Source organism: Corynebacterium sp. HMSC076G08, from assembly GCF_001811515.1.
Taxonomy (GTDB): domain Bacteria; phylum Actinomycetota; class Actinomycetes; order Mycobacteriales; family Mycobacteriaceae; genus Corynebacterium; species Corynebacterium hiratae.
This window is the reverse complement of sequence record NZ_KV805081.1, coordinates 57,672-115,342: the sequence shown is the minus strand read 5'-3', so window position 1 is coordinate 115,342 and position 57,671 is coordinate 57,672. Positions and strand designations below refer to the sequence as shown.

At 63.9% G+C, this 57,671-nt stretch carries 42 protein-coding genes and 1 tRNA gene (2 of these 43 cut by a window edge); 28 read left to right on the top strand and 15 right to left on the bottom strand.

Annotation, left to right across the window (positions count from 1 at the left end; translation table 11 throughout):
* From HMPREF2806_RS11070 to HMPREF2806_RS11020, 11 genes are all read left to right on the top strand, one after another.
* Positions 1 to 1,799, top strand: the 3' portion of a protein-coding gene (locus tag HMPREF2806_RS11070) for a glycosyltransferase (protein WP_070517734.1). The gene continues 154 nt to the left of window position 1, outside the view; the window shows 1,799 of its 1,953 coding nt (coding positions 155-1,953); its start codon lies off the left edge, out of view; it ends in the stop codon at positions 1,797 to 1,799.
* The gene (locus HMPREF2806_RS11065; protein ID WP_070517733.1) at positions 1,789 to 2,316 is read left to right on the top strand and encodes a phosphatase PAP2 family protein; all 528 of its coding nucleotides are present in this window, start codon (positions 1,789 to 1,791) and stop codon (positions 2,314 to 2,316) included. The genes HMPREF2806_RS11070 and HMPREF2806_RS11065 overlap by 11 nt, the downstream gene beginning before the upstream one ends.
* Positions 2,313 to 3,320, top strand: a complete 1,008-nt coding sequence (locus HMPREF2806_RS11060; protein ID WP_070517732.1) for a decaprenyl-phosphate phosphoribosyltransferase — start codon at positions 2,313 to 2,315, stop codon at positions 3,318 to 3,320. Before HMPREF2806_RS11065 ends, HMPREF2806_RS11060 begins: the two co-directional genes overlap by 4 nt.
* A gap of 48 nt (positions 3,321 to 3,368) precedes the next feature.
* Positions 3,369 to 5,114, top strand: a complete 1,746-nt coding sequence (locus tag HMPREF2806_RS11055; protein WP_070517731.1) for an arabinofuranosyltransferase AftB family protein — start codon at positions 3,369 to 3,371, stop codon at positions 5,112 to 5,114.
* A gap of 144 nt (positions 5,115 to 5,258) precedes the next feature.
* On the top strand, positions 5,259 to 6,290 hold the full coding sequence (locus tag HMPREF2806_RS11050; protein ID WP_070517730.1) for an alpha/beta hydrolase: 1,032 nt from the start codon (positions 5,259 to 5,261) through the stop codon (positions 6,288 to 6,290).
* Between the two features lie 302 nt (positions 6,291 to 6,592).
* A complete protein-coding gene (locus HMPREF2806_RS11045; protein ID WP_369799723.1) occupies positions 6,593 to 8,506 on the top strand; it encodes an alpha/beta hydrolase-fold protein in 1,914 nt (637 codons plus the stop codon).
* Between the two features lie 9 nt (positions 8,507 to 8,515).
* Positions 8,516 to 9,022 (top strand): hypothetical protein, encoded by a 507-nt coding sequence (locus HMPREF2806_RS11040; RefSeq protein ID WP_070517728.1) that lies wholly within the window; start codon positions 8,516 to 8,518, stop codon positions 9,020 to 9,022.
* Positions 9,023 to 9,088: 66 nt separating this feature from the next.
* Entirely contained in the window at positions 9,089 to 10,021 is a 933-nt protein-coding gene (locus tag HMPREF2806_RS11035; RefSeq protein WP_049156975.1) for a cutinase family protein, read from the top strand.
* A gap of 125 nt (positions 10,022 to 10,146) precedes the next feature.
* Positions 10,147 to 12,006, top strand: a complete 1,860-nt coding sequence (locus HMPREF2806_RS11030; RefSeq protein ID WP_070517727.1) for a FadD32-like long-chain-fatty-acid--AMP ligase — start codon at positions 10,147 to 10,149, stop codon at positions 12,004 to 12,006.
* Between the two features lie 213 nt (positions 12,007 to 12,219).
* On the top strand, positions 12,220 to 16,989 hold the full coding sequence (locus tag HMPREF2806_RS11025) for a type I polyketide synthase (protein WP_070517726.1): 4,770 nt from the start codon (positions 12,220 to 12,222) through the stop codon (positions 16,987 to 16,989).
* On the top strand, positions 16,986 to 18,533 hold the full coding sequence (locus tag HMPREF2806_RS11020; RefSeq protein ID WP_010188576.1) for an acyl-CoA carboxylase subunit beta: 1,548 nt from the start codon (positions 16,986 to 16,988) through the stop codon (positions 18,531 to 18,533). Before HMPREF2806_RS11025 ends, HMPREF2806_RS11020 begins: the two co-directional genes overlap by 4 nt.
* A gap of 459 nt (positions 18,534 to 18,992) precedes the next feature.
* Here the strand turns inward: HMPREF2806_RS11020 and HMPREF2806_RS11015 are convergent, their stop codons facing one another.
* The 6 genes from HMPREF2806_RS11015 to trmB all read right to left on the bottom strand — a co-directional run bounded on the left by HMPREF2806_RS11015 (position 18,993) and on the right by trmB (position 25,249).
* Complete coding sequence (locus HMPREF2806_RS11015; RefSeq protein WP_070517725.1) at positions 18,993 to 20,015, bottom strand: HNH endonuclease signature motif containing protein; 1,023 nt, start codon at positions 20,013 to 20,015, stop codon at positions 18,993 to 18,995.
* A 144-nt stretch (positions 20,016 to 20,159) separates the two neighbouring features.
* Entirely contained in the window at positions 20,160 to 20,507 is a 348-nt protein-coding gene (locus tag HMPREF2806_RS11010) for a DUF3054 domain-containing protein (protein ID WP_070517724.1), read from the bottom strand.
* Positions 20,508 to 21,521, bottom strand: a complete 1,014-nt coding sequence (locus tag HMPREF2806_RS11005) for a lysylphosphatidylglycerol synthase transmembrane domain-containing protein (protein WP_070517723.1) — start codon at positions 21,519 to 21,521, stop codon at positions 20,508 to 20,510.
* Positions 21,518 to 23,857, bottom strand: a complete 2,340-nt coding sequence (locus HMPREF2806_RS11000) for an MMPL family transporter (protein ID WP_070517722.1) — start codon at positions 23,855 to 23,857, stop codon at positions 21,518 to 21,520. The genes HMPREF2806_RS11005 and HMPREF2806_RS11000 overlap by 4 nt, the downstream gene beginning before the upstream one ends.
* 7 nt (positions 23,858 to 23,864) lie before the next feature.
* A complete protein-coding gene (locus HMPREF2806_RS10995) occupies positions 23,865 to 24,476 on the bottom strand; it encodes an NYN domain-containing protein (RefSeq protein WP_070517721.1) in 612 nt (203 codons plus the stop codon).
* Complete coding sequence (trmB, locus tag HMPREF2806_RS10990) at positions 24,476 to 25,249, bottom strand: tRNA (guanosine(46)-N7)-methyltransferase TrmB (protein WP_070517720.1); 774 nt, start codon at positions 25,247 to 25,249, stop codon at positions 24,476 to 24,478. The genes HMPREF2806_RS10995 and trmB overlap by 1 nt, the downstream gene beginning before the upstream one ends.
* A 358-nt stretch (positions 25,250 to 25,607) precedes the next feature.
* Here trmB and HMPREF2806_RS10980 point away from each other — a divergent pair, with 358 nt between their 5' ends.
* The 5 genes from HMPREF2806_RS10980 (at position 25,608) to HMPREF2806_RS10960 (ending at position 30,698) form a co-directional block, all read left to right on the top strand.
* On the top strand, positions 25,608 to 27,428 hold the full coding sequence (locus HMPREF2806_RS10980) for a phosphoenolpyruvate carboxykinase (GTP) (protein WP_070517719.1): 1,821 nt from the start codon (positions 25,608 to 25,610) through the stop codon (positions 27,426 to 27,428).
* A 140-nt stretch (positions 27,429 to 27,568) separates the two neighbouring features.
* Positions 27,569 to 28,381, top strand: a complete 813-nt coding sequence (locus tag HMPREF2806_RS10975; protein WP_049156954.1) for a class I SAM-dependent methyltransferase — start codon at positions 27,569 to 27,571, stop codon at positions 28,379 to 28,381.
* Complete coding sequence (locus tag HMPREF2806_RS10970; RefSeq protein WP_053089094.1) at positions 28,378 to 29,193, top strand: MTB12 C-terminal domain-containing protein; 816 nt, start codon at positions 28,378 to 28,380, stop codon at positions 29,191 to 29,193. The genes HMPREF2806_RS10975 and HMPREF2806_RS10970 overlap by 4 nt, the downstream gene beginning before the upstream one ends.
* 9 nt (positions 29,194 to 29,202) lie before the next feature.
* Positions 29,203 to 29,940 carry an ABC transporter ATP-binding protein gene (locus tag HMPREF2806_RS10965; protein WP_049156956.1) on the top strand — a complete coding sequence of 246 codons (738 nt, stop codon included), beginning with the start codon at positions 29,203 to 29,205 and terminating at the stop codon, positions 29,938 to 29,940.
* The gene (locus HMPREF2806_RS10960) at positions 29,937 to 30,698 is read left to right on the top strand and encodes a hypothetical protein (RefSeq protein WP_049156979.1); all 762 of its coding nucleotides are present in this window, start codon (positions 29,937 to 29,939) and stop codon (positions 30,696 to 30,698) included. The genes HMPREF2806_RS10965 and HMPREF2806_RS10960 overlap by 4 nt, the downstream gene beginning before the upstream one ends.
* Positions 30,699 to 30,712: 14 nt before the next feature.
* On the opposite strand, the gene HMPREF2806_RS10955 is transcribed toward HMPREF2806_RS10960, so the two are convergent.
* Positions 30,713 to 31,468, bottom strand: coding sequence for a class I SAM-dependent methyltransferase (locus tag HMPREF2806_RS10955; protein WP_070517718.1), 756 nt, complete (start codon positions 31,466 to 31,468; stop codon positions 30,713 to 30,715).
* 24 nt (positions 31,469 to 31,492) lie between these two features.
* On the opposite strand from HMPREF2806_RS10955, the gene HMPREF2806_RS10950 reads away from it, so the two are divergent.
* The gene (locus HMPREF2806_RS10950) at positions 31,493 to 32,575 is read left to right on the top strand and encodes a glycosyltransferase family 4 protein (RefSeq protein WP_070517717.1); all 1,083 of its coding nucleotides are present in this window, start codon (positions 31,493 to 31,495) and stop codon (positions 32,573 to 32,575) included.
* Here the strand turns inward: HMPREF2806_RS10950 and HMPREF2806_RS10945 are convergent.
* Together HMPREF2806_RS10945 and HMPREF2806_RS10940 are read right to left on the bottom strand one after the other, a co-directional pair.
* Positions 32,499 to 33,974, bottom strand: a complete 1,476-nt coding sequence (locus HMPREF2806_RS10945; RefSeq protein WP_070517716.1) for an MmpA family trehalose lipid delivery protein — start codon at positions 33,972 to 33,974, stop codon at positions 32,499 to 32,501. The two genes, HMPREF2806_RS10950 and HMPREF2806_RS10945, sit on opposite strands and share 77 nt — an antisense overlap.
* 6 nt (positions 33,975 to 33,980) lie before the next feature.
* Positions 33,981 to 34,955 (bottom strand): PorA family protein, encoded by a 975-nt coding sequence (locus tag HMPREF2806_RS10940; protein ID WP_070517715.1) that lies wholly within the window; start codon positions 34,953 to 34,955, stop codon positions 33,981 to 33,983.
* Between the two features lie 53 nt (positions 34,956 to 35,008).
* Here HMPREF2806_RS10940 and HMPREF2806_RS10935 point away from each other — a divergent pair, with 53 nt between their 5' ends.
* Positions 35,009 to 36,175 (top strand): acyltransferase family protein, encoded by a 1,167-nt coding sequence (locus HMPREF2806_RS10935; protein WP_070517714.1) that lies wholly within the window; start codon positions 35,009 to 35,011, stop codon positions 36,173 to 36,175.
* A 159-nt stretch (positions 36,176 to 36,334) separates the two neighbouring features.
* Here the strand turns inward: HMPREF2806_RS10935 and HMPREF2806_RS10930 are convergent, their stop codons facing one another.
* Genes HMPREF2806_RS10930 through HMPREF2806_RS10920 form a run of 3 tightly spaced genes read right to left on the bottom strand, consistent with a single transcriptional unit; the run spans position 36,335 to position 40,303 of the window.
* Positions 36,335 to 39,568 (bottom strand): alpha-(1->3)-arabinofuranosyltransferase domain-containing protein, encoded by a 3,234-nt coding sequence (locus HMPREF2806_RS10930; RefSeq protein ID WP_070517713.1) that lies wholly within the window; start codon positions 39,566 to 39,568, stop codon positions 36,335 to 36,337.
* A gap of 2 nt (positions 39,569 to 39,570) precedes the next feature.
* Positions 39,571 to 39,768 carry a DUF2613 domain-containing protein gene (locus HMPREF2806_RS10925; protein WP_010188604.1) on the bottom strand — a complete coding sequence of 66 codons (198 nt, stop codon included), beginning with the start codon at positions 39,766 to 39,768 and terminating at the stop codon, positions 39,571 to 39,573.
* A 31-nt stretch (positions 39,769 to 39,799) separates the two neighbouring features.
* On the bottom strand, positions 39,800 to 40,303 hold the full coding sequence (locus HMPREF2806_RS10920; protein ID WP_070517712.1) for a universal stress protein: 504 nt from the start codon (positions 40,301 to 40,303) through the stop codon (positions 39,800 to 39,802).
* A 58-nt stretch (positions 40,304 to 40,361) separates the two neighbouring features.
* On the opposite strand from HMPREF2806_RS10920, the gene HMPREF2806_RS10915 reads away from it, so the two are divergent.
* From HMPREF2806_RS10915 to HMPREF2806_RS10890, 7 genes are all read left to right on the top strand, one after another.
* A complete protein-coding gene (locus tag HMPREF2806_RS10915) occupies positions 40,362 to 41,423 on the top strand; it encodes a glycoside hydrolase family 3 N-terminal domain-containing protein (protein WP_070517711.1) in 1,062 nt (353 codons plus the stop codon).
* 34 nt (positions 41,424 to 41,457) lie between these two features.
* The gene (locus tag HMPREF2806_RS10910; RefSeq protein WP_198531343.1) at positions 41,458 to 43,149 is read left to right on the top strand and encodes a VanW family protein; all 1,692 of its coding nucleotides are present in this window, start codon (positions 41,458 to 41,460) and stop codon (positions 43,147 to 43,149) included.
* 3 nt (positions 43,150 to 43,152) lie between these two features.
* Positions 43,153 to 44,937 carry an ABC transporter ATP-binding protein gene (locus tag HMPREF2806_RS10905; protein WP_070517709.1) on the top strand — a complete coding sequence of 595 codons (1,785 nt, stop codon included), beginning with the start codon at positions 43,153 to 43,155 and terminating at the stop codon, positions 44,935 to 44,937.
* Positions 44,938 to 45,571: 634 nt separating this feature from the next.
* Positions 45,572 to 47,041, top strand: a complete 1,470-nt coding sequence (locus HMPREF2806_RS10900; protein WP_070517708.1) for a SpaH/EbpB family LPXTG-anchored major pilin — start codon at positions 45,572 to 45,574, stop codon at positions 47,039 to 47,041.
* Between the two features lie 163 nt (positions 47,042 to 47,204).
* On the top strand, positions 47,205 to 48,143 hold the full coding sequence (locus tag HMPREF2806_RS10895; RefSeq protein WP_052750529.1) for a class C sortase: 939 nt from the start codon (positions 47,205 to 47,207) through the stop codon (positions 48,141 to 48,143).
* A gap of 4 nt (positions 48,144 to 48,147) precedes the next feature.
* A complete protein-coding gene (locus HMPREF2806_RS13235) occupies positions 48,148 to 49,050 on the top strand; it encodes a hypothetical protein (protein WP_082254423.1) in 903 nt (300 codons plus the stop codon).
* Entirely contained in the window at positions 49,050 to 52,559 is a 3,510-nt protein-coding gene (locus tag HMPREF2806_RS10890) for a prealbumin-like fold domain-containing protein (protein ID WP_070517707.1), read from the top strand. Before HMPREF2806_RS13235 ends, HMPREF2806_RS10890 begins: the two co-directional genes overlap by 1 nt.
* Positions 52,560 to 52,644: 85 nt before the next feature.
* Here HMPREF2806_RS10890 and HMPREF2806_RS10885 read toward each other — a convergent pair whose 3' ends face one another.
* Positions 52,645 to 53,574 carry a class C sortase gene (locus HMPREF2806_RS10885; RefSeq protein ID WP_070517706.1) on the bottom strand — a complete coding sequence of 310 codons (930 nt, stop codon included), beginning with the start codon at positions 53,572 to 53,574 and terminating at the stop codon, positions 52,645 to 52,647.
* 356 nt (positions 53,575 to 53,930) lie between these two features.
* Positions 53,931 to 54,004, bottom strand: a tRNA-Gly gene (locus HMPREF2806_RS10875).
* Positions 54,005 to 54,091: 87 nt separating this feature from the next.
* Here HMPREF2806_RS10875 and dcd point away from each other — a divergent pair.
* A complete protein-coding gene (gene dcd, locus HMPREF2806_RS10870) occupies positions 54,092 to 54,664 on the top strand; it encodes a dCTP deaminase (RefSeq protein ID WP_070517705.1) in 573 nt (190 codons plus the stop codon).
* A gap of 54 nt (positions 54,665 to 54,718) precedes the next feature.
* Positions 54,719 to 56,065: a UDP-glucose dehydrogenase family protein gene (locus HMPREF2806_RS10865; RefSeq protein WP_070517704.1), complete on the top strand. Its 1,347-nt coding sequence runs from the start codon at positions 54,719 to 54,721 to the stop codon at positions 56,063 to 56,065.
* On the opposite strand, the gene HMPREF2806_RS10860 is transcribed toward HMPREF2806_RS10865, so the two are convergent.
* Positions 55,995 to 57,221 (bottom strand): YibE/F family protein, encoded by a 1,227-nt coding sequence (locus HMPREF2806_RS10860; protein WP_070517703.1) that lies wholly within the window; start codon positions 57,219 to 57,221, stop codon positions 55,995 to 55,997. The two genes, HMPREF2806_RS10865 and HMPREF2806_RS10860, sit on opposite strands and share 71 nt — an antisense overlap.
* Positions 57,222 to 57,342: 121 nt before the next feature.
* Here HMPREF2806_RS10860 and HMPREF2806_RS10855 point away from each other — a divergent pair, with 121 nt between their 5' ends.
* On the top strand, positions 57,343 to 57,671 hold the start of the coding sequence (locus tag HMPREF2806_RS10855; RefSeq protein WP_010188624.1) for an HNH endonuclease signature motif containing protein. Its footprint extends 1,039 nt past the window's final position; only the first 329 of its 1,368 coding nucleotides appear in the window; its start codon is at positions 57,343 to 57,345; its stop codon lies beyond the right edge, outside the window.

Here is a 57,671-nt window from a genome sequence, read left to right as displayed (position 1 = left end):
CGGCCGGCGAGGAAGCCTCCTTCGAGACCTACTTCAACGCCTTCCCGGCCGCCTACTGGCGCCGCTGGTCTCAGCTGAAGTCCATCGTGCTGGTGATGGACGTCGAGGGCGAGGCCAACATTTCCCTCTACCGTTCCAAGCAGGATGGCCAGCGCATCGCCGTGGCCAACCACGTGGTGACCACCGGCCACCACGAGTTTGAGTTGCCCCTGAAGAACTTCGAGGACGGCGGCCTGCTGTGGTTCGATGCCTCTGCCGTTGAGGACACCGTGCTTGCCGACGTCGCCTGGTGCGCCCCCCACGCCCCGAACCCGCAGCTCCTGCCGGACGGCAGCGAGTACCCGGCGCAGGAGAAGCGCGTGGCCGTGGGCATTCCGACCTTCAACCGACCCACCGACGCCGTCGCAGCACTGCAGGCGCTGGCGGAGGATCCGGTGGTGGACGGCATCATCGACTATGTCCTCATGCCGGACCAGGGCAACCAGCACCCGGCGGACGAGCCGGGCTATGACGAGGCCGTAGCGCACTTCGGTGAGCGCTTCCGCGAATTCCGCCAGGGCAACCTGGGCGGCTCGGGCGGCTACTCCCGCATCATGTTCGAGGCGCTGGAGAATACCGACTCGCCGTACATCCTTTACATGGATGATGACATCGCCATCGAGCCGGATTCCATCCTCCGTGCGGTTCAGGCAGCGCGCTACGCCGCCAAGCCCTTCATCGTGGGTGGCCAGATGCTCAACCTGCAGGAGCGTTCCCAGCTGCGCACCACCGGCGAGCGCGTGAACCGCGCCGACTTCATGTGGGGTGCGGCCGAGCACGCCGTCTATGACCACGACTTTGCCAAGTACCCGCTGCGCGCTATCGGTGACGCGCAGTCCCACCTCGACCCGAAGAAGTATGACTCCCGCGCGCTGCACCGCCGCGTTGACGTGGAATACAACGGCTGGTGGATGTGCCTCTTCCCGCGCGTCGTGGCGGAAAACATTGGGCAGCCGCTGCCGCTGTTCATCAAGTGGGATGACACCGAATACTCCCTGCGCGCTGCTGCTCATGGTTTCCCCACGGTGACCTGGCCAGGTGCTGCCATCTGGCACATGGCCTGGGCGGATAAGGACGATGCCATCGACTGGCAGGCCTACTTCCACCTGCGCAACCGCCTCATCGTGGCGGCCCTCTACCACGAGGGCGATGCACGCGGGATTACCAAATCCATCTTCAAGTCCACCCTCAAGCACACCATGTGCATGGAGTACTCCACCATGGCCATCCAGCTGGAGGCCATGAAGGACTTCCTGGCCGGCCCGGATCAGCTCTTCGACATCCTGGAGTCCTCGCTGCCGCGCATCGCCGCAATCCGCAAGGAATTCCCGGACGCCGTCATCATCGATTCGGCGGATCAGCTGCCCGCGCCCACCGGCGCGCCGGGCGTGCCCACCCGCAATATCGGCGGCCGCCTGGGCAAGATCAAGAAGATTCCGTGGCTCATCAAGTCCGCCAAGCACCTGGTCACTAAGGAAGACCCGGCGCACCACGAAGCACCGCAGCTCAATCTCACCCCGGAGGAGGCCCGCTGGTTCACGCTTTCCCGCGTGGATTCCGCCACCGTCTCCACCGCGGGCGGCACCGGCGTGGCCTTCCGCAAGCGCGACCGCGAACTGGCCCTCGAGCTGGTGAAGTCCACCCGCGAGCTGCTTAAGGAAATCGAGGAGAACTTCGATGACTTGCGCGCGGAGTACCGCGCGGCCCTGCCGGAGCTGACCTCCCGCGAGTCCTGGCGGAAGGTCTTCGATGCCCAATAAGCTTTCTGTCGCCGAATCCCACGTCCTCGAGAAGATTCAGGACGTGGCCTTCGAGGCCCCCGGCGTTCTGCCCACCGCGCGGGGCTTAAGCCACTTCGGCGAGCACGCCCTGGGCTGGCTGGCTCTCTCTGGTCTGGGTGCTGCCGTGAATTACCAGAAGCCGGCGCGCCGCCGCCAGTGGGTAGCTGTTGGCGTGGGCGCTTTCACGGCGCACGCGGCCAGCGTTGTGATCAAGCGCATTGTGCGCCGCAAGCGCCCGGACTATGACTACGTCAAGGTGGGCGTGAAAACCCCGTCTAAGCTGTCTTTTCCGTCCTCCCACGCGACGTCGACAACCGCGTTCCTCGTGGGCGCCGCGCACGTTCTGGGAACCCCGGCACCGCTCGTCGGTGTGCCGGTCATGATGGCCTCGCGTATGGTGCTCGGGGTACATTACCCATCCGATACGGCGTTCGGCGCCCTGCTGGGGGCCGCCACCGCGGAAGCATGTCACCGCTATGAAAGGAAGACCGCATGAGCGAACGACCAAACCGCGTCGACGACGGTGAGCAGAGAGTCTTCCACTCTGAGCCGCACACCTCCGGCATCGATACCGGCCGCAAGCGCAAGCCCCCGAAGAACCTTGCCGACGGCATGGTCAAGGCCCTGCGCCCCAAGCAGTGGGTCAAGAACGTCCTGGTCTTGGCCGCCCCTGCGGCCGCGGGTGCGGACTCGCTGTTCCATTCGCGCGTGCTTCTCGACGTCCTCCTTGCCTTCATCGTCTTCTGCATGGGCGCGTCCTCCATTTACCTCATCAACGATGCCCGCGATGTGGAGGCTGACCGCGAGCACCCGACGAAACGCTTCCGCCCGATCGCGGCGGGCGTGCTTCCGGTGGGCCTGGCCTATGTCATGGCGGCCGTGCTCATCATCGGCTCGATTGGCCTGTCCTTCCTGGCCACGGCCGGTCTGCAGCTCGCCATCGTCATGGCTATCTATATCGGCCTGCAGCTGGGCTACTGCTTCGGGTGGAAGCACATGCCGGTGATCGACATCGCCCTGGTATCCTCCGGTTTCATGCTGCGCACCATGGCCGGCGGCGTGGCCGCGGGCATCGAGCTTTCCCAGTGGTTCCTGCTGGTGGCTGCGTTCGGCTCCTTGTTCATGGCCTCGGGTAAGCGCTACTCGGAGATCCTTTTAGCGCAGCGCACGGGCGCCAAGATCCGCAAATCCCTGGAGGGCTACACGCCCACCTACCTGCGCTTCGTCTGGACGCTGGCGGCTACTGCCGTGGTCATGTCCTACTCCCTGTGGGGCTTCCAGCTCTCCAATGAGTCTGATGGCCCGGCCAGCGTGTGGTACCAAATCTCCATGGTGCCGTTCACCATCGCCATCCTGCGCTATGCCGCCGATGTGGACCGCGGCAATGGCGGTGCACCGGACGAGATCGCCTTGGAGGACCGCGTCCTCCAGATTCTGGCCCTGGTGTGGCTGGCATGCATCGCCATGGCGGTCTACATCATGCCGGTAATGGTGGGCTAGCCAGCGGCGATCGGGAACAGGGCAAGGCAAGTGCTAAACTCTCTCCTCATGCGAAAATCCGATACACGTACCGCAGCCGCGCTCAGCGCGCTGGCCTCGGTTATCGTGATCGGAGTTTTCTCGTTTTGGGGTGGCTTCGCCCGCCGCTGGATTTCTGACGACGGCCTGATCGTCCTGCGCACGGTGCGCAACCTTGAGGAAGGCAATGGACCTGTCTTCAACGCGGGCGAGCGCGTGGAGGCCAATACCTCCACGCTGTGGCAATACCTCATCCTCCTCGTGCGGTGGCTAACGAATGCCCCGCTGGAATCCATCGCCGTCAACCTGGGCCTCCTGCTGGCGGTCGCGGCGATGGTGCTGGGGGCGTGGGCCACGGCCCGGGCCTTCTACCGATCGGGGCAGTTTGCTGCACCGCTCGTGGTTCCCGCAGGCGCGCTGGTCTACCTCGCACTGCCCCCGGCCCGTGATTTCTTCACCTCCGGGCTGGAATGGGGACTGTCCATCTTCTACCTCGCCGGCCTCTGGGCGCTGCTGCAGCACTGGGCGCAATCCCGCACGAATAATAGTGCTTATTGGCTCGCGCTGTGGGCTGGTCTGTCCTGGCTCGTGCGCCCGGAGTTCGCACTTTACGGCGGGCTTGCCGGACTCCTGCTTTTGGCGGCGCACCGCAACTGGAAAGTCTGGCTCGGGATCCTCGGTGCGGCCCTGCCCATCCCGGCGGGCTACCAATTCTTCCGCATGGGCTATTACGGCCTGTTGACTCCGCACACGGCGGTGGCCAAGTCGGCGTCGTCAAGCGCGTGGGACAGCGGCCTGAACTACCTGCAGGATTTCGTGGGGCCATATGCCCTGTACCTGCCCGTTCTTGTGCTGGCGGGTGCGGCGCTGTGGACCTTCCGTGCCCAGCTGCGCCCGGCAGCCCTGCGCAGCTCCACCACCGTGACCTACTTGATGGTGGGGGCCGCGGCGGTGCACGTGCTGTACGTGCTGCGTGTGGGCGGTGACTTCATGCACGGCCGCATGCTGCTGCTGCCGCTCTTCGCTGCGCTTCTCCCCGTGTTTGTTCTGCCGCTCAAGGGTCTTGTGTCTTCGCTCGCAGTGGCCTTCTGCGCGGTGTGGGCCTTCGTCATCGTGCTGCGTGGGCACCCGACGGACTGGGAGGCCTATGAGCAACCGCTGTCCATCGTGGACGAACGTGATTTCTGGACCTATGCCACCAACCGCGAGGCTGGCTACCCGCCGCGCTCGGCCAAAGACTACCTGGGGATGAAGTTCATGCGTGGCTACGAAGAAGCCGGCAAGAAACTGGTGGGCGGAGATGCCCTGGCCACCATCTATGTGGAAGATGAGGAAAAAGACCTTCTCAATTGGCTCACCGTTCGGCGCGAGCCGGGTATGGATGAGCCGCCGACGGTCTACCTGGTGAACTTGGGTATGACGTCGATGAACGCGCCGCTGAATGTCCGGGTTCTTGACACGATTGGTCTGGCCACGCCGCTGGCCGCGCGCATGCCCCGTGAGGAAGGCGGGCGCGTGGGTCACGACAAAAACCTCGACGTGGAGTGGCAGGCTGCGCTGACGGGCGCGGATATTGAGTATCTCCCGCCGTGGTATGACAAGGACACAACCCGCCAGGCGCGCGCTGCGCTGGCAAGCCCAGAGGTACAAGAGCTCATCGCTTCCTACAGCGAGCCCCTAACCCGGGAGCGCTTCCTCAAGAACCTAACCTTCTCACTGACCTCGGGCCGCACCCTCATGCTCTCCGATGATCCCAGCGATTATCCTGTCCATTAGCTTGGCGTGAGCTGGAAAGCACCCCCATGGGTAGGCGAAAATTGCCAGGGTGCGTTACGCTACGAAAGATTCCTGTTATTGATCTGTAACTATCGCTGGCGTGTTGGCGATGTACTAGTGGCAGTAGAAACGTTAAGGAGAAACATGAGTTCACTAAGCTCTGGCCTGCGGACTCGGGTCCTCTCAGTGGTGGCAGCTATCGCTGTGGCTCTGGGCCTGGTCGTGACCGCGGGTACGCAAGAAGCATCCGCCGCGCACCGTGACTGGCTGCGTGGAGACGCCACCGGCGCCTGCGAATGGGATCGCGTCGGATACTGGGTACAGCGCTGCGACGTGTGGTCCCAGGCCATGGGTCGCAACATCCCAGTACAGATCCAGCCCGCTAAGAACGGCGGTAACGCGGGTCTGTACCTGCTCGATGGCTTGCGCGCCACCGATTCCACCAACGCCTGGGTCAATGACGTCAACGCCGCGCGCACCTATGTGGATCACAACATCACCCTGGTGATGCCGGTGGGCGGCGCTGGCTCCTTCTACGCGGACTGGAACGGTCCGGCTACCTACGATCTGGTCAAGCCGGTCAACTACCAGTGGGAGACCTTCCTGACGCAGGAGCTGCCGGCCTACCTTGAGGGCAACTTCGGCGTGGCTCGCAACAATAACTCCATTGCTGGCCTGTCCATGGGTGCCACCGCGGCTATTACCCTCGCGGGCAAGCACCCGGAGCAGTTCCGTCAGGCACTGTCTTACTCCGGCTACCTCACCACGACCTTGCCGGGTGCCCAGACCTTTATGCGCCTCGCGCTTCTCGACGCCGGCGGCTTCAACATCAACGCCATGTACGGTTCCATCATCAGCCCGAAGCGTTTCAGCAATGACCCCTTCAACCTGATCCCGGATCTGGCTGCGAACGGAACGGACGTGTATGTTTCCGCCGCCTCCGGCATCCCGGGGCCGCTGGATCAGCAGCGCTACCGTCCGGAGCACATCGCGGCCGGCGTGGCGCTGGAGGGCTTTGCTAACGGCACGACCCGCCTGTGGGAGCTGAGGGCCCGCGCTTCGGGTGTTCGCCTGCAGACGAACTACCCGGCCCAGGGCCTGCACAACTGGGAGCAGTTCGGATACCAACTCGAGCGCTCCAAGCCGCAGGTGCTTAACGTAATGAACGCCTGGTAAGTATCTACTGCCTAGCCGCCGTGCCACTGTGTACGGCGGCTTTTTCATTGGATTGCTGGGCGTGTCCCCCTACCGAAAGTCTCAAGTTAAACTTAAACTTGAGAACACATTAGACCGCTCACCACGCGTGCGGCGGCGAGTTCCGCAGGAGGGGAACCTGCGGAGCCCCGCTTGCGGCACCGCGTGCCCGCATCTCGATTTACCCCTACAAGGACTCTTCAATGCCGAACACTGCGTCAACTCAGCCCCGCCGGTCCGCCAAAGTTTCCGGCCTGCGTTCCCCGTCCGCAGCCCGCAAGGGCCTGACCATCGCCGCACTGCCTACTGCTGTGGCAGTGGGCTTTGCGCTGCTGCCTATCGCCAACGCGCAGTCTTCAAGCTCCTCTACCGAGGGCATTACTGATCTCCTGGGCAGCTCCAACCTCTCCGATTCTTTCGCTCCCTCTAATCCGCCGCAGCGTACCCCGGTAGATACCGAATACCCGGAGATTGAGGGCCTGCCGGAGGGCGTATCCGTCTCCCGCGTTGAGTACCTGACCAACCGCCACCTCATGGTCTACATCAAGTCCGCTGCCATGCCGGGCAAGGAGCAGGTCGTGCAGATCCAGCTCGCGCGCGATTGGTACTCCAGCCCGGACAAGACCTTCCCGGAGGTCTGGGCGCTGGACGGCCTGCGCGCCCGCGATGATGAGTCCGGCTGGACCATCGAGACCAACATCCTGTCGCAGTACGCTGACCGCAACGTCAACCTCATCATGCCGGTGGGCGGCGAGTCCTCCTTCTACTCCGATTGGCAGAAGGAAGACAACGGCAGGCACTACATGTGGGAGACCTTCTTGATGCGGGAGCTCATCCCGATTCTGGAGAAGGGCTACCGCTCCAACGGCAATCGCGCCGTCACCGGTATCTCCATGGGCGGTACCGCCGCCATGAACCTGGCTGAGCGCAATCCCTGGGCCTTCAAGTACGTCGGCTCCTTCTCGGGCTACCTCGATACCACCACCACCGGTATGCCGGAGGCTATAACCGCCGCCCAGGCTGATGCTGGCGGATTCACCTCCACCAACATGTGGGGTGACCTCTACTCCCAGGATTGGATCGACAATGATCCGAAGCTGGGTATCGAGAATCTCAAGGACATGAAGGTCTACGTCTCCGCCGGCAACGGCAAGGATGACTATGGCCAGATCGGCTCGGTGGCCAAGGGTCAGGCCAACCTGGCCGGCGTGGGCCTAGAGGCCATCTCCCGCATGTCCACCCAGACCTTCGTTGATTACGCCAAGCGCGCTGGCGTGGAGCCGGTGGTCAAGTTCCGCCCGACCGGCGTACACAGCTGGGAATACTGGCAGTTTGAGATGACCGAGGCCTGGCCCTACATCGCTGACTCCCTCGGCCTGGACAAGAGCGACCGCGGCGCTGACTGCACCCCGATCGGTGCTATCGCTGAAGCCACCAAGTCCGGCATCATCGGTAACTGCGTGAACAACGAGTATGACGTTGCCGATCGCGGCAAGGCCCAGGACTTCCAGGCCGGTACCGCTTACTGGTCCCCGGAGACCGGTGCCCACGCCGTCATTGGCCGCATCGGTGCCCGCTACTCCGAGCTCGGTGGCCCGACCTCCTGGCTGGGCTTCCCGAAGACCGGTGAGGAGAAGACCCCGGACGGCCGCGGCCGCTACGTCCACTTCGAGCACGGTTCCATCTACTGGACCCCGGAGACCGGTGCTTGGCCGATCTCTAAGGAGCTCTTCGACGCCTGGGGCAAGAACGGCTTCGAGGGTGGCGACCTCAAGTACCCGGTATCCGAGCCGCGCAAGGTTGGCGAGGGCGAGGTCCAGGACTTCGAGAACGGCGTGCTGACCCGCAACCCGGATGGCTCCACCCACATCGTGCACGGTGCTATCGGCGCGAAGTACAAGGAGCTGAAGGCTGCCGAGTCCGAGCTGGGCTACCCGGTGGGCGAGGAGAAGGCCGTTAACGGCGGCTTCTTCCAGGAATTCGAGCACGGCAACATCTACTGGTCCATGGATTCCGGCGCGCACTACATCCTCAAGGGCAAGATCTTCGACGAGTGGGGCAAGCACGGCTGGGAGCAGGGCGAGTTTGGCTGGCCCACCAAGGACTACGCCTCCATTCCGGCAGGCGGGCTGACCCAGTCCTTCCAGCACGGCGTCATCCGTGAGGTCATGGGCCAGGTCCAGGCGGATAAGAAGTAGGGAACTGCCATGCGTCTTTTCTCTGCCCGTCCCACCGCAGCAGCTGGTGCGGCGGTGCTGCTTGCGGCCGGTACCTTGCTGAGCGCTTGCGGTTCCGCCACCGTCGACGAGGGCGATGCCACCGAAACCTCCGTGGCGCCGCTGGAGCGCTCCTCGGCGGCGAGTGGTGAGTCGTCGGCAAGCAAGGCGTCCGAAAGCTCTGCATCCGCACCCTCCGAGCGAACGTCAGGCGAGGAACCGGAAGACCGCGGTGCGCGCGAGATCTCCGAAATCCCCTCTCCCGCGCCCGCGCAAGGCCCGGACCAAGACTTCCTGTCTGCAGTGGCTGAGAAAGGCGTGAACGTCGACGGCGTAGAAGACCAACTGGTGGGTGCTGCGCAGGCTTCCTGCCAGGGCGATGCCGTCACCGTGCCGGCTGTGGCCGGGCAGCTCATTGAGCAGGGCCGCACGGAACTCAGCCACGAGGACGTAGTCCAGCTCATCACCGAGCAGGGCAACAAGCTCTGCGCTCAGTAATGTGGCAGGGATTTTCCAGCCAATCCCGCGCCTTGTCAAGGTAGAAATTTCTTCATGCGTAAAACCATGCGTAACACACTGACCGTCCTTGCCGTGGTCGTCCTCCTCGCCCTGATTGGCGGGGGAGCGGTTCACTTCCTCAACACCCGCGAGGAAGGGGAACAAGGAAACCTTGCGGAGCCTGCCCCCTCCCAGGAGGAGGACAACACGGCCCCCGAGCAGCCGGACTGGTGCCCGCGCGTGGAATTCATCTCCGCGCCGGGAACGTGGGAATCCGCTGCGGACGATGATCCGATCAACCCGGGCGCGAACCCGAATTCCTTCATGCTCTCGATCACGAATCCCCTGAAGGAGGCCTACGTCCCCGAGGACGTCAAGGTGTGGACACTGCCCTATACCGCGCAGTTTAAGAACATCAACGCGCAGCACGAGATGAGCTACGACGATTCCCGCAACGAAGGCACCTCGCGCCTCGAGGGCGAGCTGACCTACATGCACGAGACCTGCCCGGACACGAAGTTCATCCTGAGCGGATTTTCGCAGGGAGCGGTCATCGCGGGTGATGTGGCGGACCGCATCGGCGGCGGCAATGGACCCATCCCCGCGGAGAGCGTGGCGGGTGTGGCCCTCATTGCGGACGGCCGGCGCCAGGACGGCGTGGGCATTAACCCGGGTGCGCACGTCGGCGGCGTGGGCGCGGAGATTGCCCTGCAGCCGGTGTCGACCTTGATTCAGGGCATCGTCCCGGGCGCCACCATGCGCGGTGCGCGCGCCAATGGCTTCGGGGAGTTGGCGGACCGCACTTTCCAAATCTGTGCGCCGAATGACTCCATCTGCGATGCACCCCTGGACGTGAGCAACGGGCTCGAACGAGCGCGTGACCTCATCGACGCCAACGGCGTTCATGCACTGTATGCCTACAATCCGGACGTTATCGAAGGGGTCACCACCAACCAGTGGGTCACGCAGTGGGCTAAGGACACCATCGACGCGCAGTAGCGCTTGACGACGTCCCGCCCGCGCGCCATGTAACGTTCGGCACACTCCTTCTGATATTTTCAATGTCAAAAGTACGTGAAGTAGGGGTGTGTGCCCCTCTCTACCCTACGAAGGAGCTTTCCCACATGGACCTGAAAGCCTTGATCGGCCAGTTCTTCGACGAGAAGGGCAACATCGCCCTGCCGCCTCACCTCACGTTGGCGGGGCTCGCCGAACACGTCTATGCCGCGGAGCAGCAGGCGGGAATCCCGGATCGCCCGGTCATGCGTCAGTGGGTCTATACCGATAACCCGGAAGGCACCCCGCGTGATATCACCCGCTCCCAGGTCAATACCCGCATCAAGGCGGTAGCAGCACGCCTGCAGCAGGTGGGCAAGATGGGGGACCGCGTCGCCATCCTGGCGGGCAACTCCCCCGAGTACATCTTCGGCTTCCTGGGCGCGATGTACGCCGGCATGACCCCGATCCCGCTCTATGATCCGAACGAGCCCGGCCACACCGACCACCTGCGGGCGGTCTTCGGCGATGCCAACCCGTCGATCGTGCTGACCAACAACACGTCCGCTGCCGCCAACCGCGCGTACTTCTCGGACCGCCCGGCGGCCGAGCGCCCGCGTATCATCTCCATTGACTCCCTGCCGGATTCGCTGGCACAGAGCTGGGTCAACCCGCTGGAGACGGAGGAAGGCAAGGCCGCGCTTGCCGCGCTGCAGACCGCGCCGCTGGACCAGCCGGCCTTCCTGCAGTACACCTCCGGCTCCACCCGCACCCCGGCCGGCGTGCTGCTGACCAACCGCAACATCATGACCAACGTGCTGCAGATCTTCACCGCGGTACAGATTAAGCTGCCGGCCCGCGTGGTTTCTTGGCTGCCGATGCACCACGACATGGGCATCATCCTGGCGGTTTTCGTGACCATCCTGGGCGTCAACCTGGAGATCATGACGCCGCGTGACTTCGTCCAGCAGCCTAAGCGCTGGATTGACCAGCTCAAGCGTCAGCCCATCGATGAGCAGCTGCAGGGAACCTACGCCGTGGTTCCCAACTTCGCCCTCGAGCTTGCCGCGCGCTACGGTGCTCCGGCGGCGGGGGAGACGCTGGACTTCAGCAACGTCGATGGCATCGTGATCGGCTCGGAGCCGGTCACGGAGTCCGCGGTGAATTCCTTCTGGGAGGTCTTTGGCAAGGAGGAGTACGGCCTGCGCCGTGAGACCCTGCGCCCCTCCTACGGCATGGCGGAGGCCTCGCTGATCGTCACCACCCCGCAGACTCTGGAGCGCCCGATCATTTCCCACTTCGACCGCGAGCGTCTGGCCGAGGGCGAAGCAGTCATCGTGGAGAAGTCCGCGGACTCCGTGGCCTACGCCTCCTGTGGTCAGAGCGTCGTGGCCCAGCACCTGACCATCGTGGACCCGGAGACCAAGGTCGAGCTGCCGGATGGCCGCGTGGGCGAGATCTGGCTGCATGGAGAGAACCGTGCCGCCGGCTACTTGGACCGCGCGGAAGAAACTGCCTCTACCTTCCACAACACGCTGGGGGAGCGCCTGGCGGAGGGCACCCGCGTGCCGAACGCGCCGGAGGACAACAACTGGCTGGCCACGGGGGACCTGGCGGCCATCGTGGATAACCAGGTGTACATCACCGGTCGTCTCAAGGACCTCATCGTGGTGGCTGGCCGCAACCACTACCCACAGGACATCGAAGGCACCGTGCAGGAGGCCTCGGACCACGTGCGCGCGGACTCCATCGCGGCCTTCTCCGTGGAAGGCGGCAGCACCGAGGAGCTCGTGCTGCTCATCGAGCGCGCCGACGACGCCAACCCGGCCGATGACGCCGCCGCATCCGAGGTCATCCGCTCCGCGGTCTCCGCGAACCACGGCGTGACCCCGGCCGTCATCCAGTGGTTCGGCGCTAACGAGATCAAGCGCACCTCCTCGGGCAAGATTGCCCGCCGCGTGGCCAAGAAGAGCTACCTCGCCTCTTAAAGGCCCCGCACCATTCAACCCCCGTTCCCCGCGTGAGCCGTGGGGGCGGGGGTTGCCGCTGCCTGTGGGTATGTCGGTTATGAGACCTAAGTTAACAAAGTGAGATAATCGTCCGATAACCCCTTTAGACGCATCGATGTGCGCGCTTTTGTGCTGCGCAAAATCGACCGCATAGATAGAAAATTTTAGTCCGCGTAAGAAAGCTAGAGATTTATGACCGTTGAAGAGCTTCGTGGCTGGCTGCGCACCTGGGTTGCGCAGACCACCGGCCTGTCGGCAGAGGAAATCACGGACACCAAGCCACTGGAGAATTTCGGGCTGTCCTCGCGTGACGCAGTAGTCCTCTCCGGCGAATTAGAAAACCTCCTCAGCATCAAGCTCGAGCCCACCGTGGCCTACGAGTACCCCACCATCGCGCAGCTGGCCGAGCGTCTCGTCAACGGCGCCGCCGGCGCCCCGGCAGACAGCGCGCCGGGAGCGGCGGCACCGCGCTCGGCCGCCATCGCGGGCGGGGACATCGCCGTCATCGGCTATGCCGGCCGCTTCCCGGGCGCCAAGAATGTCGACGAGTTCTGGAACATGCTCGTCGAGGGCCGCGCCGGCACCGGCCCGCTGCCCGTCGGCCGCTGGTCGGAGTACTCCTCTGACCCGATTACCAGCGAGAAGATGGAGCAGCAGAACACCGACGGCGGCTACATCGAGGATATCGCTTCCTTCGACGCCGAGTTCTTCGGCCTCTCCCCGCTGGAGGCGGCCAACATGGACCCGCAGCAGCGCATTCTCCTGGAGGTGGCGTGGGAGGCCCTCGAAGACGCCGGTCTGCCCGCCAACCAGCTGCGCGGCACCGCCACCGGTGTCTACATGGGCTCCACCAACAATGACTACGGCATGCTGATTACCGCCGACCCCGCCGAGATGCACCCTTATGCGTTGACGGGCACGTCCTCGGCGATCGTGGCCAACCGCCTGTCCTATGCCTTCGATCTGCGCGGGCCTTCCCTCAACGTGGACACCGCCTGCTCGGCTTCCCTCGTGGCGGTCAACCAGGCGGTCAAGGACCTGCGCGTAGGCGCAGCTGATACGGCTCTCGCCGGCGGCGTGAACATCCTGGCCTCGCCGCACGCCTCCATCGGCTTCAGCGAACTGGGTGTCACCTCGCCCACCAGCGCCATCCACGCCTTCTCCGACGACGCCGACGGCATCGTCCGCGCGGACGCTGCCGGTGTGCTCGTGCTCAAGCGCCTCGAAGACGCTGAACGCGACGGCGACACCATCCACGCCGTCATCAAGGGCTCCGCAGTCAACTCCGACGGCCACTCCAACGGCCTGACCGCCCCCAATCCGGACGCACAGGTCGACGTCCTCGAGCGCGCTTACGCCGACGCCGGCATCCGCCCGCAGGACGTCGACTACGTCGAGGCCCACGGCACCGGCACCATCCTCGGTGACCCCATCGAGGCCACCGCGTTGGGGCGCGTGCTGGGCCCGGGCCGCCAACCGTATAACCCGACCCTGCTGGGCTCCGCCAAGACCAACATCGGCCACTCCGAGTCCGCGGCCGGCGTGGTGGGCCTCATCAAGGTCATCGAGGGCATGCGCCACGGCGTTATCCCGCCAAACATCAACTACGCGGGCCCGAACCGCTATATCGACTTCGACGCCGAGCACCTCGAAGTCGTCGAAGACCCGCGCGAGTGGCCCGAGTACTCCGGCCAGAGAATCGCTGGTGTCTCCGGCTTCGGCTTTGGCGGCACTAACGCCCACGTGGTGCTGACCGACTACCGCGGGCTGACCCACCAGGACGCCCCGCAGGTCGCCATCGGCGAAGGCCACCCGGTGGCCCTGCCCGTTTCCGGCCTGCTGCCCTCGCGCCGCGCCGCAGCCGCAGCCGACTTAGCGGACTACATCGAAGCCGAGAACCCGAACCTGCTCTCCCTGGCCCGCACCCTCGCGCGCCGTAACCATGGGCGCTCGCGGGCGGTAGTGGTGGCGTCGTCAAGCGAAGAAGCTGTCAAGCGCCTGCGTCAGGTGTCCGAGGGAACCGTCTCCGTCGGCATCGCCGCGGCGGACTCCCCGACGGTGCACGGCCCGGTGTTCATGTACTCCGGTTTCGGCTCCCAGCACCGCAAGATGGCCAAGGACATGATTGCCCTTTCGCCGCAATTCCTCGCGCGCTTGGAGGAGCTCGACGTCGTAGTCCAGCGCGAATCCGGCTGGTCCATCCTGGAGCTGGTTCATGATGACGAGCAGACCTACAACACCGAAACCGCGCAGGTAGCCATCACCGCCATCCAGATCGCGCTGACGGACCTGCTGGCCACCTTCGGCGTGCGCCCGGCGGGTGTGATCGGCATGTCCATGGGCGAAATCGGCGCGGCCTACGCTGCGGGCGGCATTAAGGCCGAGGAGGCCATGCGCATCGCCTGCCACCGCGCGCGCCTCATGGGGGAGGGCGAGGCCTCGCTTCCCGACGACCAGCAGGGCGCCATGGCCGTCGTCGAGCTCTCCGCCGAGGAGATCGACGCCCTGCCAGGCTCCATCGAGCCCGCCGTCTACACCGGCCCCGGCATGACCACCGTGGGCGGCCCGCGCGAGGAGGTCCTCGCGCTGGTGGAGAAGCTCGACGGCGAGGGCAAGTTCGCCCGCGCGCTCAACGTCAAGGGCGCGGGGCACACCTCCGCTGTGGATCCGCTGTTGGGTGAGCTCTATGCGGAAATCGCCGGCATGGAAGCCGCTCCGCTGCACACGACGCTCTTCTCCTCCGTCGACCGCGGCAAGGTCTACCGCCCGGGTGCGGTGCTGCACGATGAGGATTACTGGATCCGCATGACCCGCAAGCCCGTCTACCTGCAGGATGCGACGGAGGCGGCGTTTGCGGCTGGGCACACGCAGATCGTGGAGATCTCCCCGAACCCGATTGCGCTCATGGGCCTGATGTCCACCGCCTTTGCCGCGGGCAAGGCGGATGCGCAGCTGCTTTACAGCCTGAAGCGCAAGATGGATCCCACCGAGTCGCTGCTGGACCTGTTGGGCAAGCTCTACGTCACGGGTACTCCGGTGGACTACACCAAGGTCTTTGGTTCCGGTGCGCTTGTCGCCGCCCCGCATACCCGCTTCCGCCGCCAGCGTTTCTGGACCAACGCTCGTCCTTCTTCTGGCGTATCCGGCCTGCCGGGAGCGCGCGTGACGCTGCCGGAGGGCGCGGTGGCGTTCTCCACGAACGCTGACCAGGCGCCGAGCGCGCTGGCCATCCTGGAGGCTGCCGCCGAGGCCGTGACCCCGGGCGCCCACATCGCGGCGAGCGAGGAGCACCTCGACCTGCCCGCGAAGGGCGAGGTCACCACGATTGTTCGCCGCACGCTGGGCGGGCTGTCGTTGGCGGTGCACTACGTGGATGGTGCGACGACCAAGCTCATCGCGGAAGGTTTTGCGTCGACGCTCAACCTTGCCGAACCCGCTGCGGCCCCGGAGCCGAGCCTGCCGCAGGCGGTGACTGCGCCGCAGTTCGCTGACCCCGATGTGGGCGCCGATGCCGTGCGCTGGGACCCGGAGAAGGAGAGCGTGGAGGAGCGCTTGGCGCTCATCGTGTCGGAGTCCATGGGCTACGACGTCTCCGATCTCCCGCGTGAGCTGCCGCTCATTGATCTCGGCCTGGATTCGCTCATGGGCATGCGCATCAAGAACCGCGTGGAGAATGACTTCCAGATTCCGCCGCTGCAGGTGCAGGCGCTTCGCGACGCCTCCCTCGCCGACGTCATCACCATGGTCGAGGAGGCCGTGTCCGAGCAGCCCGGTTCTGCCGCACAGGCGCCGGCCGACGCGGTCGCTGATACACCTTCCGCGCTCACCGCGGAGGGCAACTCCACTGAAGAATCTTCCGCGAAGAGCGGCGAAGGCATCGGCGTGGCGCCGCGCGATGCTTCGGAGCGCATGGTCTTCGGCACCTGGGCCACCTTCACGGGCAAGGCCGCGGCCGGAGTGACCTCCGCGCTGCCGCAGGTCAGCGATGAGGTGGCGGAAAAGATTGCCGAGCGCCTCACCGAGCGCGCCGGCATCGAGGTCACCGCGCAGCAGGTTCAGGAAGCCGAAGCGCTGGAGAACCTGGCGGACCTCGTCCGCGAAGGCCTGGAGACTGAGGTCGAGGGCAATATCCGTGTCCTGCGCGAGGCCGACGGCCCCGCCGTCTTCATGTTCCACCCGGCCGGCGGCACCACCGTGGTCTACCAGCCGCTGACTCGCCGCCTGCCTGCCGACGTCGCCGTCTACGGCGTGGAGCGCCTCGAGGGCAGCCTGGAGGATCGCGCCGCCGCCTACATCGAGGACATCCTGCACTACGCGCGCGGCCGCAAGGTCGTGCTTGGCGGCTGGTCCTTCGGCGGCGCGCTGGCCTATGAGGTGGCCTACCAGCTGCAGGAGCGTCAAGCTCGCGGCGAGGATACTGCTGAGGTTGCCTTTATCGCTCTGCTGGATACCACCCAGCCGGCTAACCCAGCGCCGAAGACACTGGAGGAAACCAAGGCCCGCTGGGGGCGCTACGCCGCCTTCGCCAAGAAGACCTATGGCCTGGACCTCGAGCCGCCCTACGAGATGCTGGAGACCGTGGGCGAAGATGCTCTCATGGCCATGCTCGCGGAATTCCTCAGCTCCACCGACGCTTCCGAACACGGCCTGTCCGCCGGTGTGCTGGAGCACCAGCGCGCATCCTTCGTGGATAACCAGATTTTGGGTTCGCTGGATATGGGACGGTGGGCGTCGGTAAGCGTGCCCGTCATCCTGTTCCGCTCCGAGCGCATGCATGATGGCGCCATCGAGCTCGAGCCGGCCTATGCCGAAGTTAACCCGGACGGCGGTTGGGGCGTTATCGTGAAGGATCTGGAGATTGTGCAGCTGCCGGGCGACCACCTGGCGGTTCCTGACGAGCCGGCAATCGGTATCGTGGGCAAGCACATGGAGGAATGGATCGAGGAGAAGATTCGGAAGTGACTAGTACCGCTGACAAGCTAGCGGACCTACGCGAGCGCCTCGAGCGCGCCCAGGACCCCGGCAGTGAACGCTCCCGGGCCCGTCGCGATGAGGCCGGCCGCTCGACTCCGCGCCAACGCATCGCCGCGCTTCTCGACGAAGGCTCTTTCGTCGAAACCGGCGCCCTGGGCAAGACCCCCGGTGATCCGGACGCGATTTACTCCGACGGCGTGGTCACCGGTCACGGCCGCATCAATGGCCGCCCGGTGTGCATTTATGCGCACGATAAGACGGTCTATGGCGGTTCCGTGGGCGTGACCTTTGGTAAGAAGGTCACCGACATCATGGACCTGGCCATCAAGATTGGTTGCCCAGTTATCGGTATTCAGGATTCCGGCGGTGCGCGCATTCAGGACGCGGTGACGTCTTTGGCCATGTACTCCGAGATTGCCCGCCGCCAGCTGCCGCTTAGCGGTCGCAGCCCGCAGATTTCCATCATGATGGGCAAGTCCGCCGGTGGCGCGGTGTATGCGCCGGTGACCACGGACTTCATCATCGCCGTCGATGGTGAGGCGGAGATGTACGTGACGGGTCCGAACGTGATCAAGGAAGTCACAGGCGAGGAGATCTCTTCCCATGACCTCGGCTCTGCGCGCCAGCAGGAGCTCAACGGCAACGTGTCTGTTGTGGTGCCCTCGGAGGATGAGGCCTTTGACTTGGTGCGCGATTTGCTGGATCACCTGCCGCTGACCTGCTTCGACGAGTCTCCGGTCTTCGACGCACCTTCTGATGACGAGGTGGCTGAAGACACCGAGCTGGATTCCTTCATGCCGGATGACACGAACGCCGGCTACGACATGATGGACCTGCTCACACAGCTTGGCGACGATGACGATCTCATCGAGATCCAGGAAAACTACGCCCCCAACGTCATTACCGCCTTTGGCCGTATTGATGGCAAGGCCGTGGGCTTTGTGGCCAATAACCCGATGCACTCGGCGGGCTGCATCGATGCGGATGCCGCCGATAAGGGCGCGCGCTTTATCCGTATTTGCGATGCCTACAACATCCCGCTGGTCTTCGTGGTGGATACGCCGGGCTACCTGCCGGGCGTGGACCAGGAGAAGGCCGGTCTGATTCACCGCGGCGCGAAGTTCGCTTTTGCTGTGGTGGAGGCTACCGTGCCGAAGGTCTCGCTGATTGTGCGCAAGGCTTATGGCGGCGCCTATGCCGTGATGGGCTCGAAGAACTTGACCGGTGATATCAACCTGGCGTGGCCGACGGCCCAGATTGCCGTGATGGGCTCGGCCGCCGCCGTGGTCATGATTGCGGGCAAGCAGCTCGAGGCCGCCGAGACCCCGGAGCAGCGCGCCATGACGAAGAAGATGTTCATGGACTTCTACGACGAGACCATGACCGCGCCCTATGTCGCTGCGGAGCGTGGCTACCTCGACGGCATGATTAAGCCTTCTGAGTCGCGCTTGGCCCTGCGCCGCGCGCTGCGCCAGCTTGCCGATAAGCAGGAGAAGGACCTGCCCAAGAAGCACACCATCTCCCCGCTCTAGCGTCGTCTGAGTCAGGATAGAAGCTGAAGAAGGCCTGCGGATCGCGCTGAATTTTGTGTCTCGGCGTAACGTGCGGGCCCGTTCTATCCGATAAGTTTAAGGACTAGGAATTCAATCAAAGGAGCACTTCAATGCTGTCTAGCGTTCTTGACCTCAGCGGCGACGTTATCAACCTCGTTATCATGCTGCTCAACCGCGTCGGCGTGACCATCTCTGGCTCGTCCCTGAGCTCGAAGTAGCGTTCGCGCGCACCCCTCTCCGCCACACGTGCGGCTCCCCGTTGGACTGATTGCTCAGTCCAACGTGAGCGGCTCAGAAGCGGGGAGGGTTTCTTTATGCCCTGGCTCGTGTGGCCGAGGGAGTCAACGCGCCTTGAGAAGGCGCGGTGCGCTAAAACTCTGAATGCGGGATCGCCGAAGAGCCCTAGGGTCGCGGTGCGACTCAGGGGTGCGGGAATTCCTACCGCAGGTCAGCCCAGACGGGGCTGGGTATCAGCACTGGTGGCCCACCGCCGGGTGGTAGCCACGCCATCCGTCCCTCGATGCGGTCGATGTGCCCGCGATAGGTGGGTCGGGCGGGGTCATCATCATTGATCGCGTTGTGGTACTTACACAGCGGGACGAGGTTGTTGATGTTGGTTGGCCCGCCATCTTGCCACCGTCTGATGTGGTGCATCTGGCATTCCGCGGCCGGTTTATTGCACCCGAGCCAGGCGCACGTCGGATGCTCCGCGCTGAGCAGGAGGCGCTGTTTGTCGTTGGCGAAGCGGCTGCCGTAATAGAGATTGACGGGTCCTTCGACGGGGTGGAAGAGCGAGACGAAGCCGCGCTCGGCAAACTGCGTGCGGATAAACTCTGCGCCGGTCATGGTGCCGCCGTCGGTTGCCTGCAGAATGATGTCGTCACCCTCGCCGCGCACGATCGTGTCGAGCTGATCTAGGCGCACAAGAACGTGCGCATGCAGGACAGGTGTGGGCGCGCCGCCGCCTGCAAAGACTTCGTGGACCGCCTTCAGCAGGTCCGCGGAGGTGGCTTTGAGCGCGCCCACCAGATTCGCAATCGCCCGCGGCCGATCCGTGATGATGAGGCTGTGCATGCCGCCTTTTCGGCGCAGCACCCGCACTCCGGGGCTGGGCTCGGGCCTGAGCTCCGCGAGGCGCCGCTTCGCCAGGCCCGCGATCTCACCCGCCGGAGTCTCGCACAGCTCCACTCTCAGGTCCCACGCCTTGCGCGAGTCCTTGACTCGCGCGACATGGCGCTCAATCTGCACCAGCGTATCCAGTGCGTGTTCAGTTTTACGCGCGCGGCGCTGCTTGGCGCTGTAGGCGGTCTGCCCGAAATAGATCCGGTGCAGGCCTTCGAGCTGCCGCGCTACGCGCGGCGTCGCACCCAGCGCGAGCATGTCATCGCGTGTGTGGCCCGCGCACAAAGAAACGACGTGCATGCCGCGAGCAAGTACCCCGAGTAAGTCCCCCAACTTCATGCCCCACACACTAAACCGGGCCGCACACCCCCGCAACCGGAGCGCTAAAAACCCAGCTCAAACAGCCACTCGCAAGGCCCCACAAGGCTGGATCCAGGTGTGTGAGGCCGACAGGTAGCAGGCCATGGAAAACTTGGTGAAGTTCTAGGCACGCGAGCGGGACGCAAAGGCCGCGATGGCTCGCCAGCCAAAGAAGAACAGCGCCGACATCACGGTGGCCACGATGAGGAAGGACCAGTGCGGCAGCCGGCCATTGACCAGCATCCACAGAGCCATGCCGCCAATAATGGCACTCAGCCACACGACGACGCCCTCCCGCCACAGGCCGCTCAGCTTCGCTGCCATGATGATGACCCAGCCCACGAGCGCGCCCACGGTCCACGGCCAGAAGGCATCGACCCAGGAGCTAAAGCTCAGGCCGCCGTGCGCCAGGCGGGCGAGGATGGCGAAGAGGACGAGCGAGATGATGTCGATAAGCGGGGCAACGCGCATTTAGGATTCCTTCCGGTTCAACGCCGCGTAAGAGAAACCATCGCGGGCGTAGTGGGCGAAGTAGATGACCCATCCAATGATAGTGATCAGCGCAAAGGAAATAAGCCGGTAGATGATGGCCGCGGAGGTGGCATGCACCGCGGTGAGGCCCGTCGCCACCAGCGGGGCGATGAGCGCGGCCTCCACCGTACCCACGCCACCCGGGGTGACCTGCGCGGAGCCAGCCAGCTTCGCCGCCAGGAAGGCCAGTGCGACGCCTGCCAGGGTGGTGTGGTCGGCGCCGGCACGCAGCCACGGAATCTCGCCGGTTACCGCCCACACCGAAGCCCACAGGGCGGCCATATCGGCCAGGCGGTGCACAAGGGAGGCCCCGGCAACCACAGCGAAGGGGCCACGCGAAAGGTGGACCTCGCCGAGGTTGCGCACCTCCTGGATCGCGCGGTCCCGCTTGGGGCCGGGCCGCAGCTTGCGCAGCCAGCGCTCAAGAGTCACCGGGTGTGAGGTCAGCCCGAAGATGCCGCCGAGTGCCGCGAGCATGAGGACAACCGTGGTGATCAACGAGCCCAAAGCCATGTCGGCGTTGAGGAAAAACACCCCGCCGAGCCCAATGAGCGCGAGGAACATCGAGCTAATGATCGAGGACAAAAACAGGAAGTAGCTACACAGCGCTACCGACGCACCCCAGCGACGCTGCACCTGGAAGGTGAGCAAAGCCGAAAAGGCAGGGCCCGCCGGCAGAGTCGTGGACCAGGCATTCGAGGCCAGCGTGATGGCGTAGGTTTCGCGCAGCGGCACCTTGACGCCGCCGGCGCCGATGAGCCGCTTCATCACCTCCGCCATGCCTGCGATGGACAGCAGCGCGAAGAACACCACCAGCACCACGGGGAAAGGTTCAGCGTGGCGCAGGCGGCGCAATCCCTCGGAGATAAAGTCCAGCTGGTCGCGGAAGAACCACGCCAGCGCGGCCAGAATCAGAAGGGAGATTATCCAGGTCAGCCAGTTCTTCTTATTCATCGACCGTCCGTGGACTTCAGGCGCTGCACCAGCTCGGAGAAGGGGATGAGCTCGGTGTCGGTGTCGGCGCTGCGGTCCCCGCGTACAGGAGCTTCGCTTGCCGACGCCTCCTCCGTCCGCACCTCAGGATCCTCCGGTGTGCCTGCCTTCTCGGTAGGCGCGGCCTCTTCATCGCTCAGCGCTGGGGTGGTGGGCGCCGGTGCAGCAGCGGATGCGGTGGCCAGGGCCGGCTCGGCAGCGGGAGCGTTGTCGCCGCCGAGGCGATGGGTCAGGCGGGTGAGGAAGCGCGGGGCCCACCAGTTGTCCTCGCGCAGCAGGTGCATGACGGCGGGGACGAGGAGCATGCGGACGATGGTGGCGTCGATAAGCAGTGCAAAAATCATGCCGAAGGCGATGTACTTCATCATCACGATGTCGGAGAAACCGAAGGCACCTGCGACCACGATCATGATGAGCGCGGCCGCCGTGATGATGCCACCGGTGTGCGCGGTGCCCGCAGCGATGGCCTCGTCCGTGGAAGCACCGCGGCGGCGGGCCTCCACCATGCGCGAAACCAGAAAGACTTCGTAGTCCGTGGACAGGCCAAAGACGATGGCGATGATGAGCACCAGAATCGGGCTCATGAGCGGGCCGGCGGTGAAGTTGAGCAGGCCGGAGCCGAGGCCGTCGACGAACATGAGCGTCAAGATGCCCAGCGTCGCACCCAGGGAAAGCAGCGTCATGATGATGGCCTTCAGCGGCAGGATGAAGGAGCCGAAGACCAGCGCCATGAGGAGGAAGGTGGCCAGCACCACGTAAAGCGCCATCCAAGGGAGGGTCTCAAAGAGCGCGTCGAGGGATTCGACCTCCATGGCCGGGGTGCCGCCAACATACAGCTCCACGCCCTCCGGTGCCTCGATGTTCTCGAGTTCGTGGACGATGCGCCCGTAATCCTCGCGGTCCTGAATGCCGGCGCCGAGGACGGTGGTGCCGTCGACGGTCGCGGTCTTCGGGCCCATCGGCTCGGTCAGACCCTGGATGGATCGGGCTTGCATGACGACGTCGACAAGCTGCTCATTAGTCGCATTCTTCACCACGAGCTTGACCGGTTCGGTGCGGAAGGAAGGGAACTGCTCGTTGAACTGGTCTTGCGCCACGCGCGCGTCCTGGTTGGGCGGCAGGTAGGTCTCGTTGATGCCGCCAAACTTCACGCCCAGCACCGGCAGGGTCAGCGCGATGAGCAGCGCGCAGATAGCGGTGGTCATCAGACCCGCGCGGCCCATGGCCCAGCGCGGCATCCGGTACCACCACGTGTCCTCGATGCGGCGTCCGCGGCGCGAGGTCTTGCGTACGGTCCACTTGTCGATGTTGTGACCCAGCATGCCAAATAGCGAGGGCAGTACCATCACCGACAGGAGTGCGGCGAGGCCCACCGCGGAGATGGAGCCGTAGGCCACGGATTTAAGGAAGGCCTGTGGGAAGAGGAAAAGCCCGGAGAGGGACACGGCCACCATGGCGGCGGAGAAGACCACAGTCTGGCCGGCGGTGGCGGTGGTGATCGCCACGGCCTCCTTGGTATCGCGGCCCTTGTCCAGCTCCTCGCGGAAGCGCGAAACCATGAACAGGCCATAGTCGATGGCCAGGCCCAGGCCCAGCAGCGTCACGACGGCCTGCGCAAACACGTTGACCTGCAGGAAGCCGGCCAGGATGGAAAGGATACCCAAGGAACCTAGGATGGACAGCCCGCCCACCACGAGCGGCATGAAGGCCGCAACGACGGAGCCGAAGACAATCAACAGCAGCAGCCCGACGAGCGGCAGAGCGGCCTTCTCCGCGCGGGAGATGTCCTTGGCCATACCCTCGTCCAGCGCATCGGCCACGGCAGTGGCACCCGCTACCTGCACGGGCAGCCCGCTGGAGTGCAGGGAATCCTCGATGGCGCGGAAGTCCTTGAGCGTTTGCTCGCCGTCACCCTTGAGCCCGATGGCGGCGAAGGCCGTGGAGTGATCCTGCGTGATGAGGTTCGGGTTGCGCTTATCAAAGTAGCTGGTGACGGAGTCGATCTGCTCCGGATACTGGGTCTGGAGCTCATCCAGGAAGGCCTTGGCCTCGGCGGCGTGGGCATCGGGGTCGTCGAAAAGCAGGATGACGTCGCCGGAATTGTCGCGGCCGAAGGTCTCCAACTCGATCTGTGCCGCGCTTGTCGACGCCGCCCCCGGGTCCTCCCAGCCCTCCTGGCTCATGCGCTCCTCAAGGCGCGTGCCGAAGCCAAAGAAGAGGCCCAGGATGAGCCCGACGATGAGGAGCGGGATGACCTTGCGGTGGGCATAGGAAAAACGGCCCCAGGAATAAAACATGCGGCTCCTAACTGTGCTCGGGCGCGCACTCCGGAAGCAGCGCGGACAGCGGGCGGAAAGGCTGCAGCCAGGCGCCGCCTGGTGGCAGATTGTCCAGGTTAACGCGTGGCAGCGGTTCGCGGAAGACACCCTCGATGTCTTCGAGGTCGACGAACTCAATCTCCGGATGGGTCACAGCCCAGGAGGCGTGCTCGTGGAAGCCGAGGACGCAGGTGGGCAGGCCGGAAGCAGAGAGCTGTTCCAGCAGGTGCTGGAAGTTCTGGCCGTCGGCTGAGGCGACGATGACACCGGAGAGGTTCTCGCGGTTGGCCTTGATGTATTCGACCATGTCGGGGTCGACGTCATCGTCCTCGTGCAGCTTTGGCTTGGCAAAGACGGCGAAGCCGACGTTGCGGATGGCTTCCACCCATGGGCGGATGACGTCGGCGCCGCCGGGAGTGACGTTGGTGAAGACGGCGGCTTCGGGGGTGGCGTCGTTGTCGAAGGCCAGCTCCACCAGCCAGCGGCCAATCGCATCAAAACGCGGGCGGTGTGCGGAGGTGGGTCGCCCGCCCAAGATGGCGCCGAGCCCCATGTCCATGTTGGGTGCATCCCACACCAGAAGATAGGTGCCGGCCATTACTTCTTCTCCCACAGGTACTCGGTGATGACGTGTTCCTTATCCAGGCCTTTGCCCTCAAACTTGGTGATGACCTGGCGGTCAGTGAGGATGGGGCACTCCGGCCAGGGCCAGCCCTTGTAGTCGAGGGAGGGCTCGACCTCAACGAGCTCGTTAATCCACTCGGCGTAGCCGGCATGGTCGGTGGCCACGTGGAGCACGCCGCCGGGTTTCAGGCGGGAGGCGAAGAGGTTGAGGGTGCCGGATTGGATGATGCGGCGCTTGTGGTGGCGGACCTTGGGCCACGGGTCCGGGAAGAAGATACGGATGCCGTCGAGGGATTCGGGCGCGAACATACGCATGAGAACTTCGATGCCATCGCCGCGGACCATGCGGATGTTCTCAATATCGTTGCGGACAATGGAGCCCAGCAGCTTGGCTAAGCCTGGCTTGTAAAGCTCGACGGCAACAATGTTGGTGTCCTTTTCCAACGGGGCCATCGCAGCAGTGGAGGTTCCGGTGCCGGAGCCGATTTCCACGATGGTCCTGGCGCCCTCGCGGTTGAACCAGGCGGGGATGTCGAGGGGTTCGTCGGCAAGCAGGCGTCCCAACTGAGGCCAGTGCTCCTCGAAGAGGGCGTTCTGGTTGTCGGTGAGGGTGCCGCGACGGAAGGTCACGTTGCCGAGGCGTGGGTAGTCCAAATCATTGTTGAACTCGGCGTTGAAATCCGTCTGGAGGCCGCGACCATGAGGCATCTGCGCGGCGGGATTCTGGGAGGAGTCTGCACTATTCATCAGTTGACATTGTTCCCTTAAGCAGGGGTGAGGGGCAACGTGCCGCGCCGTGGAGGGCGGAGGGGCGTCCAGGTGGAGGCCACACAGGACGCCGTGGGGGTAGCGGGACGGGCGTACGGGATGGACAACCCAAAGAAAATCCACCCCTGTGCGGGGGTATCTTTGGTGGTTGCGTGCCCTATTTCACACTTCGTTGTCCTTGGGTTAGTCGGGTTAACCAGGGTGGATATAACCGGGGTGGGCTGTATTACACATTCTGTTATCGCCAGTATCCGTACTCTGGTTGGTGAAACGTCGATAGGGGAAACCTTCGGCGATATAAAGCACCCTGGCCACACCGACCACAGGAGAATGTGAGATGACCGCAACCATTAAGGGCCTTGTAGGTGAACTGCCCACGAAGAACGAGAAGCTTATTTCGTGGATCAGTGAGAGCGTCGAGCTCTTCCAGCCGGAAGAGGTCGTCTTCGTAGATGGCTCCCAGGAGGAGGCTGACCGTCTCGCCGCTGAGCTCGTGGAGAAGGGCACCCTGATTAAGCTCAACGAGGAGAAGCGCCCGAACTCCTACCTGGCGCGCTCGAACCCGTCGGATGTCGCGCGCGTGGAGTCCCGCACCTTCATCTGCACCGAGACCGCCGAGGACGCCGGCCCGACCAATAACTGGGCCCCGCCGGCAGCCATGAAGGAAGAGATGACCGAGGCCTTCCGTGGCTCCATGAAGGGCCGCACCATGTATGTGGTGCCTTTCTGCATGGGCCCCATCAGCGACCCGGACCCGAAGCTCGGCGTGCAGCTTACTGATTCCGCTTATGTCGTGCTCTCCATGCGCATCATGACCCGCATGGGTCAGCAGGCTCTGGACAAGATTGGTGAGAACGGCGATTTTGTCCACGCCCTGCACTCCGTTGGTGCTCCGCTGGAGCCGGGCCAGGAGGATGTCGCGTGGCCGTGCAACGAGAAGAAGTACATCACGCAGTTCCCGGCGACCAAGGAGATTTGGTCCTACGGCTCCGGCTACGGCGGCAATGCCATCCTGGCCAAGAAGTGCTACGCGCTGCGTATCGCTTCCGTCATGGCGAAGGAAGAGGGCTGGATGGCAGAGCACATGCTCATCCTCAAGCTCACCAACCCGGAGGGTAAGAAGTACCACATCGCGGCCGCCTTCCCGTCTGCCTGCGGTAAGACCAACCTGGCCATGATCGCCCCGACCATCCCGGGCTGGAAGGCTGAGGTTGTGGGCGATGACATCGCCTGGATGAAGCTGCGCGAGGACGGCCTGTACGCAGTCAACCCGGAGAACGGCTTCTTCGGTGTGGCGCCGGGCACCAACTACGACTCCAACCCGATTGCCATGAAGACGATGGAGCCGGGCAACACCCTGTTCACCAACGTCGCGCTGACCGACGACGGCGATGTCTGGTGGGAGGAAATGGGCGAGGCCCCGGAGCACCTCATCGATTGGCGCGGCAACGATTGGACCCCGGCTTCCACCACCAAGGCGGCGCACCCGAACTCCCGCTACTGCGTGCCGATTACGCAGTGCCCGTCTGCTGCTCCGGAGTTTGATGACTGGAAGGGCGTCAAGATTGACGCCATCCTCTTCGGTGGCCGCCGCGCGGATACCGTCCCGCTGGTGACCCAGGCCTTCGACTGGAACCACGGCACCATGATCGGCGCCCTGCTCTCCTCCGGCCAGACCGCTGCTGCTGAGGGCAAGGTCGGCGCCCTGCGCCACGACCCGATGGCCATGCTGCCGTTCATGGGCTACAACGCCGGTGACTACCTGCAGCACTGGATCGACATGGGTAACAAGGGCGGCGACCGTATGCCGGCCATCTTCCTGGTGAACTGGTTCCGCCGCGGTGAAGACCGCCGCTTCCTGTGGCCGGGCTTCGGCGAGAACTCCCGCGTTCTCAAGTGGATCGTGGACCGCATCGAGGGCAACGTCGACGCCGTCGAGACCGTCGTGGGCCACACCGCCCGCCCGGAGGATATCGACCTCACCGGCCTGGACTTCGACATCGAGGATGTCCGCGAGGCGCTCGCTGTGAACCCGGCTGATTGGGCTGGCGACATGGAAGACAACAAGGAGTACCTGACCTTCCTGGGCTCCCGCGTGCCGTCTGAGGTGTGGGACCAGTTCAAGGCCCTCAAGGAGCGCGTTGAGGCTGCCTCCTAACGCCGCTTTCCGCGCCGCTGCTTTCCGACGCCCCTCCACCCAGCGGTGGCGGGGCGTCGCCGCGTTCTGGCATGTTAGGTTGGCCACAATAAGGTTAGGGTAACCTTTTAAATGGAGAAAGTCTCGCATATTCTGGCTGTATGACAACTTCTTCTTTGCCCATGCACGATCGTCCCGACTCCGAGGTTGGTGGACACTGGCTCCTCGCCCGCCTGGGAAAGAAGGTGTTGCGCCCCGGCGGGCTGGAGATGACCACCACGCTAATCGACGCCGCCGAGCTGAAAAACAAGGACGTGGTGGAGCTGGCCCCTGGACTCGGGCTCACTGCCCGCCAGATCGTGGCGGAAGGCCCGCGCAGCTACACCGGTGTGGACGAGGATCCTGATGCCGTGGCGCGCACGAAGGCCAGCCTCGCCGGCGCTTCCTCGGCTACCGTGGTGGTCAATGACGCCAAGGCCACGGGTTTGCCGGATAACAGCACGGATGTCGTCTTTGGCGAAGCCATGCTCACCATGCACGGCGAGAAGGGGAAGGCCGCGATCATGGCGGAGGCGTTCCGTATCCTGCGCCCGGGCGGCAGGTATGTCATCCATGAGCTGTGCCTGGAGCCGGACACGCTTGACGACGCCCAGAAGCTCGAGATCCGCCGCGCGCTGGCCACGTCCATCCGCGTCAACGCCCGCCCGCTGACCACAAAGGAATGGGACGGCGTGGCACGGGAGGCTGGCTTCGAGGTGACTGAGCGCCACTATGCAGATATGGCGCTGCTGCGCGCCAAGCGCAACTTGCAGGACGAGGGTGTGCTGGGCGTGGCGCGTATCGCCTTTAACGTCTTGCGCATGCCCGACGCCCGCCGCCGCGTTTTCGCGATGCGTTCGGTGTTCAACAAATACAGCGACAACCTGCAGGCCATCGGCGTGGTGCTGACCAAGCCGGCCGCGGCTGCTCAATGAGTTTCGGTGAGAGCGGTGACGTTGCCGGCGGCGTGCCGGACGGCGTGATGGAGGCCCGCCCACGTGGGATCAGCTGGCCCACGGTTGGCGTATCTGTGGTGAGCAGTTGCGTCGCCGCTGCGCTGGTCTTGGGTTTCGGCGTGCAGCTCAGCCAAGGCAAGTGGGAACAGGCGGCAGCCCAGGGTGCCGCGATGACGCAGCCAGCCGAACCGAGCGTGCCCGTGAGCAGCGACTCCGCAGCGCCGGCGGCTGCGGCAACAACGGCACCAACAACGGCGGCGTCCGCGGCGTCGCCAAGCGTTGCGCAGGACGCCCCCGCTGTGGCGTTGGAACCGGCACCGCAGGAGAATCAAGCGGCAGACCCAGCGCCAGAGCAGGCGGTGGATGAGACGGTGGAGGACCCCAACACCGGCTGGTACCCCAGTGGGGATTTCAGCGCGAGCTTTGCGGCTACTAACCCGGAGCCGACGCTCGATGACCTTAACGGCGTCCTGCACGCGCTCGTGGCCACGCCGGGATCCGATGCGGACAAGGCACACAACCTCGAGGCTGGTCTGCCGGGGACGGTGGTGCCGAGAACCATTTACAACCTGGGGATATTCCGTCCGCCGCTGGGCTGGAAGCGGATTAGCGGGCCACTGACGGTGGAGGGGAACACCGCGAGTGCCACGCTCAACGCGAGCTCGGCCGGGCGTCCCACGCTCTCGTTGCGGGTGGAGTTCCGCTACCTCGACGGGCGCTGGAAGCTGGCCACGAACTCGCTGCGCAACGGCATCGATGCGGTGGGCCTGCCCATCGCGGGCGCGTTTTAAGGCGGCGGCGTGATTGACGTTGACAACCTGAGCCACTGGTATGGCTCGCGCCGCACAGCCGCGCCTGTGCGCGACCTTTCTTGCACCTTCGCTGATGGCCGCATCAATTACGTCGTGGGGCTTAACGGCACCGGAAAGTCGACGCTCCTCGGCTGCCTTTCCGGAAGCTTGCGCCCGCGCGGCGGCAGGGTCCTGGTGGACGGGCGGGAGCTGCGCGGTACCGACTATCCGTTGCGCCACGTGGGCAGCTACTTGAGCGCAGAAGATTTCTCACCGCAGCACACCGGCCTGCGCCACCTGCAGTGGATGTGCGCCCTCGCAGGCGCGCCGGTGGAAAAGGCGGAGGCGCTGGTGCGGGCCGTCGGGCTCGAGGAGGCCTCGCGGCGCCCCATCGGAGGTTACTCGTTGGGCATGCGCCAGCGCCTGGGGATCGCCAGCGTCTTGGCGGGAAACCCGCGCAACATTGTGCTGGATGAGCCGCTCAACGGCCTAGATATCCAGGGCGTGTGGTGGCTGCGTGAGTTGCTTGCCGCGTGGGCGGAGGAGGGTCGCTGCGTGATCGTGGCCTCGCATCATCTGCGCGAGGTGGAGGCCACGACCGAGGTTGCCGACGCCTCGGTAACCATCCTCAGCCAGGGCACGGCTCTTGCCCACGGCTCCCTTGAGGACGTCATCGCCTCCACCGGCGCCCCCGACCTCGAATCCGCCGTGGCGGCGCTGATCCCGGAGCTAGGGGCACGGGCATGAAGGCGTGGCAACGCTGGCGGATAAGCCTGCGCGCCGAGTCTGTGCGCCTGGGCGGGGCGCGCGGCCCGCTGGTGCGGGTCGCCGTGCCGCTGGGGTTTGCGCTGCCGCTGGCGGTGACCTTCGGGGTGGCAGCGGTGGCGGAGCACGTCCAGTCCGCGGGAGGCATCCTTCAGGCGCAGTCCGTGGACACTACTAATGCGGCGTATTGGCCCATCTACCTGGGCAGCATCGTGTTTGCGGCATTGGGGGCGTGGGCGCAGGCCACCGCCGGATCGCGGGCCTTGCGTGCGGCGGCGCCGTGGTCAGGGCTGGATCAGCTGGCCCGCTGGTGCTTCCTGGGCGCGCTCGCGGCGGCCGCGACACTGCTCAGCGTCAGCCTGTGCCTGCTGCTCCTGCCCACGTTCTTCCCGGTGCTCTATGGGCAGGTGAACTTCTTCGCGGGCCTGCGCATGGTGGCTCTCGGCCCGGTGTACGCGTGGTTGGCGGTGGGCTACGGTGTGGCGCTGGGCCGGCTGCTGCGCTCCCCGGCGTTGAGCATCGCGGCGCTGACGGTCTGGGCGCTCTTGGTAGAAAACGCGCTGTGGCTCATCCCCGGCGGCGCGCGCCTCACCGGCTGGCTGCCCTTCCTCAACGGCGTCTTCGCTACCGGCCAGGACGTGGCGCTATTCCCGCCTTGGGGCCGTGACGGGGCGCTGGTGTACTTCGCGGCCGTGGGCGTGGCGCTCTGGCTGGCTTCTCTGCGCAGGCGCCTCGACTAAGTCTGACTCAGCCATCAGGCGCGCAGGACGATGACCAGGTTGGAGGTCACAAGCTCCCGCAGCACCGGCACCTTGGTCACCCACCAGGCCCAGGCAGGGTGGTAGCGAGGAAAGGCCGCGAGGAGCTGCGAGCCTTGCGACGTCACGCCGCGCGCCCAGTCCAGGCCTTCGCGTGCGGAAAGCGCAAAGAGCGAGGAGCCAAAGACGTTCTTCGGTGGGTGCCCATGGCGGCGGGTATAGCGGTCCCGGGCGAACTCGCCGCCCACGTAGTGCTCCCACAGGCCGGTCTCGTGCCCGCCGAAAGGTCCCAGCCACACCGTGTAGCTCAAGACCACCAGCCCGCCGGGCTTGGTCACGCGCAGCATCTCCTCGCCCATGGCCCACGGGTGCGGGATGTGCTCGGCCACGTTGGAGGAATACGTGATGTCGAAAGTGTTATCCGCAAAAGGCAGGCGCGTGCCGTCGCCGCGCACGGCTTGGGCCACCTCGATGCCGGCGGCGGCCATCTCACCCACGTCCGGCTCCAGCCCCACATAGCTGGCCCCGCGCTGGGCAAAGGCCGAAGCGAAATAGCCGGGACCGCCCCCGACGTCGAGCACGCGCGCGCCGGTGAGGGAAAGGGAGTGGTCGCGGGAGAGGGCGTCGACAAGCGCGGCGGTGTCCTCAGCCAGACCGCCATAAAAGATCGCGGGCGCTGTCTGCTCAAAGCGGAAGGAGCGCAGCAGCCGCCAGGAGCGGCGCAGTGTGGCCAAGGCACGAGTGCGTTTCATAACCCACTAGGCTAAAGCATCGTCATGAGAATCCTTCTTTTGTGCTGGCGCGATTCCACCCACCCGCAAGGTGGCGGTTCCGAGCGCTATCTCGAGCGCGTCGGCGAGTACCTCGCCGCCCAGGGCCACGAGGTGGTCTTCCGCACCGCGCGCCACATGAACGCCGCGAAGCGCGAACGCCGCAACGGCGTGCTCTACTCGCGCGCCGGGGCCAAGTTCAGCGTGTATCCGCGCGCACTGTTGTGGATGCTGTTCGGCGCGCGCGACGTTGACGTTGTGGTAGATACCCACAACGGCATTCCCTTCTTCGCGCGCCTGGTCACCCGCGCGCCCGTGGTGATCCTGACGCACCACTGCCACCGCGAGCAGTGGCCGGTGGCCGGGCCCGTCCTGTCGCGGCTGGGGTGGTTCCTGGAATCTCGCGTGGTGCCCGCGCTGTATCGCGAGAACACGTGGGTGACGGTCTCGGAGGCTTCGAAGCGCGACCTAGAAAAGCTGGGCATTCGTGGCGCGCACATCATTGAAAACGGCGTGGACCACCTGCCGGAACACGTGCCCACCTTGGAGCGCGAGGCCGATATCCACCTGGTGACCTTGTCGCGCCTGGTGCCGCACAAGCAGATTGAGCACGCCATGGACACCGTGGCGCGGATTCCGGGCGCGCTTCTCGACGTCATCGGTTCCGGCTGGTGGGAGTCCCAGCTGCGCGAGTACGCCCGGGCCCACGGGGTGGAAGACCGCGTGCGCTTCCGCGGTCAGGTCACCGAGGACTATAAACATGCGCTCCTCGCGCGTGCCGACGTGCACCTCATGCCCTCCCGTAAAGAAGGCTGGGGACTGGCAGTCATGGAGGCGGCCCAACATGGGGTTCCCACGGTGGGTTATACATTCGGCCTGCAAGACAGCGTTATCGACGGTGAGACCGGTGTCCTGGTGCAGCGCGAGGAGGAGTTCGCGCAAGCGGTGCGCACGCTTGTCGACGACCCCTCCCTCCGCCACCGTTTAGGCAACGCGGCGCGCGAGTTGGCGGCTACTTTTTCGTGGGAGAAAACCGGCGCGCGCTTCGAAGAACTGCTAGAAGCGGAAGTGCGCACCAGGCGGCGCTAAGCCCCCACGGGGCGGGTGCCGGTTGCGCGTTCGTGGTGGCAACGATGCCTCCCTTTTCGACGACTGCGCCCACGCCGAGTTCTTCTAATCGGTGGAGGTCGCGTTCACTCCAGGCCTCGGCGGCCGCGAGGTAATGCGGCGATGGCTCATCCACTGTCACACCGTCTACGGTGAGCTCGCCGGAGTCGAGCTTGTTGGCGGCTTTGGAGTAGGGGTCGAGGGCGATGCCGCCGTCGACTTCGACCATGGCGGGACGGTCGGCGAAGAAGGTCAGGCGCCCGTCGAGCTCTTCGATGAGCTGGCGGTCGATGCCCGTCTCTCGTGGCTTCAACACGGCGAGCTCCCGCGGGGCATCGGGGGCTTGGAGCAGGCAGGCACACAGGGCGAGCGCGGCCGGAAGCTGGCGCAGGGACGCGATGCCCGCCACGGCCAGTGGTAGGGCGAGTAAGGTGAGCTTGGAGGAATCGCGCAACAGGCCCGCGCCGGGGATGTGTTCTACGGCGTACGCAGTAAGCCCGGGCACCAGCGCACCGAGGATGGCCAGGCCCATGCCGAGAACCGCCAGGGCCGCGAGCGGGCGCAGCTCGCGCCGGGGAAGGCGGGCAGCGCCCAGGACAGCGAGGGCGGCGACGGCAAGTCCCGCCAGGGCGAAGCCCTGCGCGCGGGAAGCCGGTACTGCTGCGGCATTCCAGATGCCGCCGAAGCCGAGCAGCGAGCCGACCGCACCCACGTAGGCCTCCGCGCGCGGGGCGAAGGCCGCGGCCTGGGCGGCGGGGTCGCCGTGGGTGGTAGGCGAACCGGCCACGAGGCTTGGAACTAGCCACGGCAACCACAGCAAGACTGAGCCGCCCGCGAAGAGCCATCTTCTTCGCCCTTCGCGCTCACAGACAACCGCGATGAGCCCCCCGAAGAGGCCGCCGGTGGGCGTCAAGGACGCGGCCCACAGCGCCAACCACGCCACGCGCGGGCGCGCATGGAGGCAACCCCACGCGATCACGGGCGCCAGCCAGGCGGCGACCGCCAACGACCACTGGCCCTGCAGGAGGCGCTCGATGATAAAAGGATTGGCCACCGCGCACGCCATCGCCGCGGCTGCCGCCCACGGGCTGGACTCGCGCACCCACCGCCCCGCCACCCACGCCGAGGCGCTCGCGGCAGCAAGGATGAAGACCCTGGCCAGCCACGCCCCGCCGAGCAGGGCAAGCACCCCGTCCTGCGGTGCATTGCGGGCGGGAAGGTCACCGGCGCCGAAGGCGGCGGCGCTCAGGGCTGGGCGGTCAAGCAGCACCATGTCGCGCCACAGGAACTCGCCGGGCAGCACGAAGGGCCAGCACACCGCGAGCACGAGCACCACGCTCCACGCGCCGAGGGTGGTGCGCACCGTACGGGAAGTAGTCACGGGCGCCTACGCGCTCTGCGCCGAATGACGGCGCATGAACATCGCGGCCGCCACTGCCAACAACACCACGCCGATGGCCTTGCCCAACCACCCCACGAGGCTCAAGATCTTGACCGTGTCGATGACCCCGCGAACCGAGTCGAGGCGTTCGGCGCGGGTGGAGTCGGACCAGGAGAGGGGGACGTCGAGAAGCGCGCGTTCTTGTGTGTCATCGGCGTCGACCATGGCCTGGGCCTGGCGCGCATCCGTGGCCCAGAAGATGCGCGGGTGTTCCTCCTCGTTGACGATGGTGCCGGTCGTGGGCTCGACCCACACGGTGCGGCTCACCGCGTAGAAAGGCTCGAGGATGACGTGCGAATTCGGCTTGAGGTTGTAGCGCTCTAAGGATCCCGGCGAGTAGAAATCGCCCGCCGGGCCGGAGCGGCGAGCATCGAGGCCGAAGACCTCCGTGAGCAAGACCGGGGCGACATCCTGGTGGAAGACGTAGGTGGGGATGCCGTCGAGCTTCTCATCGCGCAGAAAATCGATGGGCTCCGTGTCCTGGGTGAGCGGATCGAAGAAAGGGTAGGAGCGCTGCTCCGCCCCGGAGGGGAAGAAGTAGCTTATGCCATCGCGCTCAACCCGGTCCTCCATCTGCACGTCGAAGGCAGAAAGCTCGATGTGCTGTGTTGTGTTCGGCCCCGCCACCGGGTAGGCGGATTCGCGGTTGAGCTGGGATTCCTCGGTGATGTGCGCGATGGTCTCGCCGTTGAAGGTGAGGTCCACGGTGGACTGCGCGCGGGCCACGGAATCCTTCATCGCGGGGGCGGTGGTGGTGTGGCGGGTGAACGTGGCTCCGTCGTGCTCCGCGTGGATCTCTAGGTTGAGGTCCCTGGGCAGCGGGCGGGATTGGTTGTTGTACAGCGGCGGAAGGATGGACCCGAGTATGAGGAACACCGCGGCGGCAATCGTCACCTGCGCTAGGCGGGAGCGAAGGAACACGTCAGCTCCGATCGGTCGAGGGATTCACTGCAGAAATAGTATCGTAGTGGGCCATGCGCTTTCTCCCTGAGCTCGAAGGCGTGCGTGCGCTGGCAGCATTGGCAGTCGTGGTCACGCACGTGTCCTTTCAGACGGCCACTGGCTGGGCCTGGGCTGAGCGCCTGGATTATGGGGTGGCGGTCTTCTTCGTGCTCAGCGGTTTCTTGTTGTGGCGCCGGCGGCACGTGCACACGGCGGGGCAGTACGCGCTCTCCCGCGTGGCGCGCTTGGCGCCGCTGTATCTGGTGTGTGTGGTGGTCGTGCTCGCCTTGCTTCCCGACGCTTCCCCCTTAACCCTCCCGCAAGTCATCACCAACCTGACTGGCACGCAGCTCTATATTGCCGATGGCCTGGTTCCCGGGCTCACGCAATTGTGGTCGCTGTGTGTGGAGTTCGCCTTCTATGCGGTGTTGCCGCTGTTGGCGTGGTTGTTGGATAAGCTCTCGGCGCGCCCGCGGGTTGCGCTTATTGCTGGAGCTGGCGTGCTGAGTTTGTTCTGGGGTTTTCTGTCGTTTGTGGCCGGATATGAATCCGGCGATGTCAATACGCAGATTTGGCCGCCCGCGTATTTCTCGTGGTTTGCGGTGGGAATGTTGGCCGCGGAGGCCGAGGCCGCGCAGGTGCGCCTGCGTGCTGGGCGCATTGTGCGGCCCGCTTGTTGGGCGGTGGCGGCGGGCTGCGTGTGGCTGGCCAGCCGCGAGTGGTTCGGCCCGCAGGGCTTGGTGCATCCAGAACCGGGTGAGTTTGCGCGGCGCATTGCGGCGGGGGCGGTGTGCGGGGCGTGCATCGTGGTGCCGGTGGCGCTGGCCCCGCGGGAAAGCTGGCTTTCTTCCGAGGTGATGCGAGCGCTGGGCCGCTGGTCTTATGGTGTTTTCATGTGGCACGTAGCGGTGCTGGCCATTGCCTTCCCGCTGTTGGGCGTGTCTGCTTTCTCCGGCTCTGCCGGGGATTTCGCGGTGGTGCTGGCTTTTACGGTGGTCGTTAGCTGTGTGCTTTCTGCTGCGACCTACGCGCTTGTCGAGGTCCCCGGCCGCGACCTCATCCGCTCCTTCGCCCGCGGCTGCATCGCCGTCCCGCGTTCTCTGCCGCGCCTCGCCGCCGATTCTGCGAGCGCTTCCGGTTCCGGATCCCTTGCCAACGCCGCCGGTTTTACTGATTCCGCCGGTTCGGCGGGGCCGTAGACGGCACTTCACACATGGCATTTTCCAGAAGGCATTAGTCAAACGGTTTACTTGACCCCAAACAAACCTTTTACATCGCCGCAGATGGTTTCCCTGCCCCCAAAGACACCTTTTGACTAGTACCTTTTGAGGGAAACCATCTGGGGCGGGGCCGGGTACTTAGGACGTGCGGCGGGATGGGAGGCAGGCACACGTGATAGCCGCGACGCAGAGCAGCTGCACCAGAAGCGAGTCGCCGGCGTAGCCGTCCGTGGGCCAGGGTGCGCGGGCGAGCATCGCGCCCGCGGCCAGGGTCAGCGCGCCCGCCAAGTAGTCGGAGCGCAACGTGGTCCAGCGAGTGATGGCCCACGCCGCGGCAGCGGCGGCAACTCCGGGTAGACCCGCGACGAGCGCCATCGTTGCCGCGATGAGCAGGGCTAGAAGGACACGCGCCGAGGCAGACGAGTGGGTAGCAGGGCTGGACGAGGCGGTGTTGTGTGCCGCGGAAGCAGCGGCGGTGGCGGGGGAAGCGGAGTGAGGGCGCGGACCGCGGGCCATGAGGAGCAGGCACAGCGCGGTGGTCAGCGCGGCGAGCGCGCCGCCGAGGCCCAAGCCGACGCGATAGGCGCGGTCGGCAGCAAAAGACATGTGGAAGGTGCCGCCGGCACCGGCGGGAATGAGGAAGGCTTGCGTGTCGGCATCGATGGAGCGCGGCTCGAGGGGCAGTGGTTCCGAGCTGGAGGCCGGCGTCGAGTCCGGCGCTGAGTCTTGTGCTGAACCTGGCGTCGAGACCGCGGCTGTGCTGGGGGAGCGTAGCTCGCCGCGCAGGCCCTCGTTGAAGGCACGGCCGGTGATGAGGAGGCGGTCGTGGTCGGCGGGCTCGATGGTCTCACCGGCAGCGAGCGGGGTATAGCCGTGGTCAGCGCCCGATGCGGCCGATGGGGTAGCGCCGTTTGCGGATGCTGAGCGGTCAGAGGAAGCGGGAAGGGGCGCGGGCAGGGAAGACGCGGTATCGGTCAGGGCCGCCCAATCGCCAGTGGTGCGCACGAGGTGCTGACCGGCGGGCAGGTCGAGGGTGGAGTTGGGGGCGTGGGGGGAGCCGTCGATAAGCACTGTCTTCTCACCCGAGACCCGCACCGTCATGTCGCGCGGGGTAGTAAAGGAGCGGATAAGGATGTGCTCGTTGTCCTGCTGGAAGAGGAACTGCTCGGCATCGGGCGAGGTATCGGGCACGGTGACGATGCGCCGCGGGGTGGGCTGGTCCACGATGGAGGCTTCCGCAATTCCGGTGCGGCGCTGCGGCTCGATGCGGATGGTGGAGGCTTTCGCGCCGGGCACGCGGATATCGCGGGCGCGGTAGGCCTCCATGGTGACCGTCACCTTGGAATCGCCATTGTGGATGGTCACCTCAGTCGTGCCGGTGGTCATCAGCCGCAGCGTGGGCGAGGTCCATGTGGAATCGGAGTGCAGCTCTAACCAGCCGGAATCGCCGGGCGCGGGCCACCAGGCGGTGGAGTTCTCGTCGTCGACGGCCGCGGTAAGAGAACGCGCCGGGTTCGCCCCGCCGAAGGCGGAGGCATCTGCGGCAGACGAGGACGCGGTGACCCGGCCATCGTGCTCCACCACCTGGGTCAGCGGGCCAGCAGAGGGGTAGTCGCGCAGCCGGTTGCGCACCGTCGATGGGTCGCTAGGGGCCAGCGGTGCGGAAACCGGGCCGGAAAGCGTGCCGTAGTTGCGGTCGCGCAAGGTGGGTGTGTCGGTCACGATGTCGGCGTTGGCGGAGACGAGTTCATGGGGACCGGAGAGGAGCGCGAGCGATTCCCCACCGCCCGCCACGCGTGGCGGATCCGCAGGCGCCAGGTTCATGGAGAGGTCGCGGTCGAAGACAACGACATCGACCTCCCCGAAGGTGTGGACCTCGCCTGGAATATGGACCGAAGAACCAGAAATCAGGTCGTGGCGTACCGCGACGGCCCCGATGCCCAGGCGCTGCAACACATAAGGCGCGGACGCGGGATCACGGGAAATCTGCGCCATCGCACCGTCCAGGCCACGGATCGCCTCGGGCGGGATGAGGGGGACGGCGTCGCGGACGGCCCAGGGGACGTCGAGAAGCGGCTGCGCCGGCTCATCGCGCGTCCACCCCCAGTCCTGCCGCGCAAAGGAGGCCGGGGGGTAGATGAGCACGCGCGTATCCAGGCTGTTCATGAAAGAAGCGGCCTCCTGCCAATAGCTTGGCACCTCTTCGTACGCCCCCTTCGGCAGCAGCCGGCCCGCCCACGCCGGGGCGGTCGCGCCCACCACCACGAGGCACACTAAAAGGCCCGCTGCTTCACGACGCCCCGGGGTCAACGTCCGCGGCAACCTCACGCGGGCGGCAATCGCGGCCACGCCGAGTACCAGCGGGATGCGCACCAGCGGGTCGAACTTGTGCACGTTGCGCAGCGCGGCCAAGGGGCCGTCGAGCGCGTCGAGATACCACGCGGCATGCGTGCCGAGCACGGCCACACCCACCAACAGCATGAAGGCCCACTCGCGCGGCAGGCGGGCCAGGCCCATGAGGCCTAAGGCGGCAACGCCGATGGTGACAAGCACGAAGACCGGCTCGGTGGCCAGCTCATTGCCGGCGACGCGCTCGGTATCCACAAACGGCGCCCAACTGGTGGTGCCGCGCAGGATTTCTGCCAGGTTGAGCCACCGCGTGGTCACGCCGGCGGACTCGATGAATTCCGTAAAAGGCGGGGCATAGCGGCCCAGGATGAGCAGTGGGGTAATCCACCACGTGGACACCGCAGCGCATCCGGCCAACCACACCAGGCCGGTCTTGCCCGCGCGCCGCCACAGCAGAATCAAGCCCGCTGGCAGGCAGGCAGCCAGCGTGGCTGTGGCGTTGACCGCGCCCATGCACGCCACCGCCACTACTGAGGGCGCGGCATCCCGCCAGTCCACCCGGCCCGGCCGTAGGAAAGGCAGCAGCACCCAGGGGGCGAGCATGACCGGCCAGGTCTCCGAGGAAATCGCGCCCAGCGTGGTCAGCGTGCGCGGAGAGAGCGCGTAGAGCACTCCGCCTGCCAGCGCGGCAAAGCTAGGGGCAGCGGGAAGCACCGTGCGGACCAAGCGGAAGAAGCCCAGAAAGCCCACCGCCAGGACCAGGAACCACCAGGCACGTTGCGCTATCCAATCCGGAAGTGGGTCCGCCAGCAGGAAAAACAAGCCCTGGGGGAAGAGGTAGCCATAGGCCTGGTTTTGCAGCTGGCCCAGCGTGAAAGTATCGGTATAAGCATGCAGCGCGCAGCGCAAGAAATGCGCGGGGTTGGCCACCAGATCGTGCTTGGTATCAGCAGCAGTCAACCCCCACGGCTGCACCAGAACCACGAGGGCTAAAAAGAAAAGCCCCCCGATGCGTGCGCGCACGCTTACTCGCGGGAGCCGTACTCCGGCCCGCCCATCACGGCGTCGGAGGCCTTGACGGAATTATCGTTCGGCACGGCATCGGCCTGCGAGAATTGGGCAATGCCCAGGATGGTCACGACTCCCAACGCCACGCCGACGACCGCGCTGCCCAGGGCCGGACCCAGGGTGCGCTTGTTGAGGGAATCGCTGTCGAATGCCATGGCGCCAGATTCTAGCAGCTAAAAGCTGCCTTTAGGAGTCGCTTTCTTCCGCGTCGTCCTCATCGTCGTTCTCCGGTGGCACGATGAAGACCGGCAGGCCCGCATTGCGCACGATGTACTCCGCCGTGGAATTCGTCCACAAGGAGCGGAAGCCGGTGAGCGCGCGGGTGCCGGTGACGATAACGTCGATGTCGAGTTCTTGGGCGGCGTCGACAATCGCGCTCTGAATCGTCGTCACGGATTCCACCAGGTGGGCATGGCCCCGCAGCCCCAAGGTCTCCGCCTTGGCGATGCCCTGGCGGCAGATGGCGAGGGCCTCCTCGTAGGCCGGATCATCTTCCACGCTCTCCGGCGAGACCGTGGACTGGTGCAGCCCGGTGCGGCTGACGGCGCGGGCGGCCTGGCGTGCGGACGGCTCCCACGCGGTGAGGATTTCGACGTCGGTGGGGCGCAGCAGCCTCGCGGCGTACTCGAGGGCGCGGTCGGCGCGGTCGGAGCCGTCATAGGCAATGAGCATGGTCTCTCCGTTATTCATGTGGCCATCCTAACAACCAGGTGTTGCCCGCGCGGGTGCTTCAGGCACACTGGTGGGCATGAGAAAAGCAATGCCCGCCCTCCTGTTGAGTGCTAGCTGTGCGCTGAGCGCGTGTAGCGAGGAATCCGTGCTTTCCGACGCCCCGCCGAGCGAAACCCGCGCCGCGCCCACTAGTGCCGCGTCGGGAGACGCGGCACCACCGGATGTCGCGCCGGAAGACGTCCGCGCCCGCGCCGCCGCCACACTCATGCCGCCGGCGCTGAACTACGAGGATGCCCGGGCGAAGCTCGAAGCCGGCGTGGGCGGGCTCTTTATCCCGAGCTGGGCAGATCCTGAGCTACTCAGCGATGGCCCGCGAGGAGTAAACGCTTTGCGCGAGGAGATGGGCCGTGACTTTGAAGTTTCCATCGATTTCGAGGGTGGGCGCGTGCAGCGTTTCTCCGAAATCTTGGGCGACTACCCCTCCCCGCAGGCCATGGCGGAGGGGCATAGCCCAGAAGAGGTCGAGGCCTTGGCCACAGAAATCGGGCACAGCCTGCGCGCACACGGCGTGACGGTGGACTTTGCACCAGTGCTCGACGTGGATGGGGGAGACCTCGAGGTCGTCGGTGATCGCGCCTTCTCCACCGATCCGGAGGCCGCCGGCGAGTATGGCGCGGCCTTTGCCCGCGGGCTGCAGGCTGCCGGTGTGAAGGCCGTGTTCAAGCATTTCCCCGGCCACGGGCGCGCCTCCGGGGACACGCACTTGGGTGAGGCCGTTACCCCGCCGCTGGAGGAGCTCTCTGGTCACGAGTTCGTGCCTTTCCACACGGCAATCCCGCAAGCGCCGGATGCGGCCCTCATGATGGGGCACCTCGTGGTACCAGGCCTCGGCGATGAGCCCGCCTCCCTCAACCCGCGGGCCTACCAGTTAGCCCGCGAGGAGCTGGGCTTCGAGGGCACGATTTACACCGATGACCTGGGAGGTATGGCTTCCATCTCGGAGAATTTCAGCGTGCCGGAGGCCGTGGCCGCAGCCCTTGCCGCAGGTGCCGATATGCCGCTGTGGTCCACCGACGATGACATCAACGCGGTCATCGACGCGGCCGCCGAAGTCGTGGCCCAGCACGAGGGCGACTAGTAAAAACCAGCTGGCAGCCGTTAATCTCGTACACGTGAAAAAGGCAATCGGACATAGGCAGCAGCGACGCAAGGGGCTCCATGTGACCCTTGGTGTGCTCGTCGGCCTCCTACTCATCGCCGGCATCGCCTACGCGTGGGACGTCATGGCCAACCAGCACAAGGTTCCGCGCGCGACGTCGGTCGGCGGCGTGGACATCTCCCGCATGGAGCGCACCGCTGCGGTGGAGAAGCTGGAGCAGGAACTCGGGGATGTCGCGGCCCAGCCCGTGGATATCCGCGCCGGGGAGAAAAGCTCGCAGCTTATCCCTCAAGATGCTGGCCTGAGCCTGAATTATCAGAAGGCCGTCGACGGCATTCCTGACGCCTCCCTGAACCCCTTCTCGCGCCTGTACAGCTTCATCAAGCCCACCCAGGAAATCCCTGTCGCCGTGGACATCGATGAAGGCCAGCTCTCCGGCCAGCTCGAGCGCGTCGGCAACGAGCTGAAGATCGAACCGGAGGACGGAAACCTGGAGCTTATCGACGGCTCCCTCAAGGAGACCAAACCCAAGCTCGGCCAGGCAGTCGAAGAGGGGGAGCTGCACGAGGGTGTGGTCAAGCACTGGCTCGACCCCGAGGGCGTCGAGGTTGAGCCAATGGTGGTGGAGCCGCAGATTAATGATGAAGCGATTGAAGCCATGCGCACCGGGGATGCCGCCCGCGCGCTGGATAACCCGCTGACCCTGAAGGGCGAGAACAACACCGCCGGCACCCTGCGCAAGCCGGAGATTTCCCAATTTGTCTCCATCGCTGCCGAAGACGGCGAGCTGCGTCTCAAGGTGGATAAAGACCGCGCACGCGAGCTCTTCCAAGAGCGCATGCAAGGCTCCGAGGTGCCCGGCACCAACGCCAAGATTTCCTTCAGCGGAAATGACAAGCAGATCACGCCCTCGGTGGATGGCTCCATCATCGACTGGGAGAAGACCTTCGAGGGCTTCGAGGACCGTGTGAGCAGCGAGGATGACCGCGAGTGGGACGCCGATTATAAGCCGGACCCCGCGGACTTCACCACGGAGATGGCGGAGAAAGCCACCTTCGATGAGACCGTGTCCGAGTTCTCCACCGGCGGTTTCTCCGGGGCCTCCGGCACCAATATCCGCCTGGTGGCCCAGGAGGTCAACGGTGCCGTGGTCAACCCGGGTGAGACCTTCTCCCTCAACGGCTACACCGGCCCGCGCGGTACCGCGCAGGGCTATGTGGAATCCGGCATCATCATCGACGGCCACGCGGGCAAGGCCGTGGGCGGCGGCATCTCTCAGTTCGCCACCACCTTGTACAACGCGGCCTACTTCGCCGGCATGGAGGACGTGGCACACACCCCGCACTCCTATTACATTTCGCGCTACCCGGCTGGCCGCGAGGCCACCGTGTACGAAGGCGCAATTGACCTGCAGTTTAAGAACACCTCCAACCACCCGGTGCGCATCGAAACCAGCTTTGGTGACGAGATCACCGTGCGCTTCAAGGGCGTGAAGACGGTTGAGGTCGAGTCCATCAACAACGGCCGCTGGGCCAAGACCGAGCCGCAGCGCAAGTCGGTGAGCGAGGACTGCTCGCCGTCGTCTGGCACGCCGGGCTTCACCACCTCGGATACCCGCGTGATCAAGGACCTCTCCGGCAAGGAAATCTCCCGGGAGACCACCACCACGGTCTATGACCCGCAGCCCATCGTTACCTGCGGTTAAGCCATGACCCGGCCGATGCACACCGCGGTGAAGGACCCGGCGGACGTCGATCAGCTGGCTCAGCATCCGGTTGCCTTCCGCCGGGTGGCCGGCCTGTTTGCCCCGCACCGCGGCACGCTGCTACTGGTGGTGGCACTCATCATCGCAACCTCCGGGCTGACGGTGGTGCAGCCTTTCCTCGTACGCCGCACCGTGGATGAGGCTATTCCTGAACACGGCACCGCGCTGCTGCTGTGGCTCGTCGGCGGCATGCTGGCCATCACCGTGGTCTCCCAGGCCATCGGCGTTATCCAGTCCTTTTTGTCCGCGCGGGTGGGGCACACCATCATGCACGAGCTGCGCACGCAGGTCTTTGCCAACCTGCAGCGCCAATCCCTGCAGTTCTTTACCAATAACCGCGGCGGCGAGATTCAATCCCGCCTGACCAACGACATCGCGGCGATGCGCGGCATGGTCACCACCACGGCGACGTCCGTGGCCAGTAACCTCACCATGACGGTGGCCACCCTGGTGGCGATGGTCGCGCTCTCGCCAACCCTGTCATTGCTGTCCCTCATCGTCCTTCCGCCCGCCGTATGGCTCACCCGCCGCGCCGCCGTTCTGCGCCGCAGCCTCATGGAGAAAAACAGCCGCGCGCAGGCGACGTTGCAGCAGACCATTTCGGAGAACCTGTCGGTCTCCGGCATGCGACTGGCGGCCACGCTGGGCGCGCAGGAGCGGGTCTATGGCGCGTTTGAGAAGACCTCGCGCTCCCTCATCCGCTTGGAGCTGGAATCGCAGCTGGCCGGGCGCTGGCGCATGGCGCTGACCCAAATCATTTTCGGGGTCATGCCGGCGCTGATCTACCTGGTGGCCGGCCTGCGCCCGGGGATTACGATTGGCACGCTTATCGCGTTTAGTACCCTGCAGACCCAGATTTTCCGCCCGATTACCGGCCTGCTCAACGTGGGCGCGCAGTGGGTGGCGTCGATGGCGCTGTTCAGCCGCATCTTCGAGTACCTAGACCTAGAGCCCGAACTCACTGAGGCCACCCAGCCCGCCCAGCTTGCCGACGCCTCCCTCACCCTCCAGCACGTCTCCTACCGCTACCCCGGCACCGACACCGACGCGCTTTCCGACGTCTCCCTTTCCATCCCCGCCCATACCACCACCGCCCTGGTGGGGCATACCGGTTCCGGCAAGTCCACCGTCGCTGCACTTATGGCGCGCTTGGCTGACCCGACCACCGGCTCCGTGCGCCTGGGCGGAGTCGACCTGCGTGACATTCCGCCGGAGCAGCGCGCGGAGGTTATTGGCGTGGTCTCCCAAGAGACCTACTTGATCCACTGCACGGTGCGGGAGAACCTCCTCTTCGCGCAGCCGGAGGCGAGTGAAGAACAGATGTGGGCGGCCCTGCACTCCGCCCGCGTGGACGAGGTCATCGCCGCGCTTCCCGAGGGACTCGATACTCTCGTAGGCTCGCGCGGCTACCGTTTCTCCGGCGGTGAGCAGCAGCGCCTCTCGCTTGCCCGCACGCTGCTGCGCCGACCGCAGGTGCTCATCCTGGATGAGGCCACCTCGGCCCTGGACAACGAAACGGAGCGCGCTATCCAGGAAGCAGTGCTTGGTGCGGACGCCACCCGCCTGGTCATCGCGCACCGCCTGTCCACCATCCGCGATGCCGACCAGATCGTCGTCCTCGACGCCGGCCGCGTGGCCGAGCGCGGCACCCACGCTGAGCTGCTGGCCCGCGACGGCGCTTATGCGGCGCTCCTTCGTGCCGCGAAAACTACTGGTGATCGTTCTTAGAGAGCCCCGCCAAGAAACCTAGGGATGTTAGCTTTCTATCTGGAGTTTGTTAAAGACCGAGAAAATATATGGCTTCGGGATTGTCCTGAGGTACCTTCTTGCCGCGCCCCAGTGGTTGCCCATGAAGATTCACGTCTACCTGGCGATATTGACAGTGTTAATGGTTGTGCTGGTGGTTGCATGGCGCTCTTGGTAAGCGTTTCGCAGTGAGATAGTTGCCACCAATGTGCCTGGGCAAGGCTGCTAGAGCCCCCGTAAGGGGGCGGTGAGGTCGATATCACTCAAAGTGGAATGGCAGCTACCAATACCGCAGTTTAACTGCGAATATAATTATTATCTGCGCGGGGGGGGGCGATTACTTGAGAGGGCTAGCTGGTTTTATGGGAAGCGGGCATTTGTTCGATATCGCATTTCTTCTTCTAGGTATAGGGTCTAGCTATGTAATCCACAGGCTACCGTTACTTAGGCTAGGGGCCCGGGTAGGTGCCTTACCTTCTTGGGAACGTCGCTCTATGTGGGTGAAAGACTCTTAGCGATGGGCCGGGCCATGGTGTGTAAACCGTGTGGAGTGGATTGCGTACAGCTGATGAGGCGCGGTGTCTCATTACACAACTCATGTAAAGGACCTGTTTCCGTGAACAAGATCTCTCGTACCGCTCGTTCGGTCACTTTCGCAGCAGTCGTAGGCCTCTCCCTGGGAATCTCCGCTCCGGGCGCCCTGGCCGAGGAAGCACCTGCCGTTGAGCAGGGTGCCGTGAACAAGGCAAACATCGATTTCAGCAAGAAGGGTTCGATTACCCTCTACAAGAAGAAGGGTGCTGAGTCTGACACCCCCGCGACCGGTGGGGAGATGGGGAACGTACCGGGTGACCCTCTTTCTGGTGTGACTTACAAGATCACCAAGCTTGACTACGACCTGCAGAATGGTGACTGGTCGACCTTCCCGAAGTCGGCTGCTGACGTCAAGGACGACAAGAAGACTGCGGAAACCAAGGAAGAAACCACCGGCACTGATGGCAAGGCAGCTTTCACTGATCTGCCTTTGGGCATCTACTTGGTAGAGGAAACTAACGCTCCGGACGGCATCGTTGCCGGCGCTCCGTTCATCGTGTCGGTGCCGATGGTTAACAAGGCATCGGATGCCTGGAACTACGACGTCATCGCGTACCCGAAGAACACGGAAACCACGACCAAGAAGACTGTCAAGGATGCAGATCAGAACATCCAGGACGCGTACACCTACACCATCAACGCGGATGCTCCGACCTGGGGTGCGGGTAAGAGCCTGACCGCCTTCCGCTTCGAGGATCGGCTGGACCAGCGTTTGGACTTCCAGAAGGTCACCGAGGTCAAGGCTGGAGAGACCGCTCTGGGTGCCGGTGACTACGAGGTCAACAATCCGGCTGAGAACGGAAACAAGCTCGTCGTTAAGCTGACCGACCAGGGCCTTGCCAAGGTTAAGTCCGGTGACAAGATGTCTCTGACCTTCGAGGTCAAGCGCAAGGAAGTGGGCGACACCACTGAGCTGAAGAACCAGGCTGACGTCATCTTCAACAACCCGAACACCGGCAACGAGGTCAAGAACAAGACCAATGAGGTCGTGACCTACCACGGCAAGCTGAAGGTTGTGAAGAAGGACGGCAAGGAGGACGGTAAGGTCCTGGAAGGTGCTGAGTTCGAGCTATACCAGTGCACCGCGGCAAATAAGCTGGGCGGTAAGTTGACCGTCAAGGAGCAGGACAAGTGGACCACCGGTGCTGACGGCACCATCACCATCGACGGACTGCACGTCACCGACTTCGCAGATAACGCACAGGTCACCGACATCAAGAAGTTCTGTCTGAAGGAAACCAAGGCTCCAGCGGGCTACGCACTGCCGGAAAACCCTGTTACCGAAATTGAGTTCACCCGCGAGAACATCGCGAAGACTGGTGAGCTCGAGGGTGACGACGCCGTCACCCTTGTTTCTGAAATTGAAAACATCAAGCGCGACACCCCGAACCTGCCGATGACTGGTGGTGCCGGTGTGGGCATCCTGGCTGCTATTGGCGCAGCGATTGTTGCTGCTGGTGCTTGGTTCGCTCGTCGTACCGCGCGCAACTAATAGCCGGGCATAGTTCCGGTGGCGCAGACTGTCCATGATGGTCTGCGCTGCGGGTCGGGTAGCCAAGGTAGGCCGCCCGACCCAATGAGGGGACTGGACTAGGCGTAGATTCCGGTCCCTATCTTTATCTTTCGTTGTAATCCCGGTCGCGCTGCGCTAGCGCGTGGGGCATTGTTTTGGGTGGTGCGGGTCGTTGACTTCGGTGGTAGGCCAAGAAACTGGCAGGCGGCACAGGCGCCGTGGAGGCTTAGCTCTTCCGGCGGTAATCGTTGTCGTCGGGTTGTTGGTGATGCTGTACCCAGTGGTCTCGACCGCCTGGAACAACTGGAATGCCTCACGGGTGGCGCAAGAGTATGCGCGACTGGACAAAGAGACACCGGCGCAGGTGCAGGACTCCGTATGGGATGCTGCGCATGCGTACAACGAGGAGCATACGTCGGGTCCGATCTTGGATCCGTGGCTGAACCGTATCGGTGTGGATAATCCCGATTATGAGGCTTACCTGGAACAGTTGGGTGAGACCGAAGCGATGGCCCGCCTCGTGTTCCCAGCAATAGACGTCGATCTGCCGGTGTTTCATGGCACTGCGGACAAAACACTGCAGCGTGGGTTAGGGCACTTGTATGGCTCTGATTTGCCGGTAGGAGGAGCAGGAACTCATTCCGTCATCACCGGGCACACGGGTCTATCAAATTCGACGATGTTTGATCACCTCAATTCGGCCGCTAAGGGCGATGCATTCTATATCCAGGTTGCTGGCCATAAAATGAAGTATGTTGTAGATGACATACAAGTGGTTCTGCCGAGTGAGGTAGATAGTCTGCGGCCAGTCGCCAATAAGGATTACGTCACGTTGATTACGTGCACCCCGTACGGGATCAATACGCATCGCTTGTTGGTGCGTGGCCATCAGGTGGCCTTAGAGCCGGGGGAAGAAACGTTGTTTGAAGGCTCCCATGGCCCGGGCTGGCAGTGGTGGATGTTTGTGCTGCTAGCTGCGGTGATTGTTATTGGTTGTTGGCTAGTTTGGTGGCTGCGGCGCCAGAAGGCGGCTACCGGGGTGCAAGAAGTAATTAATAAGGAAAGTAGCGTGCGGGAGTAAAGCGATGAAGAGGTTGACAAATGCATGGTCGGCCCGAGTGGTTGCCGTCGGAGTAGCGTGTGCGGTTGCGTTCGCAGGGCCGGGCACGGTTGCTGCGGAAGCGGTGCAGGTTGCCGGGCAGCAGTCCACTGGTTCGGAGCGCACTATGGCTACGGATACGGTGACAGTGCGGCTTACACAAGGTAATCCGAATGACGATGGTCATGCGCCTGCGGGAAAGATTCAGGGAGTTACGATTCGTCTGGCCCGGCTTGCCGGCTTGGACCCGACCAACGCTGACGACGCAGCCCGCGTACGGAACGCGAATCTCGACGAGGTTCGTGATTGGCGCACTGATATGCACGCGGAGAAAGTCACCGATGCCAATGGAGAGGTGACGTTTGGTGGTCTTGCCAATGGTTTCTATGTGGTGACGTCGACGGCCCCGGATGACTCCTACCGGGAGATTAGTCCGTTTGTGGTGGTGGTTCCGTTCCACACAGTGGTGGACAATCCGAACCCAGTGCCAGGAGTGATTGTGGCCAAGACCCACAAGCCGGGTGAAACGCCGACGCCGCCGACGACCCCCACGGCCCCGACAACCCCGAATACTCCATCGACAACCTCGAGTACTCCGCGGACAACGCCAAAGTTTCCGCCGGTGTTCCCTCCGTTGATTCCCCCGGTACCACCGACAAAGCCAGGAGAGACTCCGCACGAGCCTGGGACAACGCCACCTAACAACCCGGAATCTGGTACAAACACAACTTCAGATTCCCCGAACCGTTCGCAAGGGAATGGAGGCTCATTGGCAATGACCGGTGCAGAAGTACTCGGTGTGGTGGCCGGAGCGTTGGCATTGATTGCTACCGGTTTCGTGATGATTGCCTTTAGCCGTAGGAAGAATTCAGAAAGCGAGGGACGCTAATGTCCTGGACAGATTCTCATCCGGTCGAGCCGGTTGTGTACCGCTGGCGTGCTCTTGCGGCGTTCATTGCTGCACTGGCTCTCGTTGTTGGTGTTGCTGCACCGGCTGCTCTGCCCGGAATCGTTGGTGCCGTCGCCGAAGCACAAACTACGGCTCTGCGCACCGAGCTCGATTCTGCAGACCAGCTGAGCCTGACTGCTGGCGACTCCGCAACATTTGCAGGCCACTTTGTTGACGCCGGAACCGTGGAGGAGTTGGAATTCACTGTTGAGACTGCAGGACTGGAGTTCGACGGCTCGGCCTACACACTGACTATCGACGGCGAAGTGATCCCCGTCCGCGAAGGAGACAACCTCGTTGTAAAATCAACCAGCTCTTCAGTGACTTTCCGAATCACTGGCCTTTCTACTGACGTGCCAGCAGGAGCAGCTTTCTCACTGAAGATCCCAGCGGTCGCAGAGGAATCCGAACTGAGCGGGATGTCCGTCGACGTGCGTGGAGTAGCCGAGGAGACTACCAGCACGTCATCACCTGAATCCAGCGAAGCCTTAGAAGCCCCTTCGGAGGTGACTGAGCCGCTTGATATTGCTGACGTTGACGCGGCCCCAGCCCGTCTGATGGCGGCGCCGAACATTACCCCGTACGCTGCAGGCGACCGCACCATCACGATGGTAAACGATGGATACGTGCTCAAGGGAAGCCGCTATATCCCGAACTTTAAGATTCCGGCCGGTGAGCTTTTTGGCGGCCAGCTGTCCATTCCGCAAGGCACGGTGGTTACCCTCAAATCCAGCGTTAACAGTTATTTATCGACTAACCCTGATGACCTGACGATCTATTACACCGGTGCCAACGGAGGTTGGTATGAGGCGAAGGTGACCTACAAAAGGATTAGCGCCAAGGAATACCAAGTCATCCTGCCGCAGATTACTATTGGTGGCACCGCACAGATTCAGTTTAAGGGTGTTCACCGCGGGCCAGCCGATACAGTGTTTACAGCTTCCTTCACCGTTCCTGCGAAAGAGGAGTGCCAAGATCCGGTTACAAGCAGACAGCCAAAGCGCGATCTCACCCCAGCTGAATTTGCCGACGGTAGCCCTGTCTACGTTGTAACCAGTGAACCTAAGGATCTTCGCCGAGACACTTCCATTCTGAGCCGTCAAGTCAACCAAGGCCGAGACTTTCGCCAGGTGGGAGAGTCCACTCCCTGGGTATACAATGCTCTAGCCTTTGATTCGAGTGATAACTGGCTTTATGCGGTAAGCCAGATTCGCGGTCAAAATGGTGATCCCTGCTACCCTGCAGGAAATCTCCTGCAGATCAATCCGGCAACCGGTGAAGTATATAATCTTGGGCCTATTTTAAAGGCCGGAAGTACCGGTACCCCGTTTGAAACGAGCGGCGACCGGGATCTCCTCAACGCTGGCGTGTACACCAGCGAGGGATTTTTTGTGGGCAACACGTCCACTTCTGGTAGCCGTCACCTTTATAAGGTCGACGTCGACAAAGTCAAGGCTCAACGCGTGCTAGGAAGCCAGAAGTCCTACTCGGAGGACTGGGCGGTGCTCCCGCAAGCCCAGAAGTATATGTGGGGTTTCCAGAGTAAGGCTCAGGCAGGCGACAAGCTTATCCTTGAACGCATTGACACACAGACCGGCGACATCAGGACCTGGGATCTCACCGGCATCAAGACCTTGGATGGGCGCACGATCTCGAACCCCTCTGCTTCTTGGGGCAAGGCGTGGACCTACTCCAATGGAAACCTGGGTTTTGGCTCGGGTAGTGCGAATGCGAATCAGCTGGGCTTTGAGCTAAAGATCACCAACCCAGATGATGATAGCCCGAAGTTCGAGCTGGTCAACATAATGAACAACCTGCCTGCTTCATTTAACACGGACGCGGCCTCCGACCTAGTTCCGCCGCCGCCAGCGCTGCAATCAAACATTGCGGTGAAGAAGCAACGCTCCGAGACCAAGGTGGTGGACGGTGAGGTGCGGACTTTTTGGACTATCTCCGTGGAAAACACTACGGACAATGCCAGCTCGGGTGGTACGTTCTGGGAATACCTACCAACGGATACTCACTATGGTGTGAACGCTACCGACCCCACGGCAAAGTTTGAGGGCTTTGGTCCGGGATCTACCGTGGTCAACGGCCGTGGTCCGGGGCCCAATGAGATCAAACCTGAGAGCGGCATTTACGCCGGGATGGACGTGCCGTCAGCCACAAGTGGTGAGGTGGGGTACATGAAGGGTTACGTGGGTACCCTTCCCGGACACGCGAAGGTAGAGTATGTCGTCTCTGCGCCGGTGCGAAAAGATGAGAACGGCAACCTCAAGACGGTGTGTAGTCCCAACAAGGTGGCCTTCCAGGCCACGGACGGGGAGTCGAGCCCGGCTGAAGATGACAACGTTGCTACTGAAGCCTGCTTGAATAAGGTTGCTGTCGACAACACACCGCAACCTGTTCTTGGTGCAGTGAATGAATACACTGCGAAGTACAACGTCGTAGTTGAGGCACCGGACGCACCTGGCTTCGACACCAACGACGTGATCTACGGCAAGCTCACGGACACCCCGAAGTTCGTTGGTGCTGCCACGGTGACTGGAGCCACTGTGGTCTTCAAGGATGAGTTCAACAGGACCAGCCAGCCGCAGTCGTACCTGGGCGCCGGTCCGTACGAACTCAACAAGAATGACACTCCGAAGATCATTAAACCTAAATCCAAGGGTGTTGGCGGAAGTACAGGGCAGCATGTCTACGAGGTGACGGTGCGTTTCAAGCTGGATCGTTCAAAGCTGGACAGCACCTCTGTACCCGCCGGGTACCCGAGCCAACCTGCAGGTAACTCGCGCTGCTACACCAAGGGTGGCCTGCACGAGCCTAAATTTGGCCTCATGAATGAGGCAGAAATGGGCGGCTGGAAGGATACTGACTGTATCCCGCTGGAGACCAAGGAAACGATGGACGTCCTGCTCGAAAAGGCGAGCTATAACCCGGACAACCCGGACGAGATCCAAACCGACGGGTTGCTCGGTGGCGCGCAGTTCACCGTCCATCGCGGTGATGCTGACGGAAAGCTGAAGCTAAACGCGGATGGCAGCGTCAACACTGATGCTAACCCTGTGGTGAAGCAGTCCACGACCACCACCACGGGCCGTGTGAAGCTCGAAGGTTTGGACGCCCCTGGCGTTTATTACCTCATCGAGACCAAGGCGCCGAACGGCTATAACCTGCTGCCCGCGCCGATCAAGTTCTCCACGGACTGGGATAAGGATGGCAATGCAGTCATCAAGGTGCTCTCTGGAGGGACCGCGATCACCAGTAATAGGTGCGCTGAGTCTGACACCGCTGACAATTGCGTGAAGAAGATCGGCGTCCTTCAGGTCGCTGACATCACCAAGGGTGCGCTGCCCAAGACCGGTGGTGAAGGCGTAGGCCTGTGGGCTCTCGCTGGTGCCGCTATTGTCGCGGCAGGGTGCCTTGCCTTGCGACGTCGCCCGGCATAGAACCAGCGCTTGCAGCTACTTTTAGAAAAGGCCCGCTCTTCCAACAACCAGGGAAGGGCGGGCCTTATTGCATATTCATTGTCGGTTAGGAGTCCTGCGGGTCGTCGTCAAGCACGGCGTCCTTAGCGTTGCTGACATATTTGCGCCACCAGTAGATGAGTAGAAGCATGATGATGGCTGCGGCAGCCAGAATGGCCCACATCCACCACTGCCAGTGCACACCCGAGCTGTTGAATGCGGCCTCGTCTTTCGGATCCATCGGCACTCGGTGGCCGGTGACGAGCAAGCGGTGGGTGTTAACCCCGTAGGGGGTACAAGTAATGAGCGTAACGATGTCTTGGCCCGGTACGCGGTGGAGCGAGCTGGTGTCTGCTGGCTCGACGACCCGAATATCGTGCACCTCGTACTTGAGCTTCTCGCCGCCGGCGGCGATGTAGAAAGCATCACCCTTCTTGACCTTGGTGAGATTGTCCCACAGCGTGGCGTTCTGTAGACCTGTGTGGGCAGAGAGTGCTGCGTGCCGGCCCTCGCCGTCGCCTATTCCGCCGACGGGTAGGTCCGTGCCGTAGAGGTGGCCCGCACCGCGGGAGAGTGCCTTCTCCGACGTGCCGTGATAAATAGGCAGATCAGAATCGATGGAAGGGATGACGATGCGGCCCATGGCATCGGTCTCAGACAATACCGACAGGTACTGGCGGTATCGCTGGTACTCGGGGGAGTCTTCGTCATCGGTGGTGGTCCAAGCGTCGTCGATGCTGATCTGGCCCAACCCGGCGTTGTAGGCTTGTGCTTCCTCCCACGCGGTGTGCAGAACCTCAGGCGGGGCTTGTTTTTCGAGCTTCGCGTACTCTTCCGCGGCGCGGGACTGGTTGTAGTTGTTCCATTGCGTGGCTACGACGGGGTAGAGCAGGACGCCAAGGCCGACGAGAATCAGGATCAACGCGATGATGGCGTTGTGGTTGGTGCCTTTTTTCTTGGGTGCGTCGGTGATTCCCGCTGGTTCGTTCTTGCCCATTGTGTCCTGCCTGTGTGGAGTCTGTTGCCGCGCACCCTTGAGTTGACGTGGGGCGCTTGAAGAGATTTTTAGAAGCTCAGACTAGGGAAGGTGCAGTCCTGAGAGAAACCATATCTGTTCCTAGTCGCCGATAACGAAACACAGAGCTTCATACTGATTCAGAATGGCCTCATCGATAGTTAGGATTTGATCTATCGCACGAAGTTCGCGGAGTTCATCGATTGTGCGGGGCGCAAGATCTTGAAGTATATGCTCACGCTCAGAGCGAAGCTCCGCTGTGGTTTTCGGCGTGAAGATAGGGGCTGTCATGGTCCATCCTGCAGGTATGAAATTAGTCCATGAGCTGGAAAGATAAGTGGAGCCGACGACGGGAATCGAACCCGCGCCAGCAGCTTGGGAAGCTGCAGTTCTACCATTAAACTACGTCGGCGCAATGCAGATTGTGCATCGTCGTAAAGCTTAGCACCGCCGCCGCCCGAGGCCATAAAAGGCCCAGTGGGGAGGTAGACTATGAGCCGTGCTTCTTTCTGATCGTGATATCCGTGCCGCCATCGCCGCTGATGCTCCAGAGCGTTTGAGCATCGAGCCTTTCGACGCCGAGATGGTCCAGCCTTCCTCCATCGATGTGCGCTTGGACAAATTCTTCCGCGTGTTTAATAACTCGCGCTACACGCATATCGACCCCAAGCAGGAGATGCCGGACCTCACCAGCGAGGTGGAGGTGGCTGAGGGTGATGCCTTTGTGCTGCACCCAGGTGAGTTTGTGCTGGGCGCCACGCTGGAGAAGTTCACTTTGCCGGCCAACCTCGCAGGCCGCTTGGAGGGCAAGTCTTCCCTGGGGCGCCTGGGTCTGCTGACGCACTCCACGGCGGGCTTCATCGATCCGGGCTTCTCCGGGCACATCACGCTCGAGCTGTCCAACACCGCGAACCTGCCGATTACTCTGTGGCCGGGGATGAAGGTGGGGCAGTTGGCCATCTTCAAGATGTCCTCGCCGGCGGAGGCGCCGTACGGCTCCGGCGTGCTCGGCTCGAAGTACCAGGGCCAGCGCGGGCCAACGCCGTCGAAGTCCTATCTGAACTTCCGCTAAACATTCTGCACCTCGTCGGGCAAGCAGGCACAGGAGCGCCTAAAATAGCCGGTTATGCGTATGACTGTTATTGGTACCGGCTACCTAGGTGCGACACACGCCGCCTGTATGGCGGAGCTCGGCCACGAGGTACTCGGTGTAGATGTTGATGAAAACAAGATTGAAGCTCTGAAGGGCGGCCGCGTGCCGTTCTACGAGCCTGGCCTGCCGGAGGTACTCGAGCGCAACATCGAGGCCGGCCGCCTAGATTTTTCCACCAGCTATGATGACGCCGCGGAGTTCGCCAACGTGCACTTCCTCGGCGTCGGCACCCCGCAGGCCCACGGCTCCTATGCCGCGGATCTCACCTACGTGGAGTCCGTCATCACGGAGCTCGTACCGCGCCTTAAGGGCGAGCACATCATCTTCGGCAAATCCACCGTCCCGGTAGGCACCGCGGCGCGGCTGCAGGAGATGGCCGATGAACTGGCCCCAGAGGGCACCAGCGTGGAGATTGCCTGGAACCCGGAGTTCCTGCGCGAGGGATACGCGGTCAAGGACACCATCACCCCGGACCGCATCGTCCTCGGCGTCGGCGAGGCAGGGCTCGCCGACGGTGTAAGTAACGCCGAAGAGGTTGCCCGCGAGGTCTATGCCCAGCCACTGGCACAGAACACCCCGTTCATCGTGACCGACTTGCAGACCGCCGAGCTGGTCAAGGTCTCCGCTAACGCCTTTTTGGCCACCAAGATTTCCTTCATCAACGCCGTGTCTGAAATCTGCGAGATTGCAGGGGCGGACGTCGTCAAGCTTGCCGACGCCATCGGCTACGACGAGCGCATCGGCCGCAAATTCCTCGGCGCGGGCTTAGGCTTCGGCGGCGGCTGCCTGCCCAAGGACATCCGCGCCTTCATGGCACGCGCCGGTGAGCTCGGCGCCGACCAAGCCCTGACCTTCCTGCGCGAGGTCGACGCCATCAACATGCGCCGCCGCGACCGCGTCGTGGACCTGGCCAAGCAGGCTTTCGACGGCTCCCTCCTCGGCCACCGCGTCACCGTGCTGGGCTGCGCTTTTAAGCCCAACTCCGATGACGTCCGCGATTCGCCGGCGCTGTCCGTGGCCGGTTCGCTCTCCCTGGCCGGTGCCGCCGTGACGGTCTATGACCCGCAAGGTATGGAGAACGCCAAGAAGGTGTTCCCGACGTTGAACTACGCGGCGTCGGCAAGCGCGGCACTCAAGGACACCGAGCTGGTCATCCTCGCCACCGAGTGGCAGGAATTCCGCGACCTCGACCCGGCGGAAGCCGGTGAGCTCGTGGCCCGCCGCCACATCATCGATGGGCGCAACGTGCTCAACGTCGATGCTTGGCGCGCTGCGGGCTGGAACGTCGAAGCGCTTGGTCGCGTCCTTCCGGCACAGTAAACGCCGCAATCGCGGTGGTCAGCGGTACCGCAAGTGTCAAGGCCATCGCGCCCAGCAGGGAGCGCAGAACCTCCGTGGCGACGAGGTCACTGGAGAGGATCTGCAGGGCTGGGCGCTGCGCCGCCGTGATGAGCATGAGCAGGGGCAGGGCCGCGCCGGTATAGGTCAGCACGATGGTATACACCATGGAGGCGATATGGTCGCGGCCCACCTTCATGGCTGACATGAAAAGCGCGCCGGGCCCGGCTGTGGGGTCGGCGGCGTTGAGCTCGCGCACGGTGGAGGCCTGCGCCACCGCGATGTCGTTGAGGCTGCCGAGCGCGCCGATGATGAACCCGCACAGCAGCACGCCCACCACGGAAACCCCCGGCATGTAGAGCAGCAGCTTGAGGTTATCCTCCGAGCTGGAACCCGTCAGTGCCGTGCTGCTTATCGACGCCCACCCCAACGCCCCCGACAACGCCAGCGCCACCAATGCTCCTCCCAGGGCGGAGGCGGATTTCCAGTTCACGCCGTGCACGAGAGGAACGGCGAGGAAAAGGATGGCCGCGCAGGTAACGAGCGCCAGCGGCAGCGCGGAATGGCCCTCGATGAGGGAGGGGATGAGGTAGAAGAACACGATGGCCAAACTGATGCCGAGGCCCAGCAGCGCGCGCAGCCCATGCCAGGCGGCGAAGGCGATGATGATGACGGCGGCGATAATCGCCCACAAGCCAAGGTTGCCGGCGCGCTGGAAATCGGCGAAGGCATAGGTGCCGTCGCTGGAAACTGTCAGAATTACCTCGTCACCGGGGTGGAGGGTCGGGTCACTGGCCACGCCATAGAATACGAGCTGCGTCTTGCGGCCTGCGTCAGCGCCGGAGCTTAGGTCAATGAGGGCGCGGGTGCAGGAGGTGTCGTCGCCCTCGGCGGGGATGAGCGGGGCCTCATCGAAGGCGCGGCCCGTGTGGGGGTCGGAGCACAGGTGGTTATCCACGGTCTCCACGGTGCCTTCGACCTGTGGATGGTTGAGGGCGTAGGTGGTGGAAAAGTCCGGGCTGGTGTGCTCGGTGAGCGCGCTGGTGGGGCGGAGGATGAACAGTCCCGCGAGGGTTGCGAGGGCCGTGATGGCAAGAAGTCCAAGGAGCCCCGTGCGCCACGGGCTGAGATTAGTCATGCCTACTATTGTGAATGAGTTTCATAATAAAGAAAAGTATTGCTGACGCGATCAACAAGTTATCCACAGGCTGGCAGCGGTGCCATTGTGTAGTGTGGGTGGGGCGTTTAGCGTGGCTGGTATGAACCTAGTGGAAGCGCATCTTCGCAGCCAGGCGGCGGGCATTGAGCTCGTCGCCGGCATTGCGGGGCTGAGCTTCGAGCAGCTGCGGGCGTGGGGTCCGGAGTCTGTGGCGCGTTCCTTGCTGGCGCTTTTCGACGTCTACTTTGCCCCCACCTCCTTCACCCGCAAACAGGCGCGTGCCGTTTCGGCCGCCCGCGCCAATGGGCACGACCTGCCCACGCTGCTGCTCATTGAACGCTTCGCAGGAAGGTTGAAGAAGCAGCGTGAGGCGTGGGATCTGCGCATTGAGTTGTGCGGCATCGCGGGGGATGAAAAGGCCGTGGCCCG

Excerpts from the sequence above, each read along its gene's own strand:
- HMPREF2806_RS11065 (WP_070517733.1), top strand. The coding sequence starts at position 1,789 with ATGCCCAATAAGCTTTCTGTCGCCGAATCCCACGTCCTCGAGAAGATT.
- HMPREF2806_RS11060 (WP_070517732.1), top strand. The coding sequence starts at position 2,313 with ATGAGCGAACGACCAAACCGCGTCGACGACGGTGAGCAGAGAGTCTTC.
- HMPREF2806_RS11055 (WP_070517731.1), top strand. The coding sequence starts at position 3,369 with ATGCGAAAATCCGATACACGTACCGCAGCCGCGCTCAGCGCGCTGGCC.
- HMPREF2806_RS11050 (WP_070517730.1), top strand. The coding sequence starts at position 5,259 with ATGAGTTCACTAAGCTCTGGCCTGCGGACTCGGGTCCTCTCAGTGGTG.
- HMPREF2806_RS11040 (WP_070517728.1), top strand. The coding sequence starts at position 8,516 with ATGCGTCTTTTCTCTGCCCGTCCCACCGCAGCAGCTGGTGCGGCGGTG.
- HMPREF2806_RS11035 (WP_049156975.1), top strand. The coding sequence starts at position 9,089 with ATGCGTAACACACTGACCGTCCTTGCCGTGGTCGTCCTCCTCGCCCTG.
- HMPREF2806_RS11030 (WP_070517727.1), top strand. The coding sequence starts at position 10,147 with ATGGACCTGAAAGCCTTGATCGGCCAGTTCTTCGACGAGAAGGGCAAC.
- HMPREF2806_RS11025 (WP_070517726.1), top strand. The coding sequence starts at position 12,220 with ATGACCGTTGAAGAGCTTCGTGGCTGGCTGCGCACCTGGGTTGCGCAG.
- HMPREF2806_RS11015 (WP_070517725.1), bottom strand. The coding sequence starts at position 20,015 with ATGAAGTTGGGGGACTTACTCGGGGTACTTGCTCGCGGCATGCACGTC.
- HMPREF2806_RS11010 (WP_070517724.1), bottom strand. The coding sequence starts at position 20,507 with ATGCGCGTTGCCCCGCTTATCGACATCATCTCGCTCGTCCTCTTCGCC.
- HMPREF2806_RS11005 (WP_070517723.1), bottom strand. The coding sequence starts at position 21,521 with ATGAATAAGAAGAACTGGCTGACCTGGATAATCTCCCTTCTGATTCTG.
- HMPREF2806_RS11000 (WP_070517722.1), bottom strand. The coding sequence starts at position 23,857 with ATGTTTTATTCCTGGGGCCGTTTTTCCTATGCCCACCGCAAGGTCATC.
- HMPREF2806_RS10995 (WP_070517721.1), bottom strand. The coding sequence starts at position 24,476 with ATGGCCGGCACCTATCTTCTGGTGTGGGATGCACCCAACATGGACATG.
- trmB (WP_070517720.1), bottom strand. The coding sequence starts at position 25,249 with ATGAATAGTGCAGACTCCTCCCAGAATCCCGCCGCGCAGATGCCTCAT.
- HMPREF2806_RS10980 (WP_070517719.1), top strand. The coding sequence starts at position 25,608 with ATGACCGCAACCATTAAGGGCCTTGTAGGTGAACTGCCCACGAAGAAC.
- HMPREF2806_RS10975 (WP_049156954.1), top strand. The coding sequence starts at position 27,569 with ATGACAACTTCTTCTTTGCCCATGCACGATCGTCCCGACTCCGAGGTT.
- HMPREF2806_RS10970 (WP_053089094.1), top strand. The coding sequence starts at position 28,378 with ATGAGTTTCGGTGAGAGCGGTGACGTTGCCGGCGGCGTGCCGGACGGC.
- HMPREF2806_RS10960 (WP_049156979.1), top strand. The coding sequence starts at position 29,937 with ATGAAGGCGTGGCAACGCTGGCGGATAAGCCTGCGCGCCGAGTCTGTG.
- HMPREF2806_RS10955 (WP_070517718.1), bottom strand. The coding sequence starts at position 31,468 with ATGAAACGCACTCGTGCCTTGGCCACACTGCGCCGCTCCTGGCGGCTG.
- HMPREF2806_RS10950 (WP_070517717.1), top strand. The coding sequence starts at position 31,493 with ATGAGAATCCTTCTTTTGTGCTGGCGCGATTCCACCCACCCGCAAGGT.
- HMPREF2806_RS10935 (WP_070517714.1), top strand. The coding sequence starts at position 35,009 with ATGCGCTTTCTCCCTGAGCTCGAAGGCGTGCGTGCGCTGGCAGCATTG.
- HMPREF2806_RS10925 (WP_010188604.1), bottom strand. The coding sequence starts at position 39,768 with ATGGCATTCGACAGCGATTCCCTCAACAAGCGCACCCTGGGTCCGGCC.
- HMPREF2806_RS10920 (WP_070517712.1), bottom strand. The coding sequence starts at position 40,303 with ATGAATAACGGAGAGACCATGCTCATTGCCTATGACGGCTCCGACCGC.
- HMPREF2806_RS10915 (WP_070517711.1), top strand. The coding sequence starts at position 40,362 with ATGAGAAAAGCAATGCCCGCCCTCCTGTTGAGTGCTAGCTGTGCGCTG.
- HMPREF2806_RS10905 (WP_070517709.1), top strand. The coding sequence starts at position 43,153 with ATGACCCGGCCGATGCACACCGCGGTGAAGGACCCGGCGGACGTCGAT.
- HMPREF2806_RS13235 (WP_082254423.1), top strand. The coding sequence starts at position 48,148 with ATGAAGAGGTTGACAAATGCATGGTCGGCCCGAGTGGTTGCCGTCGGA.
- HMPREF2806_RS10890 (WP_070517707.1), top strand. The coding sequence starts at position 49,050 with ATGTCCTGGACAGATTCTCATCCGGTCGAGCCGGTTGTGTACCGCTGG.
- HMPREF2806_RS10885 (WP_070517706.1), bottom strand. The coding sequence starts at position 53,574 with ATGGGCAAGAACGAACCAGCGGGAATCACCGACGCACCCAAGAAAAAA.
- HMPREF2806_RS10865 (WP_070517704.1), top strand. The coding sequence starts at position 54,719 with ATGCGTATGACTGTTATTGGTACCGGCTACCTAGGTGCGACACACGCC.
- HMPREF2806_RS10860 (WP_070517703.1), bottom strand. The coding sequence starts at position 57,221 with ATGACTAATCTCAGCCCGTGGCGCACGGGGCTCCTTGGACTTCTTGCC.